Raw genomic sequence first — 45,056 nt, 5'->3', positions numbered from 1 at the left:
ATGGTCCGCTGGAGCATCATCCGCATCACCAGCCGCCGCCTCACCCAACGCACCTAAGTTCAAGAACAGGCTCTTAGAACACTGTTTCTCACTCACGACAGCCGCGGCAGACCACCCCGAGACCTTTCGTCCGAAATAGTAGCCATGTACTTAGTAGCCATGTACTGTATCTGGCATGAGCACTCCGGGACACCTCGTCTGGCGCCTCTCCACCAAGTGGCGGGTGGCGGTGGACCGGGCCCTCGCCCCCCTCGGGCTGACGCACGCGCAGTACGTCTTCCTGTCCTCGCTCGCCGGGCTGGAGCGCGCCGGGCAGCGCCCGAGCCAGCGCGAACTGGCCGACCACACCGGCCTGGAAGCGCTTTACGTCTCGAAACTCGCCCGCGCGCTGGACACCGACGGTCTCGTCGAGCGCACCCGCGACCCGGCCGACACGAGGACCGTCCGGCTGGGCCTCACCGCCCGCGGGCGCGAGGTGGTCGAGCCGGCGATCGCCACCGTCGCCGAGCTGCTCGACCGGCTCCTCGCGCCCCTCGGCGGCCGGGACGGCGACCGCACCGCGGCGCTGGCGCGCGAGCTCACCCTGCTCCTCGACACCCCATTGGAGTGAAAACCATGCTGCACCACGAAGAAACCGGCACCGGCACCCCGATCGTCTTCCTGCACGGCAACCCCAGCTCGTCGCACAGCTGGCGCCACGTCCTCCCGCACGTCGGCGGCGGGCGGCTGCTGGCCCCCGACCTCATCGGCATGGGCCGCTCGCCCAAGCCGGACATCGCGTACACCTTCGCCGACCACGCCGACCACCTCGGCCGCTGGTTCGACGCGCTCGGCCTGGACGACGTCGTCCTCGTCGGGCACGACTGGGGCGGCGCGCTCGCCTTCGACTGGGCCGCCCGGCACCCGGACCGGGTCCGCGGGCTCGCGTTCTTCGAAACCATCGTCAAGCCGATGGCCTGGACCGACCTGTCCCCGCAGGCGGCCGAGCGGTCGCGGAGGATCCGGACGCCCGGCGCCGGCGAGGACATGGTGCTGACGCAGGACCTGTTCATCCGTCAGGCGTTCACCGGCGGGGTCCGCACCCCCGTCGCCGAGGCGGACCTGGCCGCCTACCTCGCCCCGTTCCCCACGCCCGAAAGCCGTCGCCCGGTCCTCGCCTGGGCGCGCCAGCTGCCCCTCGGCGGCGACCCGGCGGAGCTGGTCACGCGCATCGAGGCCTACGACGGATGGCTGGCCGCCAGCGACCGCACGCCGAAGCTGCTGATGACGTTCGAGGGCTCGCCGACGCTGCTCATCGGCGAGGAGATGGCGCGCTGGTGCGCGAAACACATCGCCGCGCTCGACGTCGTCGCCTGCGGGGAAGCCGGGCACCACGCGCAGGAGGACCGGCCCAAGGAGATCGCCGCGGAGATCTCGTCCTGGCTGGACCGGCACGGCCTGCGCCAACGCGGTCGTGAGTGGTAAGGCGGGTTAGAACCCGCCTTACCACTCACGACCGGCCGCGGCAGGGGGCTAGGTGTGCCGCAGGGGTGGCGCTGCGGCCACGCCGAGGACGCGCGCCACGACCCAGGCCAGCGCGTCGGCCGTGCGGGCCGGGGTGTCCGACGGCTGCATGACGTGGCTGAGGACCGTGCGGACGACCAGGTCGATCACCACCGCGATCCGGTCGTCGCCCAGCGGGGGCCGGTAGGCGGCCACGCGGACGGCCAGCACCGCCTTCGCCTGGGTCAGCAGCGCGCCCGCGTCGGTGGTCAGCAGCGGGAGGAGCTCGGGGGCCGAACCGTGGGTGGCGGAGGCGATCGCGCGCAGCAGCGTGTTGTCGTCGGCGAGCTCGAGGACCGCGCGGACGGCGTCGTAGATGGCCTCGACGAGGTCGTCCGGGTGGCGGTCGAAGGCGGCACCGACGACCGAGAGGAACCGGTCGAGTTCGTGCGTGACCATCGCCTCGGCCAGTGCGGTCTTGGAGCCGATCTCGTTGTAGACGGTCTGGCGGCTGACGCCCACCAGCTCCGCCAGCCGGGCCATCGTGACGGCCTGCCACCCCGACTTCGCCGTCAGCTCGATCGCCGCGGTGATGATCGGCCGCCGGTGCTGGCCGCCCTCGGGCGGCGCCGGAAGTGCCCCGCTCATGATCGGCATTCTAGGTGGTGCCGCTCCCGGCCGGGCGCACCCGCCCCGGCGCGACGAAGTCGATCTTCTCGCGCACGCCGCAGTCCGGGCAGCACCAGGAGTCCGGGATCGCCGCCCACGGCGTGCCGGCCGGGAAGCCCTCCCGAGGATCGCCGCGGTCTTCGTCGTAGACGTACCCGCAGCCGGGGCACATGCCACCTTCGGTGGCGTCGCCGACGGTGTCGGTGACTTCGGCGGCGGCCGCCGTGACGCGGGTGCCGTAGCGGGCCAGGACCCTGTCGCGCTTGCCGGGCTGGATGTTGGCACGCGAGATGTCACCGTCGTAGTGCGCGAGCACCCGCGGGTCCATCACCCGGCGCCAGAGCGGCGGGACGAGCGCCAGCACGATCATCCCGGCGTACCCGGTGGGCAGCACCGGCGACTCGGCGAAGTCGCGCAGCGTCTGGTAGCGCCGCGTCGGGTTGGCGTGGTGGTCGCTGTGCCGCTGCAGGTGGTAGAGCAGGACGTTGGTGGCGATGTTGTTGGAGTTCCAGCTGTGGCTGGGGTTCACGCGCTCGTAGCGGCGCCGCCCGGGCGCGCCGACCCGCTGCCGCCGCATGCCGTAGTGCTCCATGTAGTTGACGACCTCCAGCAGCGAGAACCCGACGACGGCCTGGATCACCAGGTAGGGCAGGACACCGGCGCCGAGCCACCCCACCACCGCCGCCCACAGGACGGCGGACATCAGCCAGGCGTTGAGCACGTCGTTGCCGAGCCGGTACGGGTGGCGGTCGCGCCGGGCGTAGCGCTTGCGCTCCAGCCGCCACGCCGACTTCAGCGAGCCGAACACCGTGCGCGGCCAGAAGCGGTAGAAGCTTTCGCCGACGCGGCTGCTCGCCGGGTCCTCCGGGGTCGCCACGCGGACGTGGTGGCCGCGGTTGTGCTCGATGTAGAAGTGGCCGTAGAAGCTCTGCGCCAGTGCGACCTTGGACAGCCAGCGTTCGTGGCTCTCCTTCTTGTGGCCCAGTTCGTGCGCGGTGTTGATGCCGATCCCGCCGATGCACCCGATGGAGACGGCCAGCCCGACCTTGTCCACGACGGTGAGGCCGCCGTGCGCGATCAGCCAAAACGCGGCGGCGAAGCCGAGGTACTGCACGGGCAGGAAGGCGAAGGTGATCCAGCGGTAGTAGCGGTCGTTCTCCAGCCGCGCGATGACGTCGTCGGGCGGGTTGCTGCGGTCGAGCCCGGCGAGCAGGTCGATGACGGGCACGATCACGAGGATCACCACGGGCCCGATCCAGAACCACCCGCCCCACCCGGTGGCCGCGTGCAGCCCGATGGCGAGGAACGCCAGCGACGGGACGACGAGGCCGATCAGCCAGAGGTACCGCTTGCGGTCGCGCCAGAGTTCGGTCGAGCCGGCGGGCACGGTCCCGGTCACTTCGCTCATCACACCCTCCTTGGCGGCTGAGTTGACAAGACGATAGAGGATGTCCAAGCAGGTTGACAATAGTCGTATCGATGTAAAGGTCAGTGGCGCCGCGGGTGTCGATCAGTTCGCTCACCATGTGTCGGGGAAGTTAACCCGCGGCGAACGCACGTCCGGGCACCACCACTGCCCTTCTTTCCTTCGCGCCGAACCACTCTCCGCGACCTACCGGGCGAATTCACTTTCACCCGTTCGGCCCAGCGTCCGGCCACCCGAATTCACCCGCGGCGCCAGTACCAGAGGAAATGCCGGTAATCGTCTCGCGGCACACAGTAAACGCCGTTCGCCACCAGCCGGACGAGTGTCCGGAACCCGGGTCGGACCGAACGACGGTCAGGGGTTCGTGGTAAAAAACGGACCCTGATCGATTCTGCGGCAACACGGAGGGTGAGGCGAAGACGGGTGACGGCGGCCGCTGTGTCCCATCGTCGTGTCCGCTTCCTCGTCCGGGTCCCCATTCCTCGCCGACCGTCACTCAGGAGTTCGTGAACCGCCGTGCTGAACAAAGACCCCCGGGACGAGTCGGACAAGCCGTACGACAAGTCGATCCGCAAAAGGCTGACCAGGACCGTTCTCATTCCCAGCGTGACGCTGCTGGTGCTGTGGATCGCGGTCTCCTCCTACTTCCTCTTCAACGGCGTTTACGTCCGGCTCGTCGCGGCTTCCGTGCGTGAGGTGTCGATCCCCGCCGCCACCGCGCTGGCCGAGTTCCAGAAGGAACGCCAGACCGCGCTGCAGTACCTGGACGACCCGGGCCTCGGCCCGGCCCGGCTCCAGCAGCAGCAGAAGGCCACCGACGAAAAGCTGTCCGCGCTGAAGGACGCCTTCGCCGCGACCATCTCGAACGCGCCCGACGAGATCGCGTCCAAGGTGAACGCGCTGAAGTCGCAGTTCGACCAGCTGCCCGTGCTGCGCTCGCAGATCAGCTTCCGCAGCATCGACCGCGCCCAGGTCAACTCCTACTACAACGGCGTGATGGACACCGCGTCCAACCTCTTCGACACCCAGGCCCGCGTGGTCCCCGACGCCGAAGCCGCGACCGGTGGCATCACGGCGACCTCGGTCTTCCGCGCCGGTGACATGATGTCGCGGGAGACGTCGCTGGCCTCGACCGCCTTCGCCGCCGGGACGTTCGCGCCGGACGACTTCGCCCAGTTCGCCCGGCTGTCCGGCCTCTACCGGACGCAGCTGGCGCAGATCGCGCCGTTCCTCGACCCCGGTGTCCGCCAGAAGTACCAGGCACTGACCACCAGCACGGCCTGGCGGCAGCTGGCGACCGCCGAAGAGGCGATCGTCAAGCACGGCCCGTGGTCGACCGGTGAGCAGAACACCGTGCCGGTGTCCGAAACGGACTGGGAGAACGCGACGACCCAGGTCGCCCAGGGCCTCAACGACCTCGCGATCACCCAGGCGGACAAGGTTTCCGCGGCCGCGATCGACGCCGGTGACGCGCAGCTGCGCAACGTCATCATCGGCAGCATCGTCGCCCTGCTGGCGTCGCTCGCCGCGATCATCGTCGCGGTGCGGGTGTCCCGCTCGCTCGTCGACCGCGCCCTGATGACGCGCCTCGCGCGGCTGCGCAACGACTCGCTCGACCTCGCCCGCAACCGGCTGCCGAACATCGTGGAGCGGCTCAAGAGCGGCGAATCCGTCGACCTCTCCGAAGAGCTGCCGCAGCTCGACCACGGCCGCGACGAGATCGGCCAGGTGGCCGAGGCGTTCAACGTCGCCCAGCTGACCGCCGTCAACGCCGCGGCCAGCGAGGCGAAGGCCCGCAGCGGTGTGCACAACGTGTTCCTCGGCATCGCGCACCGCAACCAGGTCCTGGTCCACCAGCAGCTGCAGATCCTCGACGAGATGGAAGCACGCGAGGACGACTCGACGCAGCTGGCGTCGCTGTTCCAGCTCGACCACCTCGCCGCCCGCGCCCGCCGCACCACCGAGAACCTGATCATCCTCGGCGGGAAGCAGCCCGGCCGCCGCTGGCGCAAGCCCGTCACGCTGATGGAGGTCCTGCGCGCGGCCGTCTCGGAAACCGAGCAGTACGCGCGGGTGCAGGTCGAGCAGGTGGCCGACGTCGCGATCGTCGGCGCCGCGGTGGCCGACACGATCCACCTCGTCGCCGAGCTGGTCGACAACGCGACGTCGTTCTCCCCGCCCGGCTCGCCGGTCGAGGTGACCAGCCGGATGGTCGCGCGCGGTGTCGTCGTCGACGTCTCGGACCAGGGGCTCGGCATGAAGGACGGCGTCCGCGAGTGGGCGAACGCGATGATGGCCGAGGCGCCCGAGTTCGACGCGATGGCGCTGCGGGCCGACTCCAGCCTCGGCCTGTTCGTGGTCGCGCGCCTGGCCGCCCGGCTCGGCATCACCGTCACGTTCGACCCGTCCCGCTACGGCGGCCTCCGCGCCACCGTCCTCATCCCCACCCAGCACCTGGCCGGCCAGAACGCCGACCACGACGGCGCTCCCGCCACCACGCCGGCGGAGGACACGGCGGTCCTCGCCCCGGTGGGTGCCCCCGCGCCGCAGGCAGCAGAAAGCTCGCTCCGCACGATGGACACGCCCAGCTCGTTCAGCGGCCAGATCCCGATGAAGCGAGACACCAAGCCGAGGCCGTACCCGGCACGCGCGCTCCCTTCGCCCGACGACCTGCCGTCCGTCCCGGCGGCGGCGCCGGAGCCGTCGGCCGTGGCCGAGCCGGACCCGCAGGTCCAGCCGACCGACGACCGGCCCCGGCTGCCGCGGCGGGAGCCCCAGCAGAACCTCGTCGCCCAGCTCGAGAACGAACCCGACGACAGCGAAGACGACGTCGTGGCGCCCGGTGAAGGCACCGCACGCACGCTCGCGGCGTTCCACAAGGGCACCCGCCGCGGCCGCGGCGGGCCGGACGACGCGTAGTCCGCGACCACACACAGGAAAGTCCACATACCGAAAGTCAGGGTCTGACGTCGAATGAACGAGTACGGGAACCCCAAACCCGATCTCAACTGGTTGCTCGATGACATGGTGAACCGCGTGGTCGGCGCGCAGAACGCCATCGTGCTGTCCGCCGACGGGCTGCTGATCGGCAAGTCGGCCGGGATGGGCAAGGACGACTCGGACCAGCTGTCGGCCATCGCCTCCAGCCTGCAGAGCCTGGCCAAGGGGGTGAGCAAGCAGTTCAACCGCGGCCCGGTGCTGCAGAACATGATCGAGATGGAGCGCGGCTACCTGTTCGTCTCGGCCGCGGGCCAGGGTGCCTGCCTCGCCGTGCTGGCCGCGGACAACGTCGACGTGGAAATGATCGCCTACGAAATGAGCCGGCTGGTCAAGCGGGTCGGTGACTACATGGCATCGGCGCCGCGCGAAGCGGCGTCGGTCCTGCGGGAGGCCACATGAGCGAGGACGGCTGGTATGACGAGGCCGCCGGGCCGCTGGTCCGGCCGTACACCATCACGAGCGGCCGGACGCCGGCCGGCACCGCGCGGCTCGACCTGTCCACACAGGTCATGACGCTGCGGTCGGAGCAGGAGCCGGCCGGGCTGGGCCCGGAGCACGTGGCGATCGTGCAGCTGTGCCGCCACCCGGTGTCCATCGCCGAGATCGCCGTCTACGTCAAGATCCCGCTGGGGGTCGTGCGGGTGCTCGTCGGCGACCTGATCGAACGCGGTCTCGTCATCACGCGCTCCCCTGCCCACAACCCGGCGCAGTCGCCGGACCTCGAAACTCTCCAGGCGGTTCTCGATGGCCTCATCAAGTACTGACGGCAGCGGGGCGGACATGGTCCCCACCCCGGTCAAGATCATCATCGCCGGCGGGTTCGGCGCCGGGAAGACCACGATGGTCGGTTCGGTCAGCGAGATCCCGCCGCTGACGACCGAAGAGGTGCTCACCGAGGCGAGCGCCGGGGTGGACGACCTGTCCGGCGTCGAGCGGAAGACGACGACGACGGTCGCGCTCGACTTCGGCCGGATCACCATCTCGCAGCGGCACGTGCTGTACCTGTTCGGGACGCCGGGCCAGGCGCGCTTCTGGTTCATGTGGGACGACCTCGCGCGCGGGGCGATCGGGACGATCGTGCTGGTGGACACGCGCCGGCTGGAGACGAGCTTCGCCGCGATCGACTTCTTCGAACGCCGGAAGATCCCGTTCGTCGTCGCGGTGAACTGCTTCGACAACGCGCCGCGGTACACCGCCGACGAGATCCGCGAGGCCCTGGTGGTCCCGGACCGTGTGCCGATCGTCATGTGTGACGCACGCGACCGCGACTCGAGCAAGCTCGCGTTGATCCGGTTGGTCAAGCACGCGATGACGGTGGCACCGGCGCGGGTCTGAGACCTGCGCGTTGTCCGCTTTTGTCTCCTCTGGACACCGCCGGAGTCCGTTGTGGCCCTCCGTGGCCACAGCGGGCACCGGCGTACCCACATGGCGCAATTGGTTGGACCACCCGGGTGCAGCCTTTTAGTTGAGCACGCATCCAACTGATAGCATCCGGGCGTGACGAGTCGTGTGCCGGAGTTTCCTGAATATATAAGGGAAAACTATCCGGCACAGGGTCGTCTCTTCGGTGATTTCCTGGGCGGTCTGTGGTCGGCCGCGTGCGACGCGCTCGGCGTCTCGCTCGAGCAGTCCGTCCGGACGACCCGGATGCTGCGCGCCCTGCTGCCGCCGTGGGCGCACGAGCCGATCGGAGCCGCCCCCGCCCAGCCGTCCTATGTGGCGGACGACGGCTTCCCGGCCGAGATGTCGGTGAACTGGTCGGGCGACCGGCCGGAACTGCGCGTGCTGTTCGACAGCCTCGGCCACGAGATCGTCTGGCCTGGTGAGAGCGGTTTCCGGGCCCGCCGCTTCGAGCACGTCCGCGAGACGTTCACCCCGCGCGCGGGCCGCCCGTCGCCGGCGCCGCTGTGGCACTCGATCGCCTGGCGCCCGCCGTCGGGGATCGTCCACAAGACCTACTTCGGGCTGTACTCGTGGCCGCACGCGCAGCGCGAAACCGCGGTGGCCGAAGCGATGGAGCGGCTCGGCATGGCCGCCGCCTGGGACGACGCCCGGCGTCGCGTCGAAACCGTCGAAGGCAACCGCGAGATCGAGTTCTTCGCCGTCGACCTGGCCGACGAGGCGCACGCGCGGGTGAAGGTCTACTACCGCAACCACGACGCCGGCCTCGCCGAGGTCGACCGGGTGGCCGCGGTGGCGGTGCACCACGACTCGCGGCGGGCACAGGCCGCCTACCGGACGCTGGCCGGCGACCGCACCGACGCCGGCGAGGCCGCCTTGAGCTGCCTGGCGTTCCGGTCCGGTGTGGACCGGGCCGCCGAGTCCACGACGTACCTGCGGCTGCCCGACCTCGCACCGGACGACCGGGAAGCCGTGGAACGCACCGCCGCGCTGCTGCACGACCAGGGCGTGGACCCCGGCCGGTTCCGCGCCCTCGCCGCGGCGCTGGCTCCCGGGCCGCTGGCGGACAGCCGGGGCGTCCTGGAGCTGGTGAGCTTCCGCGCGGCGGGCCGGCGCGGCGACGTGACCACCTACTTCCGGCTCCCCGTCTACGACCGGCCCCCGCCGTCGCCCCTCTCGCCTGTTGATCTTGCCTGGCGGTTCCCGGAAGGATGATCCCGTGCAGCACCACCGTGAGGAGCAGAGCGTGACCCAGGACGTCGAGCGCGTGGCCCGCCACAACGAGCAGCGGCAACGGGAGTACGAGTCGTCGGACCTGATCCGGCTGCTGACCGACGAAACCACCACCGTCGAGACGAAGAAGGCGGTGCTCACGTACCTGCAGCCGTGGTCGAACGCGTTCCAGCGGATGATCAGTGCCCGCGTCACGTTCGAAAGCGACCCGGAACTGCGGGCGCTCGCGTGTGAGCACCAGCAGGAGGAGGTCGGTCACGACCGGATCCTGGCCCGCAGCCGCGCGGACGACCGGGAACTGGTCTGGGACCCGGTGATCGAGATGGGCGCGTCCTGGTTCGTCGACCAGTTCGCGATCCTGCCGGGCGTGCAGCGGGCCGTGCTGGCCCATTTGGCGCTCGAAGCCGGCAGCCTGGTGTTCAGCCAGGCGGGCACGCGCGCGTTCCCGGACGACGAGTACTTCGAGCTGCACGACGAAGCCGACGTCGAGCACCTCGAGATGGGGTACGACATCCTGCGGCGGCGCGGCGACTGGACCGTGGCCGCGGTGATCGACGTGCTGGACCGGGCGTGGCAGGTGATCGGCGTGGTGTCCGACCGCATCGCGGAGTGCGCCCGCCGCGATACGGTGGCGGCGTGACGACGACCGAAGCCCGCACCATCGCCGCGGAAGCGGCCCGCGCGTACCGGGAAGCGTTCGGCGACCGCCTGATCGGCGCGTACCTGCTGGGCAGCCTGTCGTACGGCGGCTACTCCCCCGCGGTGAGCGACATCGACCTGGCGATCGTCCTGACCGACGTCCGCGACGGCGACCCCTCGCTGGTTTCGGCCACGACAGAAGCGCTGCAGGGTCAAAGCCCGTTGCACCGCAAGCTTTCGGTGTTCTGGGCCTCGCTGCCGGCCCTGCGCGAAGGCCGCGACGACGGCCGGTTCCCGGCCCAGGACCGCCTGCAGCTGGCCGACCACGGCCGCGTCCTCCTCGGCGCCGACGTCACCCGGGAGGTGGCCCGCCCGCCGGCCGCGGACCTGCTGCGGGAGAGCGCGAAGTTCGCGATCGCGGTCCTGGCGACCGACGAGGTGACAGCGGAGTTCCGCACCCCACGACGTCTCCTGGCGGACAAGGTGTGGTTCACGAAGGCGGTGTTCTTCCCGGTCCGGTTCCGGTATTCGGCAACGACGGAATCCGGCCGCGCGGCGACGAACGACGAGTCGCTGGAGTGGTACCTGGCCCAGCCGGAAGCGCCTTCGAAGTCCCTGGTCCGCTTGGGCGCCCGGGTGCGCGAGGGCCATCCGCTGGACGCGGCGGAGGTCGAGCCGGAGCTGGCGGCGGGGCTGGTTCCGCTGTACCGGCACTACATCGAGGCGGAGCTCCGGCGGCTGCGGGAGGCCGGGGAGCCGGAGGACCTCGTCGACGCCTTCGAAGACTGGCTCAAGCGGCTGGGCTGAGGTGCGCCGGTTCCGCCTGACGGGAACCGGCGCCTTCTTCAGCGCAGGGTCAGCGGTGTCTCGGCCACCACCCGGGTCAGCTTCTCCGGGTTCCGCACGTAGTACAGCCCCGCGATCCGGCCCCCTTCCACGCGGACGGCCATGACCCCGTCGAAAGCACCGTCCACGTGCAGGGCCAACGCCGGGTTGCCGTTCACCGTCATCGGCGCGCCGGTCAGGTCCACCTCCGCCCGGGCGATACCGCCGACGATGAACCGGCCCACCTTGGCCGCTCCGGTCACCGGGCGCAGGGCCGCCTGCTTCACTCCGCCGCCGTCGCTCATCAGGACCACGTCCGGGGCCAGCAGGTCCAGCAGCCCTTGCAGGTCCTGGCCTTCCAAGGCGCGCTGGAACGACTCCAGCACCGCCCGCGTCTCCCGCGCCGAAACCACCTCCCGCGGCCGGCGCGCGTCGACGTGCCGGCGAGCCCGGTGCGCGATCTGGCGGACCGCGGCCGGGGTCTTGCCCACCGCTTCGGCGATTTCGTCGTAGCCGACGTCGAACACCTCGCGCAGCACGAACACCGCGCGTTCGGTCGGCGCCAGCGTCTCGAGGACCAGCATCAGCGCCATCGACACGCTTTCGGCCAGCTCGACGTCCTCGGCCACGTCCGGGGCCGTCAGCAGCGGCTCCGGCAGCCACGGCCCGACGTACGCCTCCTTGCGGCGCTTCATCGTGCGCAGCCGGTTCAACGACAGGCGGGTCGTGATGCGGACCAGGTACGCCCGCTCGTCGCGCACGTCCGCCGGGTCGACCTCGGCCCAGCGCAGCCACGTCTCCTGGAGGACGTCCTCCGCGTCGGCCGCCGAGCCGAGCATCTCGTAGGCGACGGTGAACAACAGGTTCCGGTGGGCGACGAACGCCTCGATCACGACGTTTCCCTCCCGCACGCGGTGTTCAGGCCGGCGATCCACCGGACGAGATCCATGGTCTCTCCTTCCGTTCGGCCTCAAGACACCGGGCGCGGCGCCGCTGTGACATGACCTGGGTCACTTGTTTCTGTACCTACTAGTATGTACAGTCCGAACCCATGGGCACCAGGGAACAGCTCGTCGACAGCGCCCGGGAACTGTTGTGGGAACGCGGCTACGTCGGCACCAGCCCCAAGGCCATCCAGCAGCGCGCGGGCGCCGGCCAGGGCAGCATGTACCACCACTTCGCCGGCAAGAAGGAGCTGGCGCTGGCCGCCGTACGGCGCAGCGCCGAGGAACTGCTGGCCGCGGCCGACGAGCAGCTGCGCACGCCCGGCACGGCCGTCGAGCGCATCACGGCCTACCTGCGGCGCGAACGGCAGGTGCTCAAGGGCTGCCCGATCGGCCGGCTCACGCAGGATCCCGACATCGTGGCCGACCCCGAGCTGCGTGCTCCGGTGGACGAAACGCTCACCCGCATCCGCGCCCGGCTGGCCGAGGTGCTCGACGAAGGCCGCGCCGCGGGGGAACTGCCCGCCTCGCTCGACACCGCCGCGCTGGCGGCCACGATCGTCGCCGTCCTGCAGGGCGGTTACGTCCTCGCGCGCGCCGCCGACCGCCCCGAGCCGTTCGACCAGGCCGTCTCCGGCGTGCTCGCGCTGCTCACCACCCACTGAACCCCGGGGAGAACCGACGTGCACGTCCGTCACGTTCCGTCCACCAGCACGCCCGCACCGGCCGACGCGGTCACCGGCAGCGCGTGGATCACCTCGCTCGCCGTCCCCGAAGGCGCGTCGCGCACCCGGGTCGACCGCGTGCAGTTCGCGCCCGGGGCCCGCACCCGCTGGCACCGGCACCCGCTCGGCCAGGTCCTCGTCGTCACCGAAGGCACCGGGTACGTCCAGCGCCACGGCGGCCCGGCGCAGCTGATCAGGCCGGGTGACACCGTCCGCGTCGACGCCGGCGAGTGGCACTGGCACGGCGCCACCGACACCACTTCGATGACCCACCTCGCGATCGAAGAACTGCCCGCCGACGGGACCCCCACCGAGCTCGGCGACCCGGTGGGCGACGCCGAGGCCGCCGCCGTCCCGGCCGCCACCCGCACGCTGGTGCTGGAGCAGCCGCTCCCCGCGCCGCGCGTGATCGACCATTTCGAAGCCCGCCGCATCACCATCGCCCCGCACCACAGCCCCGGGCTGCACGTCCACAACGGACCGGTTTTCGGCAGCATCGAAACGGGCTCCGCCGTCTACGCGATCGAAGGCGAACCCGAGTCGGTGCTCACCCCCGGCGACGTCTTCTACGAGCCCGAATCGACGCGCATCGCCCGGTTCGACGCGCAGGAGGACGGCGTCACGTTCCTGGCCTGGTTCCCGGCCGGACCCGGGGAAACCCCGCAGCTGATCCCGCTGGACAACTGACGCACACTCCACGCTCCACCGGGGTACACGGCTGCCGGTTCACCGCGGTTCACCACATTTCCGAACTCTTTCCTCACGGGACAAAGCTCTGGACAACGGGGCGTGCACGGGTCACGATAACGCCGTGCCCGCACCGCATTGATCCCCCGAGAAAATCGGTGAACACTTCACGAGACGGGCATTGTTATCGCTAACAGGGAACCGCCCACCGGGGTCGGGCCGGTGGATTCCCTGGATTCTCCTGTCCCTGAACCCACGGAGTGACCCCATGCCCGGAAACGCGGGAAAGCACCGCATCTCCCGACGAACCAAGATCGCGACCGCGGCCATCGCGCTGGCCGTGGCCGCCGGCGGCATCGCGGCGGCGACGACGTTCGGCGAGCCCGGCCAGGCCAGCGCCGACGAGGCCGATCCGGCGCTCTACATCGACATCCTCAAGGTGGCGCCGGACAACACCGCCCCCGCGAACGCGCGCGGCGCGTCCACCGGCACGTTCACCGTGGACTGCGGCCGCAACGAAAACCAGCACTTCAACCCGGACAACTTCGTCGCCCAGCCCGGCGTCCGCAACGGCGCCCAGCACCTGCACGACTACGTCGGCAACCTTTCGTCCAATGCGGACTCGAACAACAAGAGCCTCGAAGCGGCCGGTACCACGTGCAAGAACGGGGACAAATCGGCCTATTTCTGGCCGGTGGTGCGCATCGACACCGGTGACGGCGAGAAGAACCCGCCGGCGAAGTCCCCGGACGGCGACCGCGACCAGGCCGCCCAGGCCGGCGCCTCCCCGGTGATCACCTGCCCGGACGTGGCCAGCAAGCTCCCCGACGTCCCCGACTCGGCGATGGCCGAGGTCAACCGCAACCTCGACCTGCTCGACACGCAAATCGACGAGGCCAACAAGCGGCTGATCAGCACCCGCGGCCAGGGCGGCCCGAACTTCGTCCAGAACGCCATCCTCGGGCCGCTCAAGGACAAGCGCGTCGCCACCATCGACCGGATGGCCATCGCCATCGGCCGCACCGCAGCCCGCCCCCAGGGCCTCGACACGCTCGCGCCCTGCACGCTGCGGGAGCAGGCCGGCACCGGCGGCAACCCGGCGAGCAACGGCGGCGGCGCGCCCGGCGGCGCGAAGCAGCAGATCACCTGCCCGGACGTGGCGAGCAAGCTCCCCGCCGTCCCGGCGTCGGCCAAGGCCGAAGTGGACCGCAACCTGCAGCTGCTGAACACGCAGATCCAGGAGGCGAACCAGCGGCTGGCCGACACCCAGGGCCAGGGCGGCCCCAACTTCGTCCAGAACGCCATCCTCGGCCCGCTCAAGGACAAACGCGTCGCCACCATCGACCGGATGGCCATCGCCATCGGCCGCACCGCAGCCCGCCCCCAGGGCCTCGACACGCTCGCGCCCTGCACGCTCGGCCAGGCGGCCGGCAACAACGGTGGCGCGACGACGGCACCGCCGCTGCCCGGCCCGGACGCCAACAACGAGCTGCCCGAGAACGACGGTCAGATCCAGCGCCCGGCGAAGGTCGGCATCACCTTCCGCGGCAGCCCGGCCGGCAAGGTGACGGCGATGCCGAAGTTCCTGCGCGCGCTCAGCGGCGACGCGAAGCCGTCCATCAACGGCACCAAGAACACCCGGGCCGCGTGGACCTGCACCGGCTTCGAGAACCGGCTGACCGACAAGTACCCGATCTGCCCCGAAGGCAGCAAGGTGGAGCGGATCCACGACTTCCCGAGCTGCTGGGACGGCAAGAACACCGACAGCGCCAACCACCGCACGCACATCGTGTTCCCGGACAAGGCCGGGCGCTGCGCCGCCGGGTTCACGGCCGTGCCGCAGCTGCGGATCACGCTCGTCTACGACATCCCGCACGACATCCAGGTCAAGAAGCAGTACAAAGTGGACTTGTTCCCGTCCGAAAAGCACAATCCGCTGTCCGACCACGACGACTTCGCCAACGTGATGTCGCAGAGCATCATGAACCAGCTCGTCAACTGCATCAACCGCAACAAGACCTGCAACGCCTGACCCGCCCGGGTGCCCGCCGCACCATCGTCGCGGCGGGCACCCGAGAGGAGACAGCGATGACGGTCCCGATCGTCCCGGGGTTCCACCCGGACCCGTCGATCTGCCGCGTCGGCGACACGTACTACCTGGCTAATTCGAGCTTCGAGTACGTACCGGGCGTTCCGATCCGCCGGAGCACGGACCTGGTTTCCTGGGACCTGGTGGGCCACGCACTGACCCGCCCGAGCCAGCTACCACCGTCCGAAGGCGCGGCGAACACGGGCATCTACGCCCCGACGCTGCGCCACCACGACGGCCGGTTCTATTTGGTGACAACGAACATCCTGCACGGCGGCCACCTGATCGTGACGGCGGAGGACCCGGCCGGCCCGTGGTCCGACCCGGTCCAGGTGGCCGGAACGGACGGCATCGACCCGGACCTCTGCTGGGACGAGGCCGGCGTCTGCCACCTGACGTGGGCGTCGTTCCGGCTGCCCGGCATCGCGAGCGTCCCGATCGACCCGGCAACCGGATCGATGCTGGCCGCGCCGAGGCCGCTGTGGAACGGCACGGGCCTGGCGGCCCCGGAAGGCCCGCACCTGTACCGGATCGAGGGCTGGTGGTACCTGCTGCTGGCCGAGGGCGGCACCGAACGCGGCCACGCGATCACGATCGCCCGCGCCCGGGCGCTGGAAGGCCCCTACGAGGCGGCGCCGTCGAACCCGATCCTGACCCACCGGAGCACCACGCACCGGGTCCAGAACACGGGCCACGGCGACCTGGTCGAATGCCCGGACGGCAGCTGGGCGATGGTGTACTTGGGGGTGCGGCCGCGGGGCAAGACACCGCAGTTCCACGTCAACGGCCGCGAGACGTTCCTGGCGGGGGTGGACTGGGTGAACGGCTGGCCGGTGGTGGCCGAGGACCGGTTCGCGGTTCCTCAGCAGGACAACAGTTTCAGTGACGGTTTCCCGACTCCCGAGCTGCACCCGCGGTGGGTCGCGCCGGGGGCATCGCCGCGGGTTCGCTCGGCCGGGCCGGGAGAATTGGTCATCAGTGGATTCCTGCTCACCCGGGCATCGGACGAGTACTGGACGGCGGTTGCCCGCCTGGATGTTTCATCGGGTAAGGCGGCGTTCGTGGTCCGGATCGACGACCGGCATTGGTACGGCTTGACGGCGGACGGCGAGACGGTCACGGCGACGCTGGCGATCGGACCGGCGGTTCAGACGCTTTCGGCCGTCGCGGCCGGAGCTGTCGTTTCCCTGCGGATCCGGGCGCTCCGGCCGCCTGCTTCGGGTCCGTTCCGCGAGGTGACCGAGCCGGACCTCGTGGAGTTGTCGGTGCTGCGGGACAACGGAGCGGTGGACGTGCTGGGCGCGTTCGACGGGCGGTATCTGTCCACAGAGGTCGCGGCCGGGTTCACCGGGCGGATGATCGGCGTGCGGGTGCTCAAGGGAACCGTGACGCTGCGCGAGTTCCACTACCTGTCCGACGTGGACTGATTCGATAGCCCTCCCCCGATCGAGTCGCACGATCGAGTTACTTTCACACCTTTAGGTGACATTTTATCATGGCAGATATCGGCCAGGGATCAGCCGCCGACACTCCACACTTCACTCCAAAGCGGGACTAAAACCGCGCCGAACCCACCCTTTCGAGTGAGCGCAATCCTGCCTTTCCCACGCTTGCGAAGGCCACCGGGAATCTCGAGCAGCTGCCCCGATAACCTTCCGGCCTCCGACTGAGCCGGATCGTCCGAGTGCATGGGAAGCAGCAGCTATGGTGTCCAGGGATCGGCAGAGAAGAGAAGAGCCGCAGCAGTTCCGCGAGAAACCCCCAGTTCTACCGAGCGCACGACGCCGAGTATTTCTGGTGTCCGCCGCGAGTCACGTTCTTGACGAGACCAGCCGGCGGAGGATCGGCTGGAAGCGTCGGGGCGCCGCCGCATCCGCGTTGGCGGCGGTGACGATGGCCAGTACGCTCGTGCTCGGCCACGGCAACCAGCCCTCCACGCCGGCACCGTCGAACACGAACCTCGTCGACCCGACCAAGGAGTCCAGCCCTCCGCCGCTCGATGACTCCTTCCAGTACACCTTGCCGCCGGAAAACGGGCCAGGAAAGCCGTCTTCCGTGCCGCCTCCTCCCCCGCCGCCCCCACCGCCGCCCGACCGCCGGCGAATGCTGTCCGGCAATGAACCGGCAAAGCCGGTCACCCAGCCGCCGCCGTCTGCGACCTCCCCCTCGGCACCGACCGAGACGGCGGTTACTGCACCCGAACGCACCCCGGAAGCCCCTCTGGAACCCCTAGGCGTCGTCAACCAGCTGCTGGGATCGCTGCTCGGCGGAAGCTCCGAGCCGAACACCGGGCGGTGAACCCCCGGGGTGCCTGCCTTCCAACGAGGCAGGCACCCCGGTCGCGCTCAGAACCCGGGGAACACCCGCCGCAACTCCTCCAGCGTGACGCCGCCCTCGACGCCGACCCCCTCGTCATACGGCGCCTTCAACCGGCCGCTGAGCAACCGGATGAACGCCCCCGCCGGCCCGGTGAACGTCGCGGACGGCGCCTCGATGTGGTCGACCACCGTGACCGCGTCGTCGATCACCAGGCCCGCCCCGGGAACCGCCACCGAGACCGGGTCCGCGAGCTCGGCCGGCTTCCCGAAGAACCCCAGCAGGAACCCCATCGGCCCGGCCAGGAGCTCGACGAGCACTTCGGCCGAACCGGCGTCCACTTCGGCCTTCGGGTCCAACGCCACGCGCACGTCCCACGAATGGTTCGCCACCTCGCTGAGCCGCATCCCCAGCGCGGTCAGCAGCGGCACCGGCTCCGGCAGGAAGCCGAGTTCGACGGTCAGTGACGAACGCTGCTCCGGCGTGAACGCCTCGACCGTGTCCAGCCAGCGGCTGTTGTGCTCGAGGAAGCCTTCGGCCTGCGCCCGCGGCTCGGACGCGTCCCAGCGGTCCCAGATCGTCCGGTGGTCTTCCTCCGCCACGGTCTCCCCGGCGGCTTCGGCGATGGGAGCGCGGCCGATCTCCGCGCCGCTGCCGAGGTGGGAAAGGACCTGGGCCACGGTCCATTCCGCAGCGCCGCTGGTGGCGGCCAGCTGGTCGTCGGTGAGGGTGCGGGCGAGGTCGGCGAGCACGTCGTGCTCGGCGCGCAGGGCAGCGACCGTGCGGTCTGCGAGGGAGGTCATGCCAGGCTCAACTCCCGTCGGCACACGGATGTTCCGGCCACCTCGACTGAGAGCGCTCCCATTCAGGCGGCCGTCTCGGAGCGCGCGCTTTACGACAGACAGCCCACGCCACACCGCCGATTCGCCTACTGCCGCAGCCGTTGCTTTACACCGCGAATTCGACTCCTTACCCTCTCACTCTGGAAGCGCTCCCAGGTTCGAGGAGACAGCGTGCGCACTTCAACGACGAAGGCGTTGGCCCAGGCGGTCGTGGCCGTGCTCGTGCTCGGCCTGGCGCTCGTGGCCCCGGGTGTCCCCGCAGGCGCCGCCGGGAAGTTCAACTACGGCGAGGCGCTGCAGAAAGCCGTCTGGTTCTACGACGCCCAGCGTTCCGGCGCCCTCCCCGCCGGCAACCGGGTCTCCTGGCGCGGCCCGTCCGCCCTCAACGACGGCAAGGACGCCGGCCTGGACCTCACCGGCGGGTTCTACGACGCCGGGGACCACGTCAAGTTCGGGCTGCCCTTCGAGTTCAGCATGACCATGCTCGCCTGGGGCGCTCTGGAGAACGGCGCCGCGTACCGGAACTCCGGCCAGTGGGCGCCCCTGCTTTCGAACCTGCGCTGGGGCGACGACTGGCTGATCAAGGCGCACCCGCAGCCCAACGTGCTCTACGGCCAGGTCGGCAAGGGCGACGACGACCACAAGTGGTGGGGCCCCGCGGAGACGATGACGATGGCGCGGCCCGCCTACCGCATCGACGCCTCCTGCCCCGGCTCGGACCTCGCCGGTGAAGCCGCCGCGCAGCTCGCCGCCGGCTCGATGGTGTTCCAGGCCGACGACCCCACCTACGCCGCCACCCTGCTCACCCACGCCAAGCAGCTGTATTCGTTCGCCGACAACTACCGGGGCGTCTACTCCAACTGCATCACCGACGCCCAGAACTTCTACAAGTCCTGGAGCGGCTACCAGGACGAACTGGTGTGGGGCGCGATCTGGCTCTACAAGGCCACCGGCGACACCGCGTACCTGACCAAGGCGCGCACCGAGTACCAGAAGCTGTCCACCGAACCGCAGACCGCCACCCGCTCCTACCGCTGGACGCTGGCCTGGGACGACAAGTCCTACGGCGCCTACGTACTGCTGGCCCAGCTCACCCAAGACCCGCAGTACATCGCGGACGCCGACCGCTGGCTGGACTGGTGGACCACCGGCGTCAACGGCCAGCGCGTGCCGTACTCCCCCGGCGGCCAGGCCGTGCTCGACCAGTGGGGCTCGCTGCGGTACGCGGCGAACACCGCGTTCGTGGCGCTCGTCTACTCGGACTCGTTGCGCGCCACCGATCCCGCCCGCGCCACCACGTACCACGACTTCGCCGTCCGGCAGATCAACTACGCACTCGGCGACAACCCGCGCGGTGCCAGCTTCGAGGTCGGATTCGGCGTCAACCCGCCCCGCAACCCGCACCACCGCACGGCGCACGGCTCCTGGGCCGACAACATCAACGAGCCCGCGCAGAGCCGGCACGTCCTCTACGGCGCCCTCGTCGGCGGCCCCACGTCGGCCAACGACGCGTACACCGACGACCGCACCAACTACACGATGAACGAGGTGGCCCTCGACTACAACGCGGGCTTCACGGGCGCACTGGCCCGCCTCTACGGCGAGTACGGCGGCACGCCGCTGACGGCCTTCCCACCGCAGGAAACCCCGGACGGCCCGGAAATCCTGGCCCAGGGCGCGCTCAACCAGCCCGACGGCGGATCATTCACCGAGGTGAAGGCGTACGTGATCAACAAGTCGGCGTGGTCGGCGCGCACGTTCACCGGCGCCCTGCGCTACTACTTCACCCTCGACGGCGCCACGACGCCCAGTCAGATCTCGGTCAGCAGCGCATACAACCAGTGCGACGCGCCCACGCTGCACCAGTTCTCCGGCGCGGTCTACTACGTCGAGGTGCCGTGCTCGGGTGGCGTCGCCCCGGGTGGCCAATCCCGCTACCGCAAGGAGGTGCAGTTCCGGATCACCAGCACCGGAACGTGGAACGCGGCCAACGACTGGTCGCACACCGGCCTGGCGCCCAGCGGATCCGCGCCCGCCGACAACCCGAACCTGGTGCTCGCCCAGGGTTCCACGGTGGTGTGGGGCAGCCAGCCGGGACCGTCCACAGGGGACACGACCCCACCGTCGGCACCGACCGGGCTCACCGCCACCCCGGCCGGCACCAGCGCCGCCCTGACGTGGACGGCGGCCACCGACGACGTCGGCGTCACCGGCTACGACGTCCTGAACGCGGCCGGCGCAACGGTCGCCAGCACGACAACCACCACCTACCAGCTCACCGGCCTCACCCCCGGCACGGCGTACACGTACTCGGTCCGCGCCCGGGACGCGGCCGGCAACCAGTCCGCGCCGAGCAGCCCGGTGACGTTCACAACGACGACCACCGGCGGCGACCCCGGCACGGGCACGCTCGCCGTGCAGCAGCGAGCCGGCAGCGGCACCGCCGACAACCAGATCCGCACGAGCCTCCAGATCGTCAACCGCGGCAGCGCGCCCGTCGCCCTGACCGGCGTCACGGCACGGTACTGGTTCACCGGCGACGCGACCAACCCGAGCTACCAGGTCTGGTGCGACTACGCGGTCGTCGGCTGCGGGAACGTCACGTTGCGCGTGGTGAAGCTGAGCACGCCCCGGCCGGGCGCCGACGCGTACGTGGAGGTCGCCTTCAGCAGCGGTTCCCTCGCCGCCGGAGCGAACTCGGGCGAGCTGCAGATCCGGCTGGCCAAGGCCGACTGGTCGGCGTTCAACCAGGCGAACGACTACAGCTACCGGGTCGCGGCATCGTGGGCCGACCTGGCCACGGTCACCGCCTACCAGTCCGGCTCCCTGAGCTGGGGCACCGAGCCCTGAGTTCGTCGGGCGTCGCTTCGTACGTTCCCGCCCGGCGAAACCGGGCCGCCGGGCTCCGGGTGCGCCACGGCCCGGATGCCACTGTCCTTTCGGGACTCGAACGGCCTTCAGATCGCGCTGGCGCTGACCGAACGGCCGGCCAAGGAGCCGCAGGAGTGGACCACCGGCCGGCTGCCGGGGCAGAGCGGCGGGCCGTACCTCCACCGGATCGGCTCGTACCTCGGTGCCCAGACGGCGCTGACCACGCTGCTGCGGGAATGCGCGGCGCACACCTCGTGCGAGTTCGGCGAGCCGAGTGCGACCGAGCAGCGCCTGCGGCAACCGCTCCGGTGCAGGGCGGCGAAAAACTTACGATCATTGAATTCGGTCTGCCTCCTACCGGTTCCGACATCTTGCCGACGCGAATTGCTCCGGGCGCGCGAATGTGGGGCTAGGCCGATCGGGTACGGCCGACCTCGATCATGAATCGGGCTGGACACGCGTCAAGATCCGGTGCCACGCTGGCGTTTCCGAGGGACAAAGTCGGCAAAATGCATGAAGAACAAACCGGGACTTGTGATGATCGATCACGAAACCGCGAAGAACGGTCGCCGCACCACGCTGGTCCAGCAGGCCTTCGGCAAGCTCGCAGAGATCGTCGACAAAACGGTCGGCTGGGACCGGCTGCCCGTTCCGCTCGGCCTGCTGGAGCTGATCGGCCTGCGGACCCAGCTACGCCAGGACAACCTGCACGACACCAGCCACCTGCCGGCGGTCAACACGCCACCGGTACCGCCGTCTGCGCCGGAGCACCTGACCCGCCGGACGAACGACGGGAGTCACAACGACCTGGACGAGCCTTCGATGGGAATGGCGGGTTCCCGGTTCGGGCGCAACATCCCCCTGAGCCGTATCGCGCCGGCGGACGAGCGGACGGTTCTGTCCCCGAGCCCCCGGGAAATCAGCCGCGCTCTGCTGACGCGGACCGGTTTTGTCCCCGCAACGTCGGTGAACTCGCTGGTCGCCGCCTGGCTGCAGTTCATGATCCGAGATTGGTTCAGCCACGGGAAGAGTCCGGCGGAAAACCCCTGGGTGGTCCCGTTGGCTCAGGACGATCCCTGGCCGGAGCGCCCGATGCACGTCATGCGCACACCCGAGGACCCGACTCGCCCGCCGGGGCGCACCGACCTGCCGCAGACCCGGATCAACGTCCTGACCCACTGGTGGGACGGCTCGCAGATCTACGGGGTCACCGACGAAGAGCAGGAGTTCGTGCGATCCGGCAGCACGGGGAAGCTGCGGGTCCTGGACAGCGGTCTGCTCCCGCTACCAGAGGATCCGGCGGCGAACCCGGCACAGACACCGGGGTTCTGGCTCGGCACCGAACTTCTCCGGACCGTGTTCACCCTCGAACACAACACGATCTGCGACCGGTTGCACGCGGAAAACCCGGAGTGGCCCGATGAAGAGTTGTTCCAGCGAGCCCGGCTGGTCACTTCGGCCCTGCTCGCCAAGATCCACACCGTGGAGTGGACCCCGGCGGTGATCAGCCACCCCACCACGAAGGCCGCGTTACGCGCGAACTGGTTCGGGATCGCGGGGGAACGGGCCCAGCGCCTGTTCGGCCGGATCAGCGAGAACGAAATCGTCAGCGGCATACCCGGCGGCAGGACCGACCACTTCGGCGTGCCGTTTTCGCTGACCGAGGAGTTCGTCGCGGTCTACCGGATGCATCCGCTGATCAGGGACGAGTGGCGTTTCCGCTCGGCCGCTGATGACGAGACGATCCTCGACTGCGAGTTCCCGGACATCGCCGGCCCCGACGCGCTGAAGGTGTTGAACACCATTCCGCTCACCGACCTGCTCTACTCTTTCGGCACCCTGCCGCCGGGCTTGGTCACCCTGCACAATTTCCCGCGGTACCTGCAGGAGTTCCACCGGCCAGACGGACACCTGCAGGACCTCGGCGCCACTGACATCCTGCGGTCGCGGGAATTGGGCGTGCCGCGGTACAACGAGTTCCGACGACTGCTGCACCTGTCGCCCGCCGCGGACTTCCGGGCACTGACCGGAAACGCCGAGTGGGCCGAAGAGATCAGCCGTTGCTACGGCGGGGACATCGAACAGGTCGACCTCAGCGTCGGCATGTTCGCCGAGCGGTTGCCGGAAGGGTTCGCCTTCAGCGATACGGCCTTCCGCATCTTCATCCTGATGGCGTCTCGCCGGCTGAACAGCGACCGGTTCTTCACCGAGTACTACACGCCGGCCGTCTACTCCCAGCCGGGACTCGACTGGATCCGGGACAACTCCATGGCCAGCGTCCTGACCAGGCACTACCCCGGCCTGCGCCCCGCCCTTGCGTCGGTCGGCAACGCCTTCCAGCCGTGGATGGTGCGAACCCGAGAGGACAGGTGATCGGAATGTGCCCCTCCGGATGCGGTGGATCAGGTTGCGGTCGATGCGGCGACGTGCCGTCGCGCGCGGCGGTTGTCGAGGCGATGGACCGCTCGTTCGAGTTTTTCGGGTTACCGGGCTCAGTCCGGCGTTTCGCGGATCTGTGCGAGCTGAAGAGGCGCGCGGTCCAAGCCGCCGAGAAAGCCGGCCGAGCGCGCGAGCTGGGTTCGCCCGAAGGCGCGGTCGACGAGATCAGGTCGGAAGCTGTCAGATACCGGGATATGGCCGTGCGTGGCCTGCGTTCCCTGCGGACGACGTTGGCCGCGCGGACGGAAAGCGCCGAGTGGGCGGGCTTCGTCGACGGCCTCCCCGCATCCCTGCCGGCCGGCCAGGAACAGCCCGATCTCGGCGCGCAGATGAATGACCTGCTCGGCGAGGCGCGCCGGCAACTGGTGGAAGCGCCCATCCCGGCTGGTGACGCGGCCGAGACCTTCGATGTGGTGAGACGCGTGGCCGGCACCGGCCGGGACGGCCTCAACGCGGTCATGGGCCTGCTGATCGAGGCATTGGCAGGTCTCGAGGAAGTACTGCAGAGGGACTCGTTCGGGCGAGAGCCTGCCTCCCCGTCCACGGCCGAGTACATCGCCTGCACTCTTGCCGCAACGGCATTCCTGGTGGCCGCCGGAATCGGATGCAGCTACATTCCCTGGTGTTGGTGTTGCATATTCCCACTGCTGTTGCTGGCGTTCTACGTGTGGATTCAAGGATGTGAATCGATTCCGCGGGACTGACTTCGAGGAAGAAATGGCACCAGGGGGTCGAGGGTGGGTGGGCAGCACTGTGCACCCACCCTCAACCCAGCCTTGACCGCCGAACCATCCGCTTCGGGTAACCACCTTGCCGAATACGAGGCGCCGTACCAGTCGATCTCCGCCGCGGCGAGTTCGGCAGCGGTGTCATAGACTTCCGGATCGGCGCGGTCGCGGCCTCCTCTGCCGCGACGATGAGGTACCCACAGCCTTGGCCATGAGCACCTGCCGCTCATCGGCCCTCGGGTCGGCCAGGGCCCAGGCGATCGGGAGCCCGGCCGGGGTGCGGCCGCAGGCCTCAGAACCAGCGCGAGTGTGAGCGGCAGAAGCCGTACTTGGCCCAGCCGGCCAGCTCCGAACGCTTGGCCGTGGGCCGGGATCGGCCGCGTTCGACCCGGGGTCGAGTCGACGATCCAGGTGGTGTCGGTCCACAGGTCGCTGTCGGCCGCGAGCAGCCTCATGGCCTGCTTGACCAGCGGCAATGCGGAGCGCAGGCGGCGATTGTAGCCAGCCTGGCCCGGCAGGTAGCGGAACCCACCCAGCGTCCGGGCGGGCAAGAACCGCAGCCGACGGGCCTCGGAGGTCCGGCGCCTGTCGTCACGAACGGATCTTGGACACCCTTCGCCCGTCTCCCGATCACCACCCAGACTTACGCATTACTCGTCCAGCGCTCGGCCGGACCCGATCAAGGTCAGGCAGGCGGTCGAGCCACCGCCTGCAGCAGCTGCACCGCTCCTACCCGTGGGTAGCAAAAAAGCCCAGGTCATCGACCTGGGCTTTGCTCCCCCGCTTGGACTCGAACCAAGAACCCTCCGGTTAACAGCCGAATGCTCTGCCAGTTGAGCTACAGGGGAATGTTGCTCACTTCCGGTGCCGGTCTCTCCGACCGACAAGAGAAACCTTAGCCCATGCCCCCAAGCCCCTTCACACCACCCCCCGCTTGGCGCAACCGCCCCGCTCGGCCGGTTTTCCTGGACAATGGACAGTCGGACGACCTAACGATGGAAGGCGTGGACGCGGATGAAGAAGTTCCTGCTGGGGGCGGGCCTGGGGTACGTACTGGGCGCCAAGGCAGGCCGGGGGCGGTACGAGCAGCTCGTGCGCACCTACCGCCGGGTCGTCGACCACCCCATGGTTCAAGGGGCCGCCGGGGTGGCTCGGGCCAAGATCGGGGAGAAGCTCAAGCGCTGACCTGGGCCACGAAGAACACGCGGCGGAACTCGAACCACGTGACACCGTCGGGCCGCGGTGGGTAGGCGGCGTCCAGGCGGGGTCCCAGCGACGTGCGGAACCGCTCCCACTCGACGTCGGACAGGGCTGCGCGGATCGGGCGCAACGCCGTTCCGGTGATCCACTCCAGCACCGGCGATGGCCCGCGCAGGGGCTGCACGTACGTCGTCTCCCAGGCGTCGACCGTGCAGCCCGCGTCGGTCAGGAGGTTCGCGTACTCCTGCGGAGTCGACACCGCGTCGTCCTCGCGCAGCACCACCTCGGCCAGGCGGGCTGCCCACGCCGGGGATGCCGCCAGCTCGCGCGTCAGCACGTGCGAGGGCGCGTTGAAGTTGCCCGGTACCTGCACCGCCAGGTAAGCCCCCGCAGGCAGCGAAGCAGCCCAGCGGCGCAGCAACGTGCCGTGGTCCGGGACCCACTGCAGGACCGCGTTCGACACCACCACGTCGGTGTCCGGGGCCGGCGTCCAGTCGCGGACGTCGAGGACCGCCGCGTCGAGGCCGCGCTCCCGGGCCGCCGCCACCATTTCGGGTGAACTGTCGCTGCACTCCAGGGCCGCCGACGGCCAGCGCTCACGGAGGGTCACCGTCAGGTTGCCCGGGCCGCAGCCCAGGTCGACGACTCGTCGCGGGGACGGCGCGGCGATGCGAGAGACCAGGTCGTGGAACGGCCGGGCCCGCAGGTCGGCGTAGTCGAGGTACTTGCCCGGATCCCACACGGCCGCCTCCCAAGTAAACAGTACGCCTGTACTGAGTACGAGCGTACTGCTACTCCGCGGGATTGACCAGCTTCGCGGCGACCTGCTCGGCGATGGCCTCGACCAGCGTGCCGTCGGTACCCGGATCCGGGCGGACCTGCAGGACCGTGCCGTCGCGGCCCGGCACCTTGCGCTGGACGAACCACGCGCCGCCGGTGCCGATCTCCTGCCGGTGCCGCGACCGGATCGAGCCCTCGACGCGCTGGTAGGCCTCGCGCGGCAGCCGGCCCGGGGCCGGCAGGCGGAACCGCACCGGCGGCAGGTCGGCCAGGACGACGGCCGACCCCGCGGTGCCCACCTCCGACGACTCCGTCAGCGTGAAGACGCCGTCCGCCCAGGTCGCCTTGGCGATCAGGTGCCAGCCGACGCGCCGGGCGCCGTCCTCCGCCGGGATCCACAGGCCCAGCGCCGTCACGACCAGGTGGCCGCCGCCCTCGACCGGGGCGCTGTCCACGACCTCTTCGCCCGGGGAAAGCGCGCCGGCGAACCCGTCGGGTGTGCGGTCGCCCAGCAGCCTGCGCAGGAAGCCCATCTCAGCTCCACGCGCCGGCGGCCGCCTGCTCGCCCAGCGACTTCTTGTACTGCTCCAGCGCGACGAGGTCGCCGAACAGCGCGCGGTAGTCGTCCGGCGCTTCCACCGGCGACAGCCGCTGCAGCTTCCCCTTGATCTCCGCGATCTGCCGCCCGACCAGGCCCTCCTGCAGCCGGGCGAGGATCGACGAGATGTACCGCGAGTCGACCTCGTCCTTGGCCTGCAACGGTTCCACGGCCAGCTCCGACAGCACCCGGCGGACCGTCCCTTCCGGACAGTGCGGGGCCGCCGCGTCCAGCAGCGCCGGGCCGGTCAGGCCCGAACCTGCGCCGCCGGCCTTCAGCACCGCCTCGTGGACGGCCACGTACACCGGGTGCGTGAAGGCTTCCAGCGGCAGCGCGTCGTACTCCGGCCCGGCGATCGCGGGCTGCTGCAACGCCGCCTTCAGCGCCTCGCGCTGCACGGCGAAGCGCGGGTCCTTCGGGGCCGGGCGGGCGACGTCCTGCGCTGGGGCGGCGGGCGCCTGCTGGGCCCGCGCCGGTTGCCGGACGGGCGCCCCGCCGCGCTTGTCGGTCGCGCCCGCGCTGCCGCGGACGCGGTTGACCACCTGCGCCACGTCCTGCCAGCCCACCCACCAGGCGAGCTTCGACGCGTAGCCGTCGCGGGCCGCGCGGTCCTTGATCGACGCCACCATCGGCACGGTCTTCTGCAGCGCGGCGACCTGGCCGTCGACCGAGTCGAGGTCGTAGTTCTTCAGCGTGCTGCGGATGACGAACTCGAACAGCGGCGTCCGCCGCGCGACCAGGTCCTTCACCGCGCTGTCGCCCTTGGCCAGCCGCAGCTCGCACGGGTCCATGCCGTCCGGCGCGACCGCGATGTAGGTCTGGCCGGCGAACGTCTGGTCGCCTTCGAACGCCTTCAGCGCCGCCTTCTGGCCCGCTTCGTCGCCGTCGAAGGTGAAGATGACTTCGCCGCGGAACGCGTCGTCGTCCATCATCAGCCGGCGAAGCACCTTCATGTGGTCTTCGCCGAACGCGGTACCCGAGGACGCCACCGCCGTCGGCACGCCCGAAGCGTGCATCGCCATCACGTCGGTGTAGCCCTCGACCACGACGACCTGGTGCCGCTTCGCGATCTCGCGCTTGGCGAGGTCGAGGCCGAACATGACCTGGGACTTCTTGTAGATCGGCGATTCGGCGGTGTTGAGGTACTTCGCCGAGATCCGGTCGTCGTCGAACAGCCGCCGCGCGCCGAAGCCGACGACGTCGTTGCCGACGTCGCGGATCGGCCAGACCAGCCGCCGGTGGAACCGGTCCATCGGGCCGCGCTGGCCTTCCTTGGACAACCCGGCCGTGAGCAGTTCCTTGACCTCGAACCCGCGGGCGAGCAGGAACTTCGTCAGCTTGTCCCAGCCGCCGGGCGCGTACCCGCAGCCGAACGTCTTCGCCATCGCGGCGTCGAACCCGCGCTCGGACAGGAAGTCCCGCGCCGGGCGCGCCTCGTCGGTGACCAGCTGCTCGGCGTAGAACTCCTGGGCCAGGCGGTGGGCCTCGACCAGCCGGGTGCGGCTGCCGCGGTCGCGCTGGATCGTCGCGCCGCCGCCCTCGTAGGTGAGCCGGATGCCGACCCGGTCGGCGAGCCGCTCGACGGCCTCCACGAACGAGATCAGGTCGATCTTCTGGATGAACTTGATCACGTCGCCGCCCTCGCCACAGCCGAAGCAGTGGAAGGTCCCGTGCGTCGGGCGGACGTTGAACGACGGGGTCTTCTCGTTGTGGAACGGGCAGAGGCCCTTCAGGCTGCCCCCACCGGCGCGGCGCAGCGCCACGTACTCCCCGACGACCTCGTCGATCCGGTTCCGCTCGCGCACCTCCGCGATGTCGCTCTCCCGAATCCGTCCTGCCACACCACCACAATAGATCGGACCTCGTCCGGTGGAAGATGCGACCTCATCCGGCACACTCGGGGTATGGCCACACCGACCGCCCTGGACACCCTCGCCGCGGAGTTCGCCGCGCACCGCAGTCACCTGATCGGGGTGGCCTACCGGCTGACCGGCACCCGAGCCGACGCCGAGGACGCGGTCCAGGAGTCCTGGCTGCGGCTGGCCGGCCTGGACGACGCCGGCCGCGCGGCGATCCGCGACCTGCGGGGCTGGCTCACCACGGTCACCGGCCGGATCTGCCTCGACCGGCTCAAGTCCGCCGCCGCGCAGCGCGAGAAGTACGTCGGCAACTGGCTGCCGGAGCCGGTCGTGACGCCGTTCGGGCGGCCGGTGAGCGAGGATCCCCTCGAAGCCGCGGTGCGCGACGACGGCCTGCGGATGGCCGCGCTCGTGGTGCTCGACAAGCTGACGCCGGAGCAGCGGGTCGCCTTCGTGCTGCACGACGCGTTCTCGGTGCCGTTCGCCGAGATCGCGGACGCGCTCGGCGTCTCGGTCGAGGCCGCGCGCCAGCACGCGTCCCGCGGCCGCAAGGCCCTGGCCGACGCGGACCCGGCGCCGCGCGTGCCGCTGGAGGACCAGGCGAAGATCCTCGAGAAGTTCGTCGCCGCGCTGCACCAGGGCGACATCCGGGCGATGACCGCGCTGCTGGCCCCGGACGTCGTGCTCATCGGCGACTCCGACGGCAAGGGCCGCACCGCCCGCCAGCTCATCCTCGGCCCGGACAAGATCGCCCGGTTCTTCATCGGCCTCACCCGCAAGTACGCGCCGGGGATGCTGGAGCGCGGCGAGCCGGTGCTGGTCAACGGCGACCTCGGGATGTACCTGGCACCGATGCCGGGCCGCGACGGCTTCCTCGCCCTCGACGAGCACGTGCAGTCGGTCAGCATCCGTGACGGCAAGATCGTGGCGATCTACGACGTGGTCAACCCGGACAAGCTGACGCGGATCACGCGTCCCGGCGCTTGACCTGCACGATCCCGGCGGCCAGCAGCACGAGCGCGAAGGCGGCGAAGTAGGCCAGCGCCCAGCCCGGGCTCAGCGGCGAGTCGGACAGGACGGCAGCGTTGCCGCCGTCGCGGCCCGCGTTCGCCTCCCCGTCGCCGCTGAGGAACTTCGTGACCGCGTTCAGCGGCAGCCACCGGTGGATCGCCTGCCCGGCCCGCGGGATCAGCTGGACGAGGTTCTCGGCCATCAGCGGGTAGCCGACGACCAGCGCGACCGCGCCGGCGGTGTGCCGCAGGAGCAGCCCCACAGCGACCCCGCAGACGGCGCACAGGGCGAACACCGGTCCGGTGCCGGCCACGATCCGCCAGTCGGCGACGCTGTCGAGGGCCAGGTCGGCGTCCGGCGCGAGGACCCGGGCCACCAGCCAGGCGGTGAAGGAGGCGGCTTCGCCGATCAGGAAGGCGTAGCCCGCGACGAGCGCGGCCTTGGCCAGCAGCACGGGCGTCCGGCTCGGCACGGCCTGGAAGGTGCCGTGGATCGTGCCGGTGTGGTATTCGCCGGTCACCGCGAGCGCGGCCAGCACGAGCACGGCCACCAGGGCGAGCTGGTAGCCGAACTGCGTGCTCGCGACGGTCGGCGGCAGGTGGGATTCGGACGCGGTGAGCGCGGTGATCGCGGCCGGGAAAACCAGCGCGGCCACGGCGAAGACACCGCACACCCAGGGCGTGGCGATGCTGAAGAGCTTGATCCGTTCACTGGCGACGAGGTGCATGCCGGAACGGTCCCGCGGCGGACCCCGGTGGCGCGTCCCACCGGAGGCCGAACTCCGGCCTCCCCCTGTGGTCGGGTGGTCGTGAGTGGTAAGGCGGGTTAGAACTCGCCTTACCACTCACGACCGGCTACGGGAGCGGGACCCGGCAGGCGTCGCCGGAGGTGAACCCCTGGTCCACGACGCCGAGCGCGCTGTTCAGCCGGGCGCGGGAGTTCTCCAGCGCGATCTGGTAGGTCAGCTCGATCACGCCGTCGCGGCCGAACTCGCGCTCGAGCTCGGCGACCTGCTCGTCGGACACCGTCACCCGGTCCGCCGACATCGCGTCGGCGTAGGCGATGGCGAGCCGCTCCTGGTGGCTGAAGGCGGGCGAGGTCGCGTAGCCGTCGATCTGCTTGAGCCGGTCGATGTCCAGGCCGTCGTGCTTCTGCAGCATGGTGCCGAAGTCGACGCACCACGAGCAGCCGATCCGCGTCGCGACCCGGTACACGGCGAGCTCGCGCACGTTGACCGGCAGCTTCTTCGACGCGCGTTCCACCAGCAGTTCGTGCGCGATGTTCGCCCGGAGCAGGCCGGGGTGGTGCGCGACGACGGCCATCGGCTCCGGCACGGCGCCGTACCGGCGGCCGGCGATCCGGTAGAACAGCTTCACGACCGGCCCGGCTTCCGTGGTCTTCTTCGCGGCGATGCGCGGCATGGCGGTCTCCTTCGTCTCGGTTCTGCCGCGTGGACGAGCCGGCGGCCGGGGACGTGACACGGGGTCAGGCCAGGATTCCGGGCAGCGCTTCCCAGGCGTGCCACGCCCGCGTGACGCCGAACTGGGCGTTGAACCGCAGTGCCGCCCGCACGTCCTCGGGCGACGCGCCGCCCCGCAGGGCGCGCCCGACGTGCGTGCGGAACGTGTCGGCCAGCGTCTGGTAGTGGACGTCGACGCTGAGGCTGACCAGGCCGCGCTCGCGTTCGGTGAGCGTGCCCGGCCCGTGCCCGGTGCGCATCCGCGACTGCAGGTCGAAGTAGCCGGTGAAGTGCGGATCCAGCTCGGTCAACCGGGCCCGGACCTGGTCCGGCAGCGGGCTGGGCGCGGCCTCGGGCCCGGTCGAGAGCAGCTCGGCGGCCAGTGGTTCGGCGGCCGGCCGCGGCAGCCCGAGCTGCGTCTCCAGCTCGGCGAGCCGCTCGATGCCGGCGGTCGCCGCGTGGTAGCCGCAGTCGTACGAGACGAACCGCAGCAGCTCCCGGACGTCCGCGGTGGACACCCCGGCGGCCAGGCCGGCCCGCACGTGGGCGGCGAACGCCAGGCCCAGGCTCGCCTGGCAGACGTCGGCCGTGACGCACAAGAACGTCTTCTCACGGTCGGTCAGTTCCGGGATCGCCCGGACGTACTTCGCGGTGGCCCCGGTCATCTGGGCGAACACCGGGTCGAGCTCGGCGAGCCGCTCGAGGCCGGCGGGGGTTTCGGTGGTGGTCACGTCGTGCTCCCTCAGTTGACTGAACGCTCGTAGCGCTACAGCTGTAGTGCAAACGACGCTACACCTGTAGCGCAATGGGTGTCCAGCTACACTGGGCGCCGATGGAAGAGACCAGACGCCGGCGGAACGCCCGTGGCCAGGGCGAGCTGCTGCGGAACGAGATCGTCGCGGCCGCCGTCCGGATGCTCGACGAGCTCGCCGACGACGAGGCCCTCTCGCTGCGGGCCGTCGCCCGCGCGGTGTCGATCGCGGCGACGTCGGTCTACCTGCACTTCCCGGACCGCGACGCACTCGTCCTGGCCGCGATGCAACGCTGCCACGAGGAGCTCGTCCGCACCGGCGACGCTGCGGCCGCGGCGTCGCCGGACCCGGCGGCCGCGCTGCGCGCCCGGATCCTGGCGCAGGCCGCGTGGGCGCAGGCGCACCCGGGGCTCTACAAGGTGCTGCACGAGAGCACGGTCCACCGGCGGCACGGGATGCCGTTCAAGGAGGTCATGGTCGCCCGCACGACCGAGGCGGTCCGGCGGTGCATGGACGCCGGCCTGGCCCCGGCGGACGACGCCGTGACCGTCGCCATCGACCTGCGGACCGCCGTCAACGGCATGCTGGCCCAGCGCATCAACGAGCCCGACCTGCCGTGGCCGCCCGCCGTCGAGCAGCTCGACCGGTTCCTGGTCAAGCTGGTGGGCCTGCAACTGTGACTTGTGCGCCGGGCCGTGACCGGCTTGGGTGGGCCGGTATGAACCCGGGTTTCCCGACGGTGGTCCCGCGGATGGTGGTGACCGACCTCGTCGCCGCCGTCGCGTTCCTGCGCACGGTCTTCGGCGCGACCGGCGAGGTCGAGAACGGCCGGCCGGCCGAGCTCCGCATCGGCGACTCGCTGGTCATGGTGTCGGCCGAGGGCGAGCGCGCGCTGTTCCCGGCGTTCCTGCACGTCTACGTGGCCGACGCGGACGCGACGTACCGCCGCGCCCTCGACTGCGGCGCGGCGAGCCTCGAGGAACCGGCGAAGATGCCCTACGGCGACCGGCGCGCGATGGTCCGCGACCCGTTCGGCAACGTCTTCCAGATCGCCCAGCGCGGCGGCTGACTACTCCCCCGTGCGGCCGTCGATCGACTCGCGGATGAGGTCGGCGTGGCCGTTGTGGCGGCTGTACTCCTCGACCATGTGGACCAGGATCCAGCGCAGGCTCGGCCGGCTGCCGTCCCGCCGGGTGCGCCGGGCCGGCTGGGCCAGGTCGCCGTCCGCCAGCGCGTCCGCCACCGCCGTCCGGGACCGCCCGACGGCGGCCGCCCAGAGCCCGTGCAGCTCGTCCGGTGTGTCGTCCGCCGCGGATTCCCAGTCCCAGTCGGGGGTCGCCGTCCAGTCGACCGCGTCGAACGGCGCGGACCGGTCCCGGCCGCACAGGACGTGGGAGAACCAGTGGTCCTCCACGTACGCCAGGTGCTTGAGCAGGCCGCCGAGCGTCAGCGACGACGGCGCGACGGTCGCGCGCAGGCCCGCCGCGTCCAGCCCGGCGCACTTCCAGGCCAGCGTCGCGCGGTGGAAGTCGAGGAAGCCCAGGAGCGTCGTGGCTTCGTCACCGTCGAGGGGCGGTTCGGGGCGGCCCTGTTCGTCCACAGTGGTCATCGCGGTCACGCCGTCATCGGGCGGACGTCCCAGATCCACACCCCGCCGACGAACTCCGCCGGCTTCCGCAGCAGCAGTTCCACAGTGGATTTGAGTGCTTCCTGGTTCTGCCGCGGCCCGACCACGAGCACGTCCGCGTTCCAGTACCGCAGGTCCGCGAGTGCCTGGGTGCGGTCGGCTTCGGTGACCTCCGCCGCCTGGCCGGTGCGCTCGACCTGAGCGAACAGGTCCGACGTCGGCCGCGGGACGGCGCCGTACCGGCCGCTGCGGTCCTCCGCCGACGTCGGGCCGACGAAGTACCCCTCCGGCATCGGGTAGCCGAGACCCGCGTCGACCTGCCAGTGCAGCGGCTCGGCTTCGCCGGTGCTCGGCAGCGGCACCGGCACCAGCGAGCCGCCGGGAGCGACGTACTGGCGCCAGATCCCGTCGGCGAAGAACGGCGGCGACAGCGGACGCTGGTGCGTCACCAGCTCCGTCGGCGCGATCGGCAGCAGCACCGCGATGACCGCGCCGATCCAGATCATCCGCAGCGGGAACGCGGGTTTCCCGTCGAGCGGCGCCGGCTGCTCGGCCGCCGCCGTCCACACTCGGTGCGTCGCGATCGCCAGCAGCGCGCCGACCACCGGGATGCAGCCCATCGCGAGCCGGGATTCGAGCAGCGAGTCCAGCAGCGGCAGCTGGCCCAGCCACTTCCACGGGCCGGCGATGCCGGTGTCGTCGTGCGCCACCGTGATTTCGACGCCGAGGGAAAGCACGGCCATCACGTACATCGTGATCGCGAGCGCCCGCGCCACGACGTCGCGCCACAGCCAGATCGTCAGCACGACCATCAGCACGATCAGCGGCCAGCCGAAGAAGGCGTTCTCCTCAGTGCGGTTCATCGACACGTCCGCGGCCGCCTCCGGCGCGCCGGCGATCGACTGCGTCGCGAAGCGCGTGAACGCCGCCGTGTCGTTGCCGGCCGGGCCGTGCAGCAGCGAGTGGAAGCTCTGCGGGCCGAAGAACTGCCAGTACAACGGGAAGCCGGCGATGAGCAGCGCGACCACCGCGCCGGCGCCGATCCCCTTGGCCAGTGGCGCCAGCATGCCGCGGATCTCGCCGCGGCGCGGGATCAGGTAGGACACCGCGAACACGATGAAGGTGAGCGCGAAGATGGCCAGCGGCTCTTCGCCGAGCAGGATCTGCCACGCGACGAGCAGCCCGAGCACGATCCCGTTGCGCAGCGGGCGTTCCCCGTGGGCGAGCTGGATCGTCTTGAGCGCGATGAACGGCAGCACGAACAGCACCACGAAGTTCGGGTGCGCGTTGCCGTGCGAGATCATCGGCGGGGCGAAGCCGCAGAACGCGCCGCCGATCGCGGCCGCCGTCCGGTTCGGCACCAGGTGGCGGGAGAACACCCAGTACCAGCCCGTCGCGGTGCCGGCGAGGCCCGCGGTGAGCACGATCGCCCAGGTCAGGGTGGCGCCGAAGGTCAGCGTGATCGGGGCGAGCGGGATGTTCAGGCCGAACATCGCCGCGTTCGCCGCCATGTTGACGCCGAGCGGGTAGTTCTGCAGGTCCGTCGTGAACGGGTTCTGGAAGTGCAGGACGGACTTCGCGACGACCGTCGAGTACCACTCCCACTGGCTCTGGTCGGCCGCGCCGTTCCAGAGGTAGCCGCGCTTGAGGTCGAACCAGAGCCCGTTGTAGAGCAGGATCGTGAACAGCAGGAACCCGCCGGTGATCGCGGAGTCCTGCCAGGCCCAGCGCTTCGGGCCCTCAGGGAGTTCGGGAGCGGGCGGGACCAGCTCGGGAACGGCTTCGGACTTCAGGCTCACGGTTCGACCACCCTGGCGAGGAAGTAGAGCGCCCCGGTGCCGGCGTGCCGGACCAGCAGCAGGAACGGCCGGTCGACGGTGACGGCGACCGGTTCGTCGATCATCATCGAGGTGAGGCGCATGGTCAGCGCGGTGGCCGCGGCCCCCTCGAAACCCTGTTCGTCGACGCGCAGCACGGCCTGGTGCAGCACCTCGGACACGGTCAGCCGCGGGTCCGGCGAGAGCCCGCCCAGGTCGGCGTCGTCGGTGAACATCGTCCGGACGCCGAGACCGCGCAGCACGCCGGTCAGCGAGCTCGGGACGTCGAGCGAGACCTTGGGGAGGGCGAGCTCGACCGGCTTGAACGCGACGGCGTCGAGCAGGGCGGTCAGCGACGGCTGGTCGAGCCCGGCCTCCGCCTCGGCGAGGTCGCCGTCGGGCAGGAGGACGACGGCCTGCAGGCCCCCGGCCGCGGCCAGCTGCACCGCCTGCCAGCCGCCGGCGTGCGCGTAGCCGACGCGCTCGCTGAGCCACATGGTGGGGACGTCCCGGTCGCCGGAGGGCGCGTGGAACGGCGCGTCGCCGGTGTTGGCCTCGCGGAACGGCAGCTTCCAGGCGGCCTTCAGGTACAGCGCGTTGACCAGCACGGCGGCGACGTCGGAGTCGATCGAGCCGGGCGGCAGCAACTGCGGGATCAGGCCGCGCGTGGTGCGGCCGACGTCGTCGTTGATGAGTTCGCGAGCGGCTTCGGGCTCCTTCTCGAAGGGCGCGCTCGCGACGGCGGCACCGGGCCAGGCGGCGAGCTCGGTCTTGAAGGAGTCTTCGAGCGGAAGGCGGTCGTCGGCCCACAGCGTGTTGGCCACGGCCAGCTCGGGTTCGTCTTCGCTCAGCTGGGCGGCGTCCCGCAGCAGGACGGTCTGCTCGTCCGGGTCACCGACCAGGGCGACCAGCTCGTCCCGGGTGCGCCCGCGGGCCGCGCGCGCGGCGAGGGTCAGGGCACTGGCCACGGAGTACGGCGAAAAGCAGGTGTTCCCGCCCCCGGCACCGAGGGCCGAGTGGACGGCGAGCGCGAACCGGAGGTGGCTGTCCGTGGCCATGCGGGCGAGAGTACCGGAACGGGACACCCCACCGGCCGCCCGCGCGCAACTCCACCCGAGGATGACAAAACCCCGCGAAAGTTTCGCCCCCGCGCCCGCGCGCCACCAGGCATCCGACGTGATCCAGCAGGCATCACGCGTGTCTGCAGGGGCATCACACGTGATTGGGAGGGCATCACCCCGATGCCCCTCGGCTCACGCGTGATGCCTCTGCAATCACGGGTGATGCCCCGCCGATCACGGTCAGCGGTGGTGGCGGGTGACGTGCCAGCTGTGCCAGGCGTGGGCTTGGGCGTCGGTGAGGGAGGCGACCTGGTCGACCACCACGCGCAGCAGGGCCGCGTCGTCGGCGGCCGCGTTCCAGGCCGGGACGAACAGCGGGTCGAGGGACTCCGGGGCGCGCTGGGCGAGGGCGTGGACCAGCTCGATCAGCAGCTCGCGCTGGCCCTCCTGCATCGCCAGCCGGCGGCGGTCGCTCATCACGTACCGCAGTGCCAGCGCCTTCAGCAGGGCCACCTCGGCCGCCACCCGGTCCGGGACGCACAGGCGGGCCCGGTAGCGCCCGAGCGGGCCTTCGCCGTACTCCGCGCGGGTTCCGGTGACCGCCGCCGTCGTGAAGCGGCCGACCAGTTCGCTCGTCAGGCGTTTCAGGGCGACCTGGGCGCCCGGTGAACCGTCCGGCTCCGCCGGTACGAGGGCCGCCACCACCGGCAGCGCCAGCAGTTCCGCCGCCGCATCCTCCAAAGTGGACACCGACTGGGCGGAGAAGTGCTTGGCGGCGGCCTCGGCGACGGCCGCCCGCTCGTCCGGGTGGGCGAGCAGGCGCAGCTTGATCCGGCCGGCCAGCACCCCGTCCTCGACGTCGTGCACCGAGTACGCCACGTCGTCGGCCCAGTCCATGATCTGGGCCTCCAGGCACGTCCGCTCCGGCGGCGCCCCCGACCGGAACCACTCGAACACCGGGACGTCGTCGGCGTACACGCCGTACTTCACCCGGCCCGGTTTGCGCGGCCACGGGTACTTCGTGGCCGCGTCCAGGCAGGCGCGGGTCAGGTTGAGCCCCACCGGGTCACCCTGGGGATCCAGCAGCTTGGGCTCCAGCCGGGTGAGGATGCGCAACGTCTGCGCGTTGCCCTCGAACCCGCCGCACGCGGCGGCCACCTCGTCGAGCGCGCGCTCGCCGTTGTGCCCGAACGGCGGGTGGCCGATGTCGTGCGCCAGCCCCGCGGTGTCGACGAGGTCCGGGTCCGCGCCCAGCTCCTCGGCGATGCCACGGCCGATCTGCGCGACCTCCAGTGAGTGCGTCAGCCGGGTGCGCGGGACGCCGGTGACCTCGGCGCCCTCCCCCGGCCCGACCACCTGGGTCTTGCCGGCGAGCCGCCGCAGCGCGGCGGAGTGCAGCACCCGGGCCCGGTCGCGGGAGAAGGCGCTGCGCCCGTCCGCCCGCGCGCCGGGCAGCGCGGCGCCCTTGGCCGGCTCCGGCAGCAGGCGGGCGGTGTCGTGCTCGGTGTAGTCCACGTGACCAGCCTAAACGCGGCCACCGACAAAACTCAGCCCAGGAACGTGGCGAACAGATCGTCGGCCGGGGTCTTCGTCAGCCGGTAGTACAGCAGCGCGCCGGTCTCGCGGACGATGTACCGCACCTGGGTGACGCGCTCCTGGACGATCGGCCCGCTGTGCGTCGGCGCGGTCCACGCCTCCAGCCCCAGGTCGCCGGCCATGGTCCGGGCGCGGAACGAGTGCCACGGGTCGCTGACCAGCACCGCCGTCCGCCAGCCGCGGGCCTCGACCTGCTGCGCGACCGCTCGCAGGCTCCGCAGCGTGTCGCTGCCCTCGCCGACCGCGAGCGTCGCCGACGCCGGCACGCCGCGCCGGGTGAGCCAGAGCTGGCCGGCCCGCGCCTCGGTGAAGTTGTCCTCGGCCTTCTTGCCGCCCGCGGTGACGATCGTCTTCGCGACGCCGGCGTCGTAGAGCTGCTTCGCCTTCACCAGCCGGGCGGCGTAGATGTCCGACGGCTTGCCGTTGTACTGGGCCGCGCCCAGCACCACGATGACGTCCGCGGGGCGCCGGTCGTTCTCGCGGGCGACCTCCCACACGCGGAACGCCGTGCCGCCGACCAGCGCGAGCAGCATCAGGAGGGTGCCGAAGGCGATCCGGCGCGCCCAGCTCGCGCGCGACGGTTTGGTGCGTTCAGCGGTACCCACCCGCCCCATTCTGTCAGAGGCGGCTCAGAGCCAGCCACGCTCCTCCGCGACCCGGACGGCTTCGGCCCGCGTCCGCGCGCCGGTCTTGCCGATCGCCGCGGACAGGTGGTTGCGGACGGTGCCTTCCGAGAGGTGCAGGGCCCGGGCGACGTCGGCCACCGTGCTGCCGTCCCTGGCTTCCCGCAGCACGTCGCGCTCCCGCCCGGTGAGCGGGCTGGCGCCGGTGGCGAGGGATTCCGCCGCCAGCGCCGGGTCCACCACCCGGAGTCCACTGTGGACCCGGCGGACCGCCTCGACGAGCTGCTCCGGCGGCGCGTCCTTGACGACGAACCCGGCCGCGCCCGCCGCCATCGCCCGGGCGAGGTAGCCGGGCCGGCCGAAGGTGGTGCAGATGATCACCCGGCAGGACGGGAGCGCGGCCCGCAGGTCCGCCGCGGCCGCCAGGCCGTCCTTGCCGGGCATCTGGACGTCCAGCAGGGCGACGTCCGGCTTCGTCTCGCGCGCGGCGGCCACCACCTCGTCGCCGGAACCGACCTGCCCGACCACTTCGATGTCGTTCTCGAGGCCCAGCACGGTGGCCAGTGCCCCGCGCACCATGGCCTGGTCGTCGGCCAGCAGCACCCGGATCAAGCGAGTCCTCCCGCGGGTTCGGCGCGCACGGCCGGGGTGGCCGCGTGCGGTTCGGGCTGCGGGACCTCCGCCCGCACCAGCAATCCTCCCCCGGACCGGACGGACGTCCGCAGCGTGCCCCCGACGGCCTCGAGCCGCTCGGCGAGCCCGCGCAGGCCGTTGCCCCGGACGACCTCGGTGGCCCGGCCGTCGTCCTCGACCTCCAGCCAGGTGCTGCCCAGCCGCACCTTGACCTGCTTGGCCCCGGAGTGCCGGAGCACGTTCGTGATCGCTTCGCGCAGCACGTACCCGAACGGGGTCTGGAACTCCGGCCGGACGTTGTCGACCGCGTGCGGCAGGTCGGCCTCGATCTCCGCGGCCCGCAGCGCCGCCCGGGCGCCGACGAGCTCCGCCGACAGCGACACCTGGCGGTATTCCGACACGGTCGCGCGGACGTCGGACAGCGCGCTGCGCGTCAGGCTCTCGACCTCGCGGATCTCCTCGACCGCGCGCGGGATGTCGCCGGCGCTCTCCAGCACCCGCCGGGCCAGCCCCGCCTTGACGGTGATCGTGGTGAGGCTGTGCCCGAGCAGGTCGTGCAGGTCGCGGGCGACGCGCTGGCGTTCGTTCGTCACGGCGAGGGTGGCGATCTCCTTGTTGGCCAGCTCGAGCCGCCGGACCGCGCGGACCAGGTTGGCCATGAAGAACATCGCCAACGTCACCGAAGCGACCGTGATGAGGTCGCCGTAGCCGTCCTGGAACTTGCCGGCCAGCCCCAGCAGCAGCGCGCCGACCAGCAGCGTCGGGACGTCGACGATGACCGCCCACGCGGGCGGGGCCAGGAACACCATCACCGCGGTGCCGTAGAGCAGGATGAACGGGCTGGACCCCACCGCCGCGACCGTGCCGAGGCCCAGCAGGTTCATCCCGATGCCGAAGCCCAGCTTCGCCGGCCGGGGCCACCGGAAGGCGAAGGGGAACACCAGGTAGCAGAGCGCGTAGGCGTAGATCAGCACGCCGACCGCGACGAGCCCGGTGGTCACCTCAGGCTCGGCGATCAGCGACTTCGTGGCCGGGATGAGGAACGGCAGGAGGAAGACCACGCCCAGCACCGGCCAGCGCAGCCGGTCCGGGCCGCCGGCCTCCGGTTCGGAGAACGGGTCCTCCCACCACGCTTCCCTGCTGTTCAGCCCGAACCGGTGCCTGCCGGACTCCGCCATCGCCGTTCCTCGTCCTCGTCGGGCCCTCAGACGCGGGCACTGTCCTTACGGTAACGCCTGATCACCAGCGCCCCGAGCACGACGGTCCACGCGCCGAGCACGCCGGCCGCCTGCGGCAGCGACACCACCATGTCGGTGGTCACCGCGGGCCGCACCACCTGCAGCACCCAGTACGTCGGCATGATCTGCGCGACGTCGTGCATCCAGGACGGCATCGTCTCCAGCGGGATCCACAGGCCGCCGAGGAAGCCCATGCCGAGGGTGACGATCATGCTGATCGGCTGCATCGAGTCCGGCGTGCCGAACTGCCCGATCAGCAGGCCGAGCAGGACCAGCGGGAGCGTGCCGAGCCAGACACCGGCGAAGATCCGGACCCAGCCGGCCGCGTCCAGGTGCACCCCCTCGGCGGTCACGGCCAGCAGCGGCACGAGGATCAGCGCCGGCAGCCCGACGAGCATCCCGGACAGCGCTTTGCCGCCGAGGTAGCCGAACCCGGTCAGCGGGGTCAGCCGCAGCTGCCGCTGCCAGCCGAGCGCGCGTTCCAGTGCGAGCCGCCCGCCGCTGGTGTTGGCGGCGGCGAAGGTGCCGAAGGTCATCATGTTGATCATGATGATGGCGGCGATCTTCGCGTGTTCGGGGTCGCTGGTCTTGGTGAAGACGTTGGCCTGCAACAGGAACATCAGCACCGGGAAGGCGACCACGAAGACCAGGAACCGCGGCGCCCGGAAGTTCCGGCGGATCTCGGTGAGCAGGTAGGTGGCGTTCATCGCACGGGCTCCGCGGTTTCGTCGGCGGTCAGGGACAGGAAGGCGCCTTCGAGGCCGACGGCGCTGATTTCGACGTCGTGCACGGCCGGCACCGCGGCCTTGAGCGCCCAGAGCGTGGCGTCGGAGTCGGCGCTGGAGATCGCGACGCGCTCGCCGCGCAGCTCGAACTCCTTGACGCCGGGCAGCGCGGCGATGACGGCGTCGGTGGCACCCGGGACGGCCGCGCGCAGGGTGCGGCCGCCGGCCAGCGCGCGGACCTCGGCGACGGACCCGTCGGCGACGATCCGGCCGCGGCGCATCAGCACCACCCGGTCGGCGAACTCCTCGGCCTCTTCGAGGTAGTGCGTCGCGAACAGGACCGTGCGGCCGGACTCGGTGAAGGAGTACATCGACTGCCAGAACTCGCGCCGCGTGCCGACGTCCATCGCCGCGGTCGGCTCGTCGAGGATCAGCAGGTCGGGATTGCTGACCAGGGCGACGGCGAAGCGGACGCGCTGCTTCTGGCCACCGGAGAGCTTGTTCGCGCGGCGGCCGGCCAGCTCCTCGACACCGGCGGCGCGCAGGGCCTCGGCCACCGGCATCGGCTTGCGGTGCAGCGCGGCGACCATCCCGACGGTCTCCCCGACGGTCAGGTCGTCCATCAGGGCGCCGCCCTGCAGCATCGCGCCGATCAGCCCGGCCCGGACGGCGTCGATCGGACGGCGGCCGAACACGCGCACGTCACCGGCGCCTGGGCTGGTCAGGCCCAGGATCATGTCGACGGTGGTGGACTTGCCGGCGCCGTTCGGGCCGAGCAGGGCGACCACCTCGCCCGGGGCGATGGTCAGGTCGACGCCGTCGACCGCGTGGACCTCGCCGTAGTGCTTCCGCAGGCCGGTGAGGTGGACCGCGGCCCCCGCCGCCACCGCCTGGGTGTCTGTTTCTCGCATGCCCCCAGGCTGCCGCCCGGGCGGCCCGGGTCCCCAGACCGTGCGTCACGACCTCGCCGTGACAGGTGTCAGGGGTACCCGGGCCCCGGGGGGGTCAGCAGCCGATGAGGCGGCCCGCCAGGTAGGACTCGAGCTTGTCGATCGCGATCCGCTCTTGCGACATCGAGTCGCGCTCGCGCACCGTCACGGCCTGGTCCTCGAGCGAGTCGAAGTCGACCGTGACGCAGTACGGCGTGCCGATCTCGTCCTGGCGGCGGTAGCGGCGGCCGATCGCCTGGGCGTCGTCGAAGTCGACGTTCCAGTGCTTGCGCAGGGTGGCCGCGACCTCCTTCGCCTTCGGGGTCAGGTCGGCGTTGCGCGACAGCGGCAGCACCGCGACCTTGAACGGCGACAGCCGCGGGTCGAGCTTCAGCACCACGCGGATGTCGGTGCCGCCCTTGGCGTTCGGCACCTCTTCCTCGACGTAGGAGTCCACCAGGAACGCCATCATCGACCGGCCGACACCGGCCGCCGGCTCGATGACGAACGGCCGGTACCGCTGGCCCGAGGCCTGGTCGAAGAACGACAGGTCCTGGCCCGAGTGGTTCGAGTGCGTCGTCAGGTCGAAGTCGGTGCGGTTCGCGATGCCCTCGAGCTCGCCCCACTCCTGACCGGCGTTGAACGCGAACCGGTACTCGATGTCGACGGTGCGCTTCGCGTAGTGCGAGAGCTTTTCCTTCGGGTGCTCGTAGTGGCGCAGGTTGTCGGCCTTGATGCCGAGGTCCGTGTACCACTTCGTGCGCTCGTCGATCCAGTACTGGTGCCAGCGCTCGTCCTCGCCCGGCTCGACGAAGAACTCCATCTCCATCTGCTCGAACTCGCGCGTCCGGAAGATGAAGTTGCCCGGCGTGATCTCGTTGCGGAAGGACTTGCCGATCTGGCCGATGCCGAACGGCGGCTTCTTCCGCGACGTCGTCTGGACGTTGGAGAAGTTCACGAAGATGCCCTGCGCGGTCTCCGGGCGGAGGTAGTGCAGGCCCTCTTCGGACTCCACCGGGCCGAGGTAGGTCTTCAGCATCATGTTGAAGTCCCGCGGCGGGGTGTACTTGCCGCGCGTGCCGCAGTTCGGGCACGGCACCTCGGACAGGTCGTCCTCGCTGGTCTCCTTGCCGGTGCGCGCCGCGAACTCCTCGGCGAGCTGGTCGGCGCGGAAGCGCTTGTGGCACGACAGGCACTCGATCAGCGGGTCGGTGAACACGTTGACGTGCCCGGACGCGACCCAGACCTCCCGCGGCAGGATCACCGAGGAGTCGAGGCCGACGACGTCGTCACGGCCCTGGACGACGGTCTTCCACCACTGGCGCTTGATGTTGTCCTTGAGCTCGACCCCGAGCGGCCCGTAGTCCCACGCAGAGCGGGTGCCGCCGTAGATCTCTCCGCTGGCGAAGACGAAACCACGGCGCTTGCACAGGCTGATGATCTTCTCAATGGTGTTCGTGGGCACTCCACGCTCCGAAAAGCTTGCGGGGACGGTTCAGGACTGGAACGTCCAGGGTATCGGCCGGGGCCCACCGCTTTTCGCGCAGGTGAGCCTACGGCCGCGACACCAGCGACGCCGTCACGACGCGGTTGTCCTCGTAGCCCTCGCTGCCGCCGACGTACTCGCCGCCGCAGGTGACCAGCAGCAGCTTGTGCGGCCCGTCCGGGTCGAACAGCTGCTCGGACCGGCCGGCCAGCTCGGACTTGTGGATCGTCTCCGTGGCGTCGACCCGGTACACCCACGCGCCGCCCGCCGCGTCGGTCAGCTTGACCTCCTGCCCCTGCTTGACCCGCCAGAGCTCGTCGAACGGGCCCTTCCTGCCCTTCCAGTTCACGTGCCCGGACAGCAGCGCGACGCCGTGGTCCGCACCCAGCTTCGCGCCCCACCAGGCGGCCTCGTCGAGGCCCTCGGGGATCTTCAGCGCGCCCGAGGCGTCGAGGTCCTCCTGGAGCAGCTTCGCGGTGCCGCCGCCGGGCAGGGACAGCCGGGCCGGGTCCCGGCCGGTGTCCTGCGCGGTGGCCGGCGAGGACGGCTGGTTCGCGGCCGGGACCGGCCCACCGGCGCCGTTCGCGACCGCAGGTTCATCCTTTCCGGTGAACACGAGGAGGGTCGCGACCAGCGCCGCGACCACGAACGCCCCGGCGACGCCGACGATCCACCAGCGGCCGGAGCCCTTCTTCGGCTCCGCCGGGTTCCGCTCCTGCATGGGCATGTGCTCCTTCGCTGTCGTGTCCAGTGCACGGACAGGCATGCCGCGAAGGCCGCGGGAGGTTGCACCGGACCCGATCAGCCGGTGGGGCGCGTCACCAGGCGGGCGGTGACCAGGCGGTTCTCGTCGTACCCCTCGGTGCCGCCGACGTAGTCGCCGCCGCAGGTGACCAGCACGAGCCGGTGCGGGCCGTCCTGCCCGAACCACCGGGCGGCCTGGTCCGGCAGGAGCTCCTTCGGGACCGTGACGACGTCGTCCACGCGGTAGACCCAGCGGCCGCCGCGCGCGTCGACGACGCTGACCTCGTCGCCTTGGCGCATCCGCCACAGCTCGTCGAACGGCCCGCGCCGCCCCTCCCAGTTCACGTGCCCCGACAGCAGGGCCGCGCCCTGGGCCGCGCCCAGCTTGGCGCCCCACCAGGCGGCGTCGCCGAGGCCGCGCGGGATCGGCAGCACGCCCGTGCCGGTGAGTTCGGTGCGGACCAGGCGAGCGGTCGCGCCGCCGGGCAGCCGGACCGTGCCCGGACGCTGCTGCGCGGCGGACTCGCTGTCGGCGGGCAGCACGGCCGGTGCCGCGTCCTCGCCGGGCAGCGCGCCGGGCGGCGGCGCGGCGGCGAGCGACG

43 protein-coding genes, 1 tRNA gene and 1 pseudogene (1 of these 45 cut by a window edge) are annotated in these 45,056 nt (G+C 70.9%); 20 read left to right on the top strand and 25 right to left on the bottom strand.

The window, feature by feature from the left end:
* The first annotated feature begins 175 nt into the window (after nucleotides 1-175).
* Complete coding sequence (locus OO60_RS09585) at nucleotides 176-610, top strand: MarR family winged helix-turn-helix transcriptional regulator (RefSeq protein WP_033261202.1); 435 nt, start codon at nucleotides 176-178, stop codon at nucleotides 608-610.
* Nucleotides 611-615: 5 nt separating this feature from the next.
* Nucleotides 616-1,464 carry a haloalkane dehalogenase gene (locus OO60_RS09580; protein ID WP_003097757.1) on the top strand — a complete coding sequence of 283 codons (849 nt, stop codon included), beginning with the start codon at nucleotides 616-618 and terminating at the stop codon, nucleotides 1,462-1,464.
* Between the two features lie 48 nt (nucleotides 1,465-1,512).
* Here OO60_RS09580 and OO60_RS09575 read toward each other — a convergent pair whose 3' ends face one another.
* Together OO60_RS09575 and OO60_RS09570 are read right to left on the bottom strand one after the other, a co-directional pair.
* Complete coding sequence (locus OO60_RS09575; RefSeq protein WP_003097759.1) at nucleotides 1,513-2,139, bottom strand: TetR/AcrR family transcriptional regulator; 627 nt, start codon at nucleotides 2,137-2,139, stop codon at nucleotides 1,513-1,515.
* Between the two features lies 1 nt (nucleotide 2,140).
* A complete protein-coding gene (locus tag OO60_RS09570) occupies nucleotides 2,141-3,559 on the bottom strand; it encodes a fatty acid desaturase (RefSeq protein WP_003097760.1) in 1,419 nt (472 codons plus the stop codon).
* Between the two features lie 534 nt (nucleotides 3,560-4,093).
* Between OO60_RS09570 and OO60_RS09565 the strand changes: the two genes are divergently transcribed.
* From OO60_RS09565 to OO60_RS09535, 7 genes are all read left to right on the top strand, one after another.
* A complete protein-coding gene (locus OO60_RS09565; protein ID WP_003097761.1) occupies nucleotides 4,094-6,496 on the top strand; it encodes a sensor histidine kinase in 2,403 nt (800 codons plus the stop codon).
* Between the two features lie 54 nt (nucleotides 6,497-6,550).
* On the top strand, nucleotides 6,551-6,976 hold the full coding sequence (locus tag OO60_RS09560; protein WP_003097762.1) for a roadblock/LC7 domain-containing protein: 426 nt from the start codon (nucleotides 6,551-6,553) through the stop codon (nucleotides 6,974-6,976).
* On the top strand, nucleotides 6,973-7,341 hold the full coding sequence (locus OO60_RS09555) for a DUF742 domain-containing protein (RefSeq protein WP_003097765.1): 369 nt from the start codon (nucleotides 6,973-6,975) through the stop codon (nucleotides 7,339-7,341). Before OO60_RS09560 ends, OO60_RS09555 begins: the two co-directional genes overlap by 4 nt.
* 16 nt (nucleotides 7,342-7,357) lie before the next feature.
* The gene (locus tag OO60_RS09550; RefSeq protein ID WP_003097767.1) at nucleotides 7,358-7,912 is read left to right on the top strand and encodes a GTP-binding protein; all 555 of its coding nucleotides are present in this window, start codon (nucleotides 7,358-7,360) and stop codon (nucleotides 7,910-7,912) included.
* Nucleotides 7,913-8,074: 162 nt separating this feature from the next.
* Nucleotides 8,075-9,193, top strand: coding sequence for a hypothetical protein (locus OO60_RS09545; RefSeq protein WP_240490757.1), 1,119 nt, complete (start codon nucleotides 8,075-8,077; stop codon nucleotides 9,191-9,193).
* 4 nt (nucleotides 9,194-9,197) lie between these two features.
* The gene (locus OO60_RS09540) at nucleotides 9,198-9,851 is read left to right on the top strand and encodes a hypothetical protein (RefSeq protein WP_003097772.1); all 654 of its coding nucleotides are present in this window, start codon (nucleotides 9,198-9,200) and stop codon (nucleotides 9,849-9,851) included.
* Nucleotides 9,848-10,657 carry a DNA polymerase gene (locus OO60_RS09535; protein ID WP_033261201.1) on the top strand — a complete coding sequence of 270 codons (810 nt, stop codon included), beginning with the start codon at nucleotides 9,848-9,850 and terminating at the stop codon, nucleotides 10,655-10,657. Before OO60_RS09540 ends, OO60_RS09535 begins: the two co-directional genes overlap by 4 nt.
* Before the next feature lie 38 nt (nucleotides 10,658-10,695).
* Here OO60_RS09535 and OO60_RS09530 read toward each other — a convergent pair whose 3' ends face one another.
* Nucleotides 10,696-11,568, bottom strand: coding sequence for an RNA polymerase sigma-70 factor (locus OO60_RS09530; protein ID WP_003097778.1), 873 nt, complete (start codon nucleotides 11,566-11,568; stop codon nucleotides 10,696-10,698).
* A gap of 158 nt (nucleotides 11,569-11,726) precedes the next feature.
* Between OO60_RS09530 and OO60_RS09525 the strand changes: the two genes are divergently transcribed.
* From OO60_RS09525 to OO60_RS09510, 4 genes are all read left to right on the top strand, one after another.
* Nucleotides 11,727-12,284, top strand: a complete 558-nt coding sequence (locus OO60_RS09525; RefSeq protein WP_003097779.1) for a TetR/AcrR family transcriptional regulator — start codon at nucleotides 11,727-11,729, stop codon at nucleotides 12,282-12,284.
* Nucleotides 12,285-12,302: 18 nt separating this feature from the next.
* Complete coding sequence (locus OO60_RS09520; protein ID WP_003097782.1) at nucleotides 12,303-13,031, top strand: cupin domain-containing protein; 729 nt, start codon at nucleotides 12,303-12,305, stop codon at nucleotides 13,029-13,031.
* A gap of 268 nt (nucleotides 13,032-13,299) precedes the next feature.
* On the top strand, nucleotides 13,300-15,063 hold the full coding sequence (locus OO60_RS09515) for a DUF1996 domain-containing protein (protein ID WP_033261200.1): 1,764 nt from the start codon (nucleotides 13,300-13,302) through the stop codon (nucleotides 15,061-15,063).
* 56 nt (nucleotides 15,064-15,119) lie between these two features.
* Nucleotides 15,120-16,547 (top strand): glycoside hydrolase family 43 protein, encoded by a 1,428-nt coding sequence (locus tag OO60_RS09510; protein WP_033261199.1) that lies wholly within the window; start codon nucleotides 15,120-15,122, stop codon nucleotides 16,545-16,547.
* 384 nt (nucleotides 16,548-16,931) lie between these two features.
* Here the strand turns inward: OO60_RS09510 and OO60_RS46380 are convergent, their stop codons facing one another.
* Together OO60_RS46380 and OO60_RS09500 are read right to left on the bottom strand one after the other, a co-directional pair.
* Nucleotides 16,932-17,327, bottom strand: coding sequence for a hypothetical protein (locus tag OO60_RS46380; protein ID WP_156081301.1), 396 nt, complete (start codon nucleotides 17,325-17,327; stop codon nucleotides 16,932-16,934).
* Between the two features lie 138 nt (nucleotides 17,328-17,465).
* Nucleotides 17,466-18,239, bottom strand: coding sequence for a maleylpyruvate isomerase family mycothiol-dependent enzyme (locus tag OO60_RS09500; RefSeq protein ID WP_003097786.1), 774 nt, complete (start codon nucleotides 18,237-18,239; stop codon nucleotides 17,466-17,468).
* A 210-nt stretch (nucleotides 18,240-18,449) separates the two neighbouring features.
* Here OO60_RS09500 and OO60_RS09495 point away from each other — a divergent pair, with 210 nt between their 5' ends.
* From OO60_RS09495 to OO60_RS09485, 3 genes are all read left to right on the top strand, one after another.
* Nucleotides 18,450-21,128, top strand: a complete 2,679-nt coding sequence (locus OO60_RS09495; protein ID WP_033261197.1) for a glycoside hydrolase family 9 protein — start codon at nucleotides 18,450-18,452, stop codon at nucleotides 21,126-21,128.
* Between the two features lie 492 nt (nucleotides 21,129-21,620).
* Entirely contained in the window at nucleotides 21,621-23,522 is a 1,902-nt protein-coding gene (locus OO60_RS09490; protein WP_244885504.1) for a peroxidase family protein, read from the top strand.
* Nucleotides 23,523-23,575: 53 nt separating this feature from the next.
* Nucleotides 23,576-24,292 carry a hypothetical protein gene (locus OO60_RS09485; protein WP_003097794.1) on the top strand — a complete coding sequence of 239 codons (717 nt, stop codon included), beginning with the start codon at nucleotides 23,576-23,578 and terminating at the stop codon, nucleotides 24,290-24,292.
* A gap of 231 nt (nucleotides 24,293-24,523) precedes the next feature.
* On the opposite strand, the pseudogene OO60_RS48405 reads toward OO60_RS09485, so the two are convergent.
* Nucleotides 24,524-24,891, bottom strand: a pseudogene (locus OO60_RS48405) (transposase family protein); the annotation flags it as partial.
* Between the two features lie 200 nt (nucleotides 24,892-25,091).
* Nucleotides 25,092-25,164 (bottom strand) — tRNA-Asn (locus OO60_RS09480).
* A 166-nt stretch (nucleotides 25,165-25,330) separates the two neighbouring features.
* On the opposite strand from OO60_RS09480, the gene OO60_RS47110 reads away from it, so the two are divergent.
* Nucleotides 25,331-25,501, top strand: coding sequence for a hypothetical protein (locus OO60_RS47110; protein WP_003097798.1), 171 nt, complete (start codon nucleotides 25,331-25,333; stop codon nucleotides 25,499-25,501).
* Here OO60_RS47110 and OO60_RS09475 read toward each other — a convergent pair.
* From OO60_RS09475 to dnaG, 3 genes are read right to left on the bottom strand one after another with little or no spacing between them, the layout of a single operon-like run.
* Complete coding sequence (locus tag OO60_RS09475; protein WP_003097801.1) at nucleotides 25,491-26,258, bottom strand: trans-aconitate 2-methyltransferase; 768 nt, start codon at nucleotides 26,256-26,258, stop codon at nucleotides 25,491-25,493. The genes OO60_RS47110 and OO60_RS09475 overlap by 11 nt on opposite strands.
* A 49-nt stretch (nucleotides 26,259-26,307) precedes the next feature.
* On the bottom strand, nucleotides 26,308-26,829 hold the full coding sequence (locus OO60_RS09470; protein ID WP_003097805.1) for a hypothetical protein: 522 nt from the start codon (nucleotides 26,827-26,829) through the stop codon (nucleotides 26,308-26,310).
* A 1-nt stretch (nucleotide 26,830) separates the two neighbouring features.
* On the bottom strand, nucleotides 26,831-28,735 hold the full coding sequence (gene dnaG, locus OO60_RS09465) for a DNA primase (protein ID WP_033261196.1): 1,905 nt from the start codon (nucleotides 28,733-28,735) through the stop codon (nucleotides 26,831-26,833).
* Nucleotides 28,736-28,798: 63 nt separating this feature from the next.
* Here dnaG and OO60_RS09460 point away from each other — a divergent pair, with 63 nt between their 5' ends.
* On the top strand, nucleotides 28,799-29,740 hold the full coding sequence (locus OO60_RS09460; protein WP_003102905.1) for a sigma-70 family RNA polymerase sigma factor: 942 nt from the start codon (nucleotides 28,799-28,801) through the stop codon (nucleotides 29,738-29,740).
* Here OO60_RS09460 and OO60_RS09455 read toward each other — a convergent pair.
* The 3 genes from OO60_RS09455 to OO60_RS09445 all read right to left on the bottom strand — a co-directional run bounded on the left by OO60_RS09455 (nucleotide 29,721) and on the right by OO60_RS09445 (nucleotide 31,954).
* Nucleotides 29,721-30,491, bottom strand: coding sequence for an ABC transporter permease (locus OO60_RS09455; protein WP_003102902.1), 771 nt, complete (start codon nucleotides 30,489-30,491; stop codon nucleotides 29,721-29,723). The genes OO60_RS09460 and OO60_RS09455 overlap by 20 nt on opposite strands.
* A 127-nt stretch (nucleotides 30,492-30,618) precedes the next feature.
* Complete coding sequence (locus OO60_RS09450; RefSeq protein ID WP_003102897.1) at nucleotides 30,619-31,185, bottom strand: carboxymuconolactone decarboxylase family protein; 567 nt, start codon at nucleotides 31,183-31,185, stop codon at nucleotides 30,619-30,621.
* Nucleotides 31,186-31,249: 64 nt separating this feature from the next.
* Nucleotides 31,250-31,954, bottom strand: a complete 705-nt coding sequence (locus tag OO60_RS09445) for a carboxymuconolactone decarboxylase family protein (protein WP_003102895.1) — start codon at nucleotides 31,952-31,954, stop codon at nucleotides 31,250-31,252.
* Nucleotides 31,955-32,055: 101 nt separating this feature from the next.
* Here OO60_RS09445 and OO60_RS09440 point away from each other — a divergent pair, with 101 nt between their 5' ends.
* Both OO60_RS09440 and OO60_RS46375 read left to right on the top strand, forming a co-directional pair.
* Nucleotides 32,056-32,655: a TetR/AcrR family transcriptional regulator gene (locus OO60_RS09440; protein ID WP_033261195.1), complete on the top strand. Its 600-nt coding sequence runs from the start codon at nucleotides 32,056-32,058 to the stop codon at nucleotides 32,653-32,655.
* A gap of 38 nt (nucleotides 32,656-32,693) precedes the next feature.
* Nucleotides 32,694-33,044 carry a VOC family protein gene (locus OO60_RS46375; protein WP_033261194.1) on the top strand — a complete coding sequence of 117 codons (351 nt, stop codon included), beginning with the start codon at nucleotides 32,694-32,696 and terminating at the stop codon, nucleotides 33,042-33,044.
* Here the strand turns inward: OO60_RS46375 and OO60_RS09430 are convergent, their stop codons facing one another.
* The 12 genes from OO60_RS09430 to OO60_RS09375 form a co-directional block, all read right to left on the bottom strand.
* A complete protein-coding gene (locus OO60_RS09430; RefSeq protein WP_033261234.1) occupies nucleotides 33,045-33,584 on the bottom strand; it encodes a DinB family protein in 540 nt (179 codons plus the stop codon).
* A 5-nt stretch (nucleotides 33,585-33,589) separates the two neighbouring features.
* Complete coding sequence (locus OO60_RS09425; protein WP_051767661.1) at nucleotides 33,590-35,401, bottom strand: hypothetical protein; 1,812 nt, start codon at nucleotides 35,399-35,401, stop codon at nucleotides 33,590-33,592.
* Nucleotides 35,398-36,477, bottom strand: coding sequence for a serpin family protein (locus OO60_RS09420; protein ID WP_033261193.1), 1,080 nt, complete (start codon nucleotides 36,475-36,477; stop codon nucleotides 35,398-35,400). The genes OO60_RS09425 and OO60_RS09420 overlap by 4 nt, the downstream gene beginning before the upstream one ends.
* A gap of 243 nt (nucleotides 36,478-36,720) precedes the next feature.
* Complete coding sequence (locus OO60_RS09415) at nucleotides 36,721-37,995, bottom strand: deoxyguanosinetriphosphate triphosphohydrolase (protein ID WP_033261192.1); 1,275 nt, start codon at nucleotides 37,993-37,995, stop codon at nucleotides 36,721-36,723.
* 32 nt (nucleotides 37,996-38,027) lie between these two features.
* Nucleotides 38,028-38,681, bottom strand: coding sequence for a YdcF family protein (locus tag OO60_RS09410; RefSeq protein WP_003094884.1), 654 nt, complete (start codon nucleotides 38,679-38,681; stop codon nucleotides 38,028-38,030).
* A gap of 24 nt (nucleotides 38,682-38,705) precedes the next feature.
* Nucleotides 38,706-39,311 carry a response regulator transcription factor gene (locus OO60_RS09405; protein ID WP_003094883.1) on the bottom strand — a complete coding sequence of 202 codons (606 nt, stop codon included), beginning with the start codon at nucleotides 39,309-39,311 and terminating at the stop codon, nucleotides 38,706-38,708.
* Nucleotides 39,308-40,510 carry a sensor histidine kinase gene (locus OO60_RS09400; protein ID WP_003094880.1) on the bottom strand — a complete coding sequence of 401 codons (1,203 nt, stop codon included), beginning with the start codon at nucleotides 40,508-40,510 and terminating at the stop codon, nucleotides 39,308-39,310. The genes OO60_RS09405 and OO60_RS09400 overlap by 4 nt, the downstream gene beginning before the upstream one ends.
* A gap of 26 nt (nucleotides 40,511-40,536) precedes the next feature.
* Nucleotides 40,537-41,277: an ABC transporter permease gene (locus OO60_RS09395; RefSeq protein WP_003094878.1), complete on the bottom strand. Its 741-nt coding sequence runs from the start codon at nucleotides 41,275-41,277 to the stop codon at nucleotides 40,537-40,539.
* Nucleotides 41,274-42,206 carry an ABC transporter ATP-binding protein gene (locus tag OO60_RS09390; RefSeq protein WP_205624215.1) on the bottom strand — a complete coding sequence of 311 codons (933 nt, stop codon included), beginning with the start codon at nucleotides 42,204-42,206 and terminating at the stop codon, nucleotides 41,274-41,276. The genes OO60_RS09395 and OO60_RS09390 overlap by 4 nt, the downstream gene beginning before the upstream one ends.
* Before the next feature lie 94 nt (nucleotides 42,207-42,300).
* The gene (locus OO60_RS09385; RefSeq protein WP_003094872.1) at nucleotides 42,301-43,689 is read right to left on the bottom strand and encodes a glycine--tRNA ligase; all 1,389 of its coding nucleotides are present in this window, start codon (nucleotides 43,687-43,689) and stop codon (nucleotides 42,301-42,303) included.
* An 88-nt stretch (nucleotides 43,690-43,777) separates the two neighbouring features.
* Complete coding sequence (locus OO60_RS09380; protein ID WP_003094866.1) at nucleotides 43,778-44,431, bottom strand: class F sortase; 654 nt, start codon at nucleotides 44,429-44,431, stop codon at nucleotides 43,778-43,780.
* A gap of 80 nt (nucleotides 44,432-44,511) precedes the next feature.
* Nucleotides 44,512-45,056, bottom strand: partial view of a class F sortase gene (locus OO60_RS09375; RefSeq protein WP_003094861.1) — the 3' portion only. Its footprint extends 97 nt past the window's final position; 545 of the gene's 642 nt are visible here — the last part of the coding sequence; the start codon falls outside the window, past its right edge; its stop codon occupies nucleotides 44,512-44,514.

Origin of the sequence: Amycolatopsis vancoresmycina, from assembly GCF_000716785.1 — a bacterium.
Lineage (GTDB): Bacteria > Actinomycetota > Actinomycetes > Mycobacteriales > Pseudonocardiaceae > Amycolatopsis > Amycolatopsis vancoresmycina.
Note: the sequence above shows the minus strand (reverse complement) of the source record. Positions and strands in the feature narration are given on the sequence as shown.

Coding starts and splice junctions, on each gene's coding strand:
- OO60_RS09585 (WP_033261202.1), top strand. CDS start 176: ATGAGCACTCCGGGACACCTCGTCTGGCGCCTCTCCACCAAGTGGCGG.
- OO60_RS09580 (WP_003097757.1), top strand. CDS start 616: ATGCTGCACCACGAAGAAACCGGCACCGGCACCCCGATCGTCTTCCTG.
- OO60_RS09575 (WP_003097759.1), bottom strand. CDS start 2,139: ATGCCGATCATGAGCGGGGCACTTCCGGCGCCGCCCGAGGGCGGCCAG.
- OO60_RS09570 (WP_003097760.1), bottom strand. CDS start 3,559: ATGAGCGAAGTGACCGGGACCGTGCCCGCCGGCTCGACCGAACTCTGG.
- OO60_RS09560 (WP_003097762.1), top strand. CDS start 6,551: ATGAACGAGTACGGGAACCCCAAACCCGATCTCAACTGGTTGCTCGAT.
- OO60_RS09555 (WP_003097765.1), top strand. CDS start 6,973: ATGAGCGAGGACGGCTGGTATGACGAGGCCGCCGGGCCGCTGGTCCGG.
- OO60_RS09550 (WP_003097767.1), top strand. CDS start 7,358: ATGGTCCCCACCCCGGTCAAGATCATCATCGCCGGCGGGTTCGGCGCC.
- OO60_RS09525 (WP_003097779.1), top strand. CDS start 11,727: ATGGGCACCAGGGAACAGCTCGTCGACAGCGCCCGGGAACTGTTGTGG.
- OO60_RS09515 (WP_033261200.1), top strand. CDS start 13,300: ATGCCCGGAAACGCGGGAAAGCACCGCATCTCCCGACGAACCAAGATC.
- OO60_RS09510 (WP_033261199.1), top strand. CDS start 15,120: ATGACGGTCCCGATCGTCCCGGGGTTCCACCCGGACCCGTCGATCTGC.
- OO60_RS09500 (WP_003097786.1), bottom strand. CDS start 18,239: ATGACCTCCCTCGCAGACCGCACGGTCGCTGCCCTGCGCGCCGAGCAC.
- OO60_RS47110 (WP_003097798.1), top strand. CDS start 25,331: ATGAAGAAGTTCCTGCTGGGGGCGGGCCTGGGGTACGTACTGGGCGCC.
- OO60_RS09470 (WP_003097805.1), bottom strand. CDS start 26,829: ATGGGCTTCCTGCGCAGGCTGCTGGGCGACCGCACACCCGACGGGTTC.
- OO60_RS09460 (WP_003102905.1), top strand. CDS start 28,799: ATGGCCACACCGACCGCCCTGGACACCCTCGCCGCGGAGTTCGCCGCG.
- OO60_RS09455 (WP_003102902.1), bottom strand. CDS start 30,491: ATGCACCTCGTCGCCAGTGAACGGATCAAGCTCTTCAGCATCGCCACG.
- OO60_RS09450 (WP_003102897.1), bottom strand. CDS start 31,185: ATGCCGCGCATCGCCGCGAAGAAGACCACGGAAGCCGGGCCGGTCGTG.
- OO60_RS09440 (WP_033261195.1), top strand. CDS start 32,056: ATGGAAGAGACCAGACGCCGGCGGAACGCCCGTGGCCAGGGCGAGCTG.
- OO60_RS46375 (WP_033261194.1), top strand. CDS start 32,694: ATGAACCCGGGTTTCCCGACGGTGGTCCCGCGGATGGTGGTGACCGAC.
- OO60_RS09430 (WP_033261234.1), bottom strand. CDS start 33,584: ATGACCACTGTGGACGAACAGGGCCGCCCCGAACCGCCCCTCGACGGT.
- OO60_RS09420 (WP_033261193.1), bottom strand. CDS start 36,477: ATGGCCACGGACAGCCACCTCCGGTTCGCGCTCGCCGTCCACTCGGCC.
- OO60_RS09400 (WP_003094880.1), bottom strand. CDS start 40,510: ATGGCGGAGTCCGGCAGGCACCGGTTCGGGCTGAACAGCAGGGAAGCG.
- OO60_RS09395 (WP_003094878.1), bottom strand. CDS start 41,277: ATGAACGCCACCTACCTGCTCACCGAGATCCGCCGGAACTTCCGGGCG.
- OO60_RS09390 (WP_205624215.1), bottom strand. CDS start 42,206: ATGCGAGAAACAGACACCCAGGCGGTGGCGGCGGGGGCCGCGGTCCAC.
- OO60_RS09380 (WP_003094866.1), bottom strand. CDS start 44,431: ATGCAGGAGCGGAACCCGGCGGAGCCGAAGAAGGGCTCCGGCCGCTGG.